Source organism: Pseudaeromonas sp. HNCC25DJ182 (genome assembly GCF_055413365.1).
On record NZ_JBVAYG010000024.1, the window covers coordinates 1 to 49,561 of the forward strand.

General features: G+C 55.5%; 42 protein-coding genes, 3 tRNA genes, 2 other RNA genes and 1 pseudogene. 14 read left to right on the forward strand and 34 right to left on the reverse strand.

Annotated elements, in window-relative coordinates; all coding sequences use genetic code 11:
* From ACZYUB_RS15900 to ACZYUB_RS15930, 7 genes are all read right to left on the reverse strand, one after another.
* A partial coding sequence (locus ACZYUB_RS15900; protein WP_463949220.1) for a TniQ family protein occupies positions 1 to 1,203 on the reverse strand: 1,203 nt, incomplete at its 3' end.
* Between the two features lie 156 nt (positions 1,204 to 1,359).
* Positions 1,360 to 1,665, reverse strand: coding sequence for a helix-turn-helix domain-containing protein (locus ACZYUB_RS15905; protein ID WP_463949221.1), 306 nt, complete (start codon positions 1,663 to 1,665; stop codon positions 1,360 to 1,362).
* A 109-nt stretch (positions 1,666 to 1,774) separates the two neighbouring features.
* Positions 1,775 to 2,782, reverse strand: a complete 1,008-nt coding sequence (locus ACZYUB_RS15910) for a TniB family NTP-binding protein (protein ID WP_463949222.1) — start codon at positions 2,780 to 2,782, stop codon at positions 1,775 to 1,777.
* Positions 2,782 to 4,671, reverse strand: a complete 1,890-nt coding sequence (locus ACZYUB_RS15915) for a Mu transposase C-terminal domain-containing protein (RefSeq protein WP_463949223.1) — start codon at positions 4,669 to 4,671, stop codon at positions 2,782 to 2,784. The genes ACZYUB_RS15910 and ACZYUB_RS15915 overlap by 1 nt, the downstream gene beginning before the upstream one ends.
* Positions 4,671 to 5,294 carry a Tn7 transposase TnsA N-terminal domain-containing protein gene (locus ACZYUB_RS15920; RefSeq protein WP_463949224.1) on the reverse strand — a complete coding sequence of 208 codons (624 nt, stop codon included), beginning with the start codon at positions 5,292 to 5,294 and terminating at the stop codon, positions 4,671 to 4,673. The genes ACZYUB_RS15915 and ACZYUB_RS15920 overlap by 1 nt, the downstream gene beginning before the upstream one ends.
* Positions 5,295 to 5,426: 132 nt before the next feature.
* Positions 5,427 to 5,523, reverse strand: an RNA gene (gene ffs / locus ACZYUB_RS15925) — signal recognition particle sRNA small type.
* Positions 5,524 to 5,656: 133 nt separating this feature from the next.
* Complete coding sequence (locus tag ACZYUB_RS15930) at positions 5,657 to 7,093, reverse strand: basic amino acid/polyamine antiporter (protein WP_463949225.1); 1,437 nt, start codon at positions 7,091 to 7,093, stop codon at positions 5,657 to 5,659.
* 573 nt (positions 7,094 to 7,666) lie between these two features.
* Here ACZYUB_RS15930 and ACZYUB_RS15935 point away from each other — a divergent pair.
* Positions 7,667 to 9,541 carry an alpha-amylase C-terminal beta-sheet domain-containing protein gene (locus ACZYUB_RS15935; RefSeq protein ID WP_463949226.1) on the forward strand — a complete coding sequence of 625 codons (1,875 nt, stop codon included), beginning with the start codon at positions 7,667 to 7,669 and terminating at the stop codon, positions 9,539 to 9,541.
* Between the two features lie 146 nt (positions 9,542 to 9,687).
* On the opposite strand, the gene ACZYUB_RS15940 is transcribed toward ACZYUB_RS15935, so the two are convergent.
* The 9 genes from ACZYUB_RS15940 to ACZYUB_RS15980 all read right to left on the reverse strand — a co-directional run bounded on the left by ACZYUB_RS15940 (position 9,688) and on the right by ACZYUB_RS15980 (position 14,636).
* Positions 9,688 to 10,140, reverse strand: coding sequence for a type III secretion system chaperone family protein (locus ACZYUB_RS15940; RefSeq protein ID WP_463949227.1), 453 nt, complete (start codon positions 10,138 to 10,140; stop codon positions 9,688 to 9,690).
* A 196-nt stretch (positions 10,141 to 10,336) separates the two neighbouring features.
* The gene (locus ACZYUB_RS15945; protein ID WP_463949228.1) at positions 10,337 to 11,095 is read right to left on the reverse strand and encodes a polysaccharide lyase family 7 protein; all 759 of its coding nucleotides are present in this window, start codon (positions 11,093 to 11,095) and stop codon (positions 10,337 to 10,339) included.
* A gap of 152 nt (positions 11,096 to 11,247) precedes the next feature.
* Positions 11,248 to 11,907, reverse strand: coding sequence for a glutathione S-transferase family protein (locus ACZYUB_RS15950; protein ID WP_463949229.1), 660 nt, complete (start codon positions 11,905 to 11,907; stop codon positions 11,248 to 11,250).
* 47 nt (positions 11,908 to 11,954) lie between these two features.
* Positions 11,955 to 12,368, reverse strand: coding sequence for a VOC family protein (locus ACZYUB_RS15955; protein WP_463949230.1), 414 nt, complete (start codon positions 12,366 to 12,368; stop codon positions 11,955 to 11,957).
* A gap of 44 nt (positions 12,369 to 12,412) precedes the next feature.
* Positions 12,413 to 12,931 (reverse strand): GNAT family N-acetyltransferase, encoded by a 519-nt coding sequence (locus ACZYUB_RS15960; RefSeq protein WP_463949231.1) that lies wholly within the window; start codon positions 12,929 to 12,931, stop codon positions 12,413 to 12,415.
* A gap of 42 nt (positions 12,932 to 12,973) precedes the next feature.
* Positions 12,974 to 13,312: a nuclear transport factor 2 family protein gene (locus ACZYUB_RS15965; RefSeq protein WP_463949232.1), complete on the reverse strand. Its 339-nt coding sequence runs from the start codon at positions 13,310 to 13,312 to the stop codon at positions 12,974 to 12,976.
* Positions 13,313 to 13,360: 48 nt separating this feature from the next.
* Positions 13,361 to 13,651: a hypothetical protein gene (locus tag ACZYUB_RS15970; protein ID WP_463949233.1), complete on the reverse strand. Its 291-nt coding sequence runs from the start codon at positions 13,649 to 13,651 to the stop codon at positions 13,361 to 13,363.
* Positions 13,652 to 14,384: 733 nt separating this feature from the next.
* Positions 14,385 to 14,506, reverse strand: a non-coding RNA gene (locus ACZYUB_RS15975) — RtT sRNA.
* A gap of 42 nt (positions 14,507 to 14,548) precedes the next feature.
* Positions 14,549 to 14,636, reverse strand: a tRNA-Ser gene (locus ACZYUB_RS15980).
* Positions 14,637 to 15,048: 412 nt separating this feature from the next.
* Here ACZYUB_RS15980 and ACZYUB_RS15985 point away from each other — a divergent pair.
* The 3 genes from ACZYUB_RS15985 to ACZYUB_RS15995 all read left to right on the forward strand — a co-directional run bounded on the left by ACZYUB_RS15985 (position 15,049) and on the right by ACZYUB_RS15995 (position 18,823).
* The gene (locus ACZYUB_RS15985; protein ID WP_463949234.1) at positions 15,049 to 17,901 is read left to right on the forward strand and encodes a glycoside hydrolase family 19 protein; all 2,853 of its coding nucleotides are present in this window, start codon (positions 15,049 to 15,051) and stop codon (positions 17,899 to 17,901) included.
* Positions 17,898 to 18,362 (forward strand): hypothetical protein, encoded by a 465-nt coding sequence (locus ACZYUB_RS15990; RefSeq protein WP_463949235.1) that lies wholly within the window; start codon positions 17,898 to 17,900, stop codon positions 18,360 to 18,362. The genes ACZYUB_RS15985 and ACZYUB_RS15990 overlap by 4 nt, the downstream gene beginning before the upstream one ends.
* 179 nt (positions 18,363 to 18,541) lie before the next feature.
* Entirely contained in the window at positions 18,542 to 18,823 is a 282-nt protein-coding gene (locus tag ACZYUB_RS15995) for a hypothetical protein (protein ID WP_463949236.1), read from the forward strand.
* A 72-nt stretch (positions 18,824 to 18,895) separates the two neighbouring features.
* Here the strand turns inward: ACZYUB_RS15995 and ACZYUB_RS16000 are convergent, their stop codons facing one another.
* Positions 18,896 to 19,558: a Dph6-related ATP pyrophosphatase gene (locus ACZYUB_RS16000; protein ID WP_463949237.1), complete on the reverse strand. Its 663-nt coding sequence runs from the start codon at positions 19,556 to 19,558 to the stop codon at positions 18,896 to 18,898.
* Positions 19,559 to 19,816: 258 nt separating this feature from the next.
* On the opposite strand from ACZYUB_RS16000, the gene ppk2 reads away from it, so the two are divergent.
* A complete protein-coding gene (gene ppk2 / locus ACZYUB_RS16005; protein ID WP_463949238.1) occupies positions 19,817 to 20,656 on the forward strand; it encodes a polyphosphate kinase 2 in 840 nt (279 codons plus the stop codon).
* 118 nt (positions 20,657 to 20,774) lie between these two features.
* On the opposite strand, the gene ACZYUB_RS16010 is transcribed toward ppk2, so the two are convergent.
* A complete protein-coding gene (locus tag ACZYUB_RS16010) occupies positions 20,775 to 22,463 on the reverse strand; it encodes a SulP family inorganic anion transporter (protein ID WP_463949239.1) in 1,689 nt (562 codons plus the stop codon).
* 177 nt (positions 22,464 to 22,640) lie between these two features.
* Here ACZYUB_RS16010 and ACZYUB_RS16015 point away from each other — a divergent pair, with 177 nt between their 5' ends.
* From ACZYUB_RS16015 to ACZYUB_RS16025, 3 genes are all read left to right on the forward strand, one after another.
* Positions 22,641 to 24,488 (forward strand): ABC transporter ATP-binding protein, encoded by a 1,848-nt coding sequence (locus ACZYUB_RS16015; protein WP_463949240.1) that lies wholly within the window; start codon positions 22,641 to 22,643, stop codon positions 24,486 to 24,488.
* 151 nt (positions 24,489 to 24,639) lie between these two features.
* Positions 24,640 to 24,716 (forward strand) — tRNA-Met (locus ACZYUB_RS16020).
* Between the two features lie 216 nt (positions 24,717 to 24,932).
* Positions 24,933 to 25,009 (forward strand) — tRNA-Met (locus ACZYUB_RS16025).
* A gap of 300 nt (positions 25,010 to 25,309) precedes the next feature.
* Here the strand turns inward: ACZYUB_RS16025 and ACZYUB_RS16030 are convergent.
* A complete protein-coding gene (locus ACZYUB_RS16030) occupies positions 25,310 to 25,507 on the reverse strand; it encodes a DUF2496 domain-containing protein (protein ID WP_463949241.1) in 198 nt (65 codons plus the stop codon).
* 237 nt (positions 25,508 to 25,744) lie between these two features.
* Here ACZYUB_RS16030 and ACZYUB_RS16035 point away from each other — a divergent pair, with 237 nt between their 5' ends.
* Positions 25,745 to 26,410, forward strand: coding sequence for a TetR/AcrR family transcriptional regulator (locus ACZYUB_RS16035; protein ID WP_463949242.1), 666 nt, complete (start codon positions 25,745 to 25,747; stop codon positions 26,408 to 26,410).
* On the forward strand, positions 26,407 to 28,731 hold the full coding sequence (locus ACZYUB_RS16040) for an acyl-CoA dehydrogenase (RefSeq protein ID WP_463949243.1): 2,325 nt from the start codon (positions 26,407 to 26,409) through the stop codon (positions 28,729 to 28,731). Before ACZYUB_RS16035 ends, ACZYUB_RS16040 begins: the two co-directional genes overlap by 4 nt.
* A 97-nt stretch (positions 28,732 to 28,828) precedes the next feature.
* Here the strand turns inward: ACZYUB_RS16040 and pyk are convergent, their stop codons facing one another.
* The gene (gene pyk / locus ACZYUB_RS16045; protein WP_463949244.1) at positions 28,829 to 30,268 is read right to left on the reverse strand and encodes a pyruvate kinase; all 1,440 of its coding nucleotides are present in this window, start codon (positions 30,266 to 30,268) and stop codon (positions 28,829 to 28,831) included.
* Positions 30,269 to 30,496: 228 nt separating this feature from the next.
* Positions 30,497 to 31,348: a MurR/RpiR family transcriptional regulator gene (locus ACZYUB_RS16050; RefSeq protein ID WP_460882884.1), complete on the reverse strand. Its 852-nt coding sequence runs from the start codon at positions 31,346 to 31,348 to the stop codon at positions 30,497 to 30,499.
* 340 nt (positions 31,349 to 31,688) lie between these two features.
* Between ACZYUB_RS16050 and glk the strand changes: the two genes are divergently transcribed.
* Positions 31,689 to 32,660 (forward strand): glucokinase, encoded by a 972-nt coding sequence (gene glk / locus ACZYUB_RS16055; protein WP_463949257.1) that lies wholly within the window; start codon positions 31,689 to 31,691, stop codon positions 32,658 to 32,660.
* A gap of 39 nt (positions 32,661 to 32,699) precedes the next feature.
* Here glk and ACZYUB_RS16060 read toward each other — a convergent pair whose 3' ends face one another.
* The 9 genes from ACZYUB_RS16060 to rimO form a co-directional block, all read right to left on the reverse strand.
* Positions 32,700 to 33,719: a substrate-binding domain-containing protein gene (locus ACZYUB_RS16060; RefSeq protein WP_463949245.1), complete on the reverse strand. Its 1,020-nt coding sequence runs from the start codon at positions 33,717 to 33,719 to the stop codon at positions 32,700 to 32,702.
* A gap of 32 nt (positions 33,720 to 33,751) precedes the next feature.
* Positions 33,752 to 34,678 carry a ribokinase gene (rbsK, locus tag ACZYUB_RS16065; protein ID WP_463949246.1) on the reverse strand — a complete coding sequence of 309 codons (927 nt, stop codon included), beginning with the start codon at positions 34,676 to 34,678 and terminating at the stop codon, positions 33,752 to 33,754.
* A gap of 118 nt (positions 34,679 to 34,796) precedes the next feature.
* Positions 34,797 to 35,672, reverse strand: coding sequence for a ribose ABC transporter substrate-binding protein RbsB (gene rbsB, locus ACZYUB_RS16070; protein ID WP_463949247.1), 876 nt, complete (start codon positions 35,670 to 35,672; stop codon positions 34,797 to 34,799).
* 14 nt (positions 35,673 to 35,686) lie between these two features.
* The gene (gene rbsC, locus ACZYUB_RS16075; RefSeq protein ID WP_463949258.1) at positions 35,687 to 36,661 is read right to left on the reverse strand and encodes a ribose ABC transporter permease; all 975 of its coding nucleotides are present in this window, start codon (positions 36,659 to 36,661) and stop codon (positions 35,687 to 35,689) included.
* Between the two features lie 5 nt (positions 36,662 to 36,666).
* Positions 36,667 to 38,169 (reverse strand): ribose ABC transporter ATP-binding protein RbsA, encoded by a 1,503-nt coding sequence (rbsA, locus tag ACZYUB_RS16080; RefSeq protein WP_463949248.1) that lies wholly within the window; start codon positions 38,167 to 38,169, stop codon positions 36,667 to 36,669.
* Positions 38,170 to 38,189: 20 nt separating this feature from the next.
* Positions 38,190 to 38,609 (reverse strand): D-ribose pyranase, encoded by a 420-nt coding sequence (rbsD, locus tag ACZYUB_RS16085; RefSeq protein ID WP_463949249.1) that lies wholly within the window; start codon positions 38,607 to 38,609, stop codon positions 38,190 to 38,192.
* A 382-nt stretch (positions 38,610 to 38,991) separates the two neighbouring features.
* Positions 38,992 to 40,356, reverse strand: a complete 1,365-nt coding sequence (locus tag ACZYUB_RS16090) for an ATP-binding protein (protein ID WP_463949250.1) — start codon at positions 40,354 to 40,356, stop codon at positions 38,992 to 38,994.
* On the reverse strand, positions 40,353 to 41,027 hold the full coding sequence (locus ACZYUB_RS16095; RefSeq protein ID WP_463949251.1) for a response regulator: 675 nt from the start codon (positions 41,025 to 41,027) through the stop codon (positions 40,353 to 40,355). Before ACZYUB_RS16095 ends, ACZYUB_RS16090 begins: the two co-directional genes overlap by 4 nt.
* A gap of 128 nt (positions 41,028 to 41,155) precedes the next feature.
* Entirely contained in the window at positions 41,156 to 42,514 is a 1,359-nt protein-coding gene (rimO, locus tag ACZYUB_RS16100; RefSeq protein ID WP_463949259.1) for a 30S ribosomal protein S12 methylthiotransferase RimO, read from the reverse strand.
* Positions 42,515 to 42,902: 388 nt separating this feature from the next.
* On the opposite strand from rimO, the gene ACZYUB_RS16105 reads away from it, so the two are divergent.
* A complete protein-coding gene (locus ACZYUB_RS16105) occupies positions 42,903 to 43,379 on the forward strand; it encodes a SixA phosphatase family protein (RefSeq protein ID WP_463949252.1) in 477 nt (158 codons plus the stop codon).
* A 105-nt stretch (positions 43,380 to 43,484) separates the two neighbouring features.
* Here the strand turns inward: ACZYUB_RS16105 and sodB are convergent, their stop codons facing one another.
* Complete coding sequence (sodB, locus tag ACZYUB_RS16110; RefSeq protein ID WP_460882875.1) at positions 43,485 to 44,069, reverse strand: superoxide dismutase [Fe]; 585 nt, start codon at positions 44,067 to 44,069, stop codon at positions 43,485 to 43,487.
* A gap of 298 nt (positions 44,070 to 44,367) precedes the next feature.
* On the opposite strand from sodB, the gene ACZYUB_RS16115 reads away from it, so the two are divergent.
* The gene (locus ACZYUB_RS16115; protein ID WP_463949253.1) at positions 44,368 to 44,703 is read left to right on the forward strand and encodes a Grx4 family monothiol glutaredoxin; all 336 of its coding nucleotides are present in this window, start codon (positions 44,368 to 44,370) and stop codon (positions 44,701 to 44,703) included.
* An 86-nt stretch (positions 44,704 to 44,789) separates the two neighbouring features.
* Here the strand turns inward: ACZYUB_RS16115 and ACZYUB_RS16120 are convergent, their stop codons facing one another.
* The 3 genes from ACZYUB_RS16120 to uraA form a co-directional block, all read right to left on the reverse strand.
* Positions 44,790 to 46,109, reverse strand: a complete 1,320-nt coding sequence (locus ACZYUB_RS16120; RefSeq protein ID WP_463949254.1) for a Na+/H+ antiporter family protein — start codon at positions 46,107 to 46,109, stop codon at positions 44,790 to 44,792.
* 155 nt (positions 46,110 to 46,264) lie between these two features.
* Positions 46,265 to 46,906 carry a ribonuclease T gene (rnt, locus tag ACZYUB_RS16125; RefSeq protein WP_463949255.1) on the reverse strand — a complete coding sequence of 214 codons (642 nt, stop codon included), beginning with the start codon at positions 46,904 to 46,906 and terminating at the stop codon, positions 46,265 to 46,267.
* A 44-nt stretch (positions 46,907 to 46,950) separates the two neighbouring features.
* A complete protein-coding gene (uraA, locus tag ACZYUB_RS16130; RefSeq protein WP_463949256.1) occupies positions 46,951 to 48,216 on the reverse strand; it encodes a uracil permease in 1,266 nt (421 codons plus the stop codon).
* A gap of 195 nt (positions 48,217 to 48,411) precedes the next feature.
* Between uraA and ACZYUB_RS16135 the strand changes: the two are divergent.
* Positions 48,412 to 49,272: pseudogene (locus ACZYUB_RS16135) on the forward strand (flagellar protein MotY); the annotation flags it as partial.
* Positions 49,273 to 49,561 lie beyond the last annotated feature (289 nt).

The window sequence follows — 49,561 nt, forward strand, 5'->3', positions numbered from 1 at the left end:
GGTGTCATTGAATGTCGAGCGATGAGCCTGTCGGCACTCAATGACGTGCCGCAAATGAAAGAGCGGCTCATGCGGCTTGAGCCCACCGTGGATCCTCCTGTGGGCCGGGGTCAAGTACCCGTCCTGCAGAAGTCGAAAAACCTGTTCAACGGACGTGCCAAGCAGGGCAGCAGCCTCGATGGCGGTTAACTGAATGTCGGCCAGATTGGCGACCCGCATTTTGGGATTAGCACAGACCAGCTCGGTCAGATAATCGAGCAGCCCGCGCAAGATGAAGTTGCGATGGCTATCGCGCGTCGGTAACTGGCGGCAGTCCGTCAGGACAGAGCCGAATACTTCACGAAACGCCGTGTGATTGAGTAACCGGGTCTGAGTCTGCAGTGCCTTTTGCGCCATCTGCTGCAACTCGTGATGGAAATTGGCGGGCCAGGCCGAGAAATAGTCAATCGCCGTGGTTAGGGTACCGAATTCCGGTTGCCCGGCGTCGGCCGTCTTATTCCGCAACCAATACCAGTACAGGGCTCCAAACATCAAGCTTGGATGCTCACTGGAGAGCAAAGGGTTGGTTGATTCAAATCGGGCACCGCAGATGAGGGCGCTAAGTTGCTGTGCCTCAGCGCTCGCGGACTGGGTAATCGCTGTTCGCAGGTCAAACCCGCAGCGGCAATGAGTTAACGACTCGCTGCGCTGGTAGTCCAGCGCCTCGCCACAGCTGGGGCAGAGATGACGTAATTGGCTGCCGTGCTGATGGCAGGCCAGATAGGGGCTGTAGTGCCAGTGCTGACGAATATAGGCCGACTCGTGCAAACAGGCGGGGCAAACCGGGATCGGGCCAGTTCGGATAAAGCCCAGCGGAATATCAACACCGGCACGATGTACGCAAGCATGCCCAGAGCCGAAATGCAGTCCGGAGTGCATCAAGCTCAGTTGTAACAGGCAGGCCGGATCCAGATCGGTCAACTGCGCAAACAGTTGCAGGGCTCTAACTCTTAAACCGCTAGAGCGTTGGGCATGAAACACATTGACGCGCGCAAGTTCCAGCGGGAAAGCGCCACTGGCCTCATGATCCTGCACCAACAGGCTGTCACGGATGGCCCCACTCAGCAGTGCATAACGCTCAAAGCCATTCTCCTGGCTCAGCCTGAGCAGATAGCTCTCCAGTGATTCATCAGGGTAAGGCTCCGGGCGAATAAGAAGGCGCATTCAGCCTCCAAAACTAAATATTACTTAGTTTTAAGTTGTAGCAGTTCCGTGATGAATTGCTATGGCTGTGTGTCAAATTGGGATGAAAGTAACAATTCAATTTCGCTGCATGGTCAGAGCTTATTTAAGCGGAACCTGAATCCATCTTTGACCTTATCAGTCCTTTGGTGGCGACAGTTGCAGCAACATCTCTTGCTGCCTTTCTTTCGGCAATTTGGCCAGCGCACACAGCAGTTCAGCCAACAAGTCATCATCACAGTAGAAATAAGCCACGGGAAAGCCCAGCTCCTGGGCAATGCGTTGCATCGTCTGGTAGTCAGGGGCGTGTTTGCCTTTTTCGTACTGGTTCATTCGGGCGCTAGCCGTGCTCTGCTCCATACCTAATCGCATCCCAAGTTGCTGTTGCGTCAGACCTGCCGCCTTGCGTGCGGCTTTGAGCCTGAGGGGTAATGGGTTTGTCATGGGGTATCTGCTAGCTGAGGATCAGGTAGCTAAGATTTTCTTAGTCTTATACGAACAAGTGTACTAAGCAATACTTAGTTTGAAGGGTAAAGAGGGGGAGAAGTTCACGTTATCGCTTCTTGAGTAACTGGCTGATGGGGATTTTGTCGGTAAATTGCAGTGGTATCAGAACTTCATCTTTGCCCGCTGCATCGATCTCATAGCGCGAGTATTGCTTTACTTCGCACGTCTGAATCTCATCAATGGGTTGCAGAAACGGGTTGACCTGGTCGGGATAAAACAGCGCAAACGCCACGGCGATATGCTCGTGCTGAAGCGTCTCGGAATGGTCGGCCAGTGCCTGTTTCACCGATTCATTGAGGAGCCATTTTAGTTCTCGTACTCTGCCATTACAGGAAGCAAATAGCGCGAAAATCGTATGTTTGGCTTCCAGCTTGGGTGGTGTTGCAAAGGGCATCCGTTTGGCCAGCCCCATGACAAAACGAACAAAACTCTCTGTATCTTCTGAAAGCTTGAAGAAGGGGATAGTTCTTCGCACCATGAGCCGCGACGCCCATTGCGGCTCTTCGGCAATTTTTGCAGCCCATGGCATGCCGACGAGCACAATCGGGATCTTGGCGGTTTCACTGATGTATTTGAGACGATTGGCGATCTGATTGCGTTTCTCGCGAGTCTTGTTTTCGATCAACTCCTGAAATTCATCGATGATGATCAACTCGGTTTCACACCGCTTCAGGCATTTAATGAGCGCCTCGGTCAGGCTTTCTGCCGAGCTTCGGTGCAGACGGTATTCACTGCCCCATTGACCCAGATCCTTAAGTAGTTCGACCATGGTGGATTCGAGCGTCGGCTTACTCGGGATCCGGCTGACCAATAACGGTTTGTGAACAAAGCCATGGCCACTTTGTTCGGGAGACAGGGCCATATAATGGCGGAGCAGCGATGATTTGCCAGCTCCGGCATCACCCGTCAGCAGCATACAAATCGGCTCACCGGCGAACTGTTTGTCATAGCGCAGACGATCGAAATCATCCTGAATGATGCGAAGCAGGGGCGTCTCCACATAGCAGTCGATAAACGATTTGAGCTTATCGGCATCGGTACAGGATAGCTCCATCAGTAGGGCTCCAGGCCAGAGGTAAAGCCGTCCCAATCGTCATCAAGTTGCGGCGAGGTGGTCTTTGGCTGTATCGGGACATCATCCTTAGATTCAGACAGTTGAGGGCCGGACAAAAGACCGGTAGTCGTCTGGCTGCCAATATCACGGTATTTGGCTATTTTGTTAATCCCTTTGGTATTGCGTTGTTTCAGTGTTTGACGGACTTCGGACAGTTCGCTTTGTATCCGGCTGTTAATATAAGTTCGCGCTTTAGCGAGGCTGACAACGTCCATTTGTGTGTCAATAAAATCTCGGTGCAATTTCATATTGATCTGGTGTTCTTGCAGGCTCAAACCTTTCGTGTAACCTTCAGGATCAATACAAGGAACTCGTATGAACTTGCCAGCTTCCTTTATAAAAACAAACACATAAGATATGTCTCTAGGATTTAGTTTTACGAGCACTTTCCGCTTGCCATGCGTCTTATCAGGATAATTCATCCGATAGGATGCCAACTCATCTGAGTCATAACGCAAGTGAAATCGCTGGATCCCCCCCCGTCTATGCGTACATTGAAGACTGATACTTAATATGACTTCAAGCTTTGCCAGGTCATCCTCAGCAACGGGTGCCGGTGGCAATTTATTGCAACCATATTGCCAAGATTGTATTGGGATATAGCGGTGCCTGCTATCAGGCTCATAGTGGTAAACGTCAATGATCCAGCGGTGAAAGATCTCCAAAAAAGTTGAAAACCGCATCACTGCATCTTTTTGGGGATCATATTCGCCTCTTTCTAAAACATTGGAGAATGTCTTGCCGGGAATCGGTTCCAGAAGTTTACGATTTATAGTGCCAAACATGCGCTCAATCATGGGCTTGAGCCAAGGTTTTCTAACCGGGTTGTATTGAATATTGATCCCCAATTCCAGACAAGACTGCTCCAGACTTTTACTCCAGAACTCAACCCCGTTATCGACAACCAACGTCTCTGGTTTGCCATAGCATGGCCATTCGTGCTCAACGGTCGGGTATTTGTCTTTAACATAGTTCTTTGGGGGAATGCAGCTGAGTAATGCGTTACGAACAGACTCATAACCAGGTTGGTTGAAGCTGAGATTAAAGCCGACAACACAATGGCTGTATGAATCAATCAGTAGCGTTAGACAAGGCCGCCCCAACGGAACCAGTAAATCATCATCAAGCAGGATCAGATCCAGCGGCGTATGGTCAATCTCGACTCTCTCCATAACGCGGCTTGGCGGTTTATGGCTGCTGATGGTCCTAAATTCCACATCAGCCATATATGAGCCCTTTCTGCTTCGCATAACTTGATAGGCCGGTAGCTTTTTTACTCTGTTGTAAAAAGCCATATAGGATATAGCCTTGATCGGATTTTCGACTACATTGAGGTTTTCTATACGAATAATGTCGGTATAGCGTTGATAAGCAGAGGCTATTGACGGTTGTTCTCCAACCAGAAAGCAGTGAACAGCTTGTTCAAAAAAAATCTCATCACTCGATGGCAGTCGACTTCTCACATTCCCTTTTTCTTGATGCTTGGGTATAAGAGCCGTCAGTTTCCTACCATGTTGATTATAATTTTTTTGCCAGCGAGCCAGAGTCCGCCAGTTTGGCACAGGTGGTGGCAATGCCTTAGCTGCTTCACCAAGTAACGGAACCAGATTTTTCTCTGTCCAGCCTCCTACCAAATGCTCTTCAATCCAGCGGATATAGTCGAGACGATGAAGTGCTTGAGCCTTGAGATCAGCAGGAAAGCTATCAACAGTCGCAGATAGTACTGTTGGTGATATAGCCGCTAGTTCAGGAGCTTCTTGTGGCTGAGGATTGGTAAACTCATCCTCAAATATTCCACTTGCCGCCCCAATGGTCGGTTGAGCACACATCAACTCATCCACACGATACTGGAACAGCCCATTTCGTGCTCAGTCAGGTCGCTATGAATTAACCCCCTGGCGATCAGTGACAAAACCGTTTCTAGAACTTCTCCTGGTGGCGCACCTGTCGAACCGGATAACCTAGCTAGCGAAACCCTTCCGAAATCCTTTACTAACCCGAGCAGCTGCACATGCAGAGGCGTAAAACTCTGAAAGCCTGAGTAGCGATGCAATAACTTGAGATTCCCCAGAATCGGATCAATCCGGATCTGCCTTTCTGTGATGAGCTTCAGTGGGCAAGAAAGCTCAATAGCCCTTTGCTGCTTGAAGGGAAAACGCTGGAGAAAGTCTGGTTCTGCAACTTTATCTGAGGGTTTGACCTCAATAAAACTGACATTGCCTTGCTGATCTACGACCCGAAAATCTGGGGTATAGGGACAGTCTCGGCCCTCGAAGGCGTAATAAAAGCCTTCTGGCTGAGCTTCAAATGCTTTAACAGCAGGAGAGTACTCTAGGTGAAAGCAGGTATCGAACTCTAGGGATGATTCCACTGTAAGCACAGTGTTCATCTTGGCGCTGACGAATTTGAAGAGGTTCTTGACGCGGGAGTGTTTGAGATGCCGACGGTACATAACCCCTCCAACCTGTTGTTACTTTCTTACAGGTTTAGGCTATGTCAACTTATGGTGCAAGTTTATGCCAGCTTATGCTTTAGATATGTCAACTTATGGTTTAGGCGACAGATTTACCAGAAATGGTGGAGGCTCTGCCAGCCACATCCCGGCACTCGAAGGACTCGCCTTGGCTGCTACCTTCCGGTCCTGACCAGGTCGACGAGATTCCGATGCGGGAGGACCAACAGAGCCCCCATAACAACGCGGCGATACTAACGGTAGCCTACTGAGATTGCAATGATTTTTCCCGCATTCGCGCTCAAGTGCGGGAAAAGTCAGCAATGGCGGCGAGTTGTTGCTCGCCGCTTGTCGCCGGGGGATCAGACCAGCGCCAGATCCCCGCAGCCAATGCGATACAGGGTCCAGCCCGCCAGGGCAAACAGGGTGGCGGATAACCCCAGCTCCAGTGGATTGAGACGACGCGCACCATGCTGGCGGCGGGCCAGCCAGTAGATGGCGATGCCCGGTGCATACAGCAGGGTCACCAGCAGCAGATAGTCAATCCCCGCCGCATACACCAGCCACAGGCCATAGAGGGTGGCGACCCCGGCAATCAGCAGATCCCGCCAGCGGCTCTGCTCCTGCGGGCCATAAGTCTCGCCGGTCAGCGCCAGCTTCAAGCCGTATGCGCCGGAGAATACATAGGGCACCAGCGCCGCCGAGGTAGTGATATTCACCAGCGCCAGATAGGTGCTCTTCTGGAACAGGATAATGACCAGGAACAGCTGGATCAGCAGGGTCGAGGCCCACAGTGCATGGTGAGGGGCGCCACGGCGGTTTTCGGCCGCAAACCAGGTCGGGAACAGACCGGTGCGGGAGGCGATAAACGGTACCTCGCAGGCCAGCATGGTCCAGCTCAGGAAGGCCCCGGAGACGGAAATCATCAAGCCGGCATTGATCAACATGGCACCCCAGGGGCCGACCACTTTTTCCAGGATCGCGGCGGTGGAGGGGTTCTTCAGCGCGGCAATCTCCGGCTGGGTCATGACGCCGAGGGCAAACAGGCTGACCATCACATACAGCGCCAGCGCACTGAGCAGGGCTATGATGGTGGCGCGGCCCACATCACGACGATGCTCGGCCCGGGCTGACACCACAATCGCGCCTTCAATCCCGATAAAGACCCAGAGAGTGACTTTCATGGTGGATTTGACTTGATCCATCACACTGCCGAGCTCCGGCGTGCCCTGACCCCAGAGATCCAGGGTGAAGGTGTCCAGATGGAACGCCAGCATCAGTGCCACCGCCAGCACCAGCAGCGGGATCAGCTTGGCAATGGTGGTGACGATATTGACGAAGGCCGCCAGCTTGATGCCGCGGATCACCAGCGCCTGTACCGCCCAGATCAGCAGCGAGCCCAGCGCGATGGCATAGGGGGTATTGCCTTCACCCAGCCAGACTTGATCCGGGGTATCGACAAAATAGCTCAGCGCACTGCACATCACGACCACGTAGGAGACGTTGGCCAGCAGCTGGCAAATCCAGTAGCCCCAGGCGGCATTAAACCCGATGAAGCTGCCAAAACCGGCCTTGGCATAGGTAAAGATACCGCCATCCAGATCCGGTCGGCGCAGGGACAAACATTGATATACCAGCGCCAGACAGATCATGCCCAGACCCGTGATCACCCATCCCAGGGCGATGGCCCCGACCTGGGCATTGGCGGCAATATTTTGTGGCAGGCTAAAAATACCGGCGCCCACCATGGAGCTCAGTACCAGGGCTATCAAGGCGCCCAGACCCAGATTCTTCTTCATCGTTATCGTTTCACTATCCGGGGTGAATGTTCAGTCAGTGACGCGGACGCCAACTGTTCGGCAAGGCGCGCAATATATTGCGTAACTATTCTGCGTTCAATGGGTAAATTGGGAATTAAATTCAAAAAATACGAATTTAGTAGCTTGTTAATCCGTGATCGCCAGTGCTGTGGATTCTTATGGTTATGCAGTGGTGCTGAAAGGTTAGGCATGCTCTGTGCCATCAGCGCGTCCATATCGTCACCGCATCATAGCGCTGGGTTGAGCCATCATCCGTGGCCGAGGGGATGCCGAAGAGCGCATTGGTGTGGTTGCTCTATTTTGCTCGCGTTAAAAAGTGAGCGCCTTCGCAACTTTATCTTTACAAATTCGTCCTGCTCACAAAACCGCCTCTGGATAATTGTCTCTAGCGGTACATGGGATTGCAATCTTGCCCTGATGCCGCGGCATCAGAACACCGGCCCGGTGAAGGCAGCGCCTGCTCCGTCTGCATAGCAGCCGCGTAACGACGCTGCCTAGCGACCGGGTCGCAACAACATTAGGAAGTGCATTTCGAACGAAGGAAAATAAACAATGAAGAAACAATGCTTGGCATTGTCGGTACTGGCGGCCGTCTCCTATGGCGCCTGGGCTGGCGTGCCAGAAAATAATACCGATATCATGCTGCAAGGGTTCCAGTGGACCTCTGCCTCCAGCTCCGCAACCTGGTATAACCAGCTCTCGGCCAATGCCGACGAGATCGCCAGCGCCGGCTTCAACATGGTCTGGCTGCCGCCGCCCTCGCAGGCTGGCTCCCTGGAAGGTTATCTGCCAGAGCAGCTTAACGATCTAAACTCCAAATATGGCACCGAGACCGAGCTGGCCTCCCTGATCAGTACCCTGCATGGCAAGGGGGTCAAGGCACTGGCGGATATCGTCATCAATCACCGCAATGGCACCGGCAGCTGGTGTGGCTTTGCCAACCCCAACTGGAGCATGCAGGCCATCACCTCCGATGATGAAGCCTGGGGTGCTACTGGCTCGAACTGTAGCGGCACCCGGGGTAATGCCGATTCCGGTGGTGGCTATGCTGCCGCGCGGGATATCGACCACACCCAGAGCTTCGTGCAGACCAGCATCAAAGACTGGATGAACACCACCCTCAAGGGCGTCGGTTTTGACGGCTGGCGTTATGACTACGTCAAGGGCTACAACGGCAGCTATGTCGGCATCTACAACAACGCCACCAGTCCCTATTTTAGCGTCGGCGAATACTGGACTTCGCTGTGCTACAACGGTGAGGGCTGCGGCTCCGACGCCAACTACCCGGATGCCCACCGTCAGTTGCTGGTCAATTGGGTGAACGCCACCGGTGGTACCAGCGCCGTGTTTGACTTCACCACCAAGGGGCTGCTGAACAAGGCGCTCTCCACCTACAACTATTCGGTGCTCAAAGACTCCAGCGGCAAGCCGCAGGGCGCCATTGGCTGGTGGCCTTCCCACTCCGTCACCTTTGTGGACAACCATGACACAGGCCCGAGTGGTGCCTGTGGCTCAGGCCAGAATCACTGGCCGGTCCCCTGCGACAAAGTGATGCAGGGCTACGCCTATATCATGACCCATCCCGGCGTTCCTTCTGTCTACTACACCCACTACTTCAACTGGGGTTTAGGCACCCAGATCAAGGCGCTGATGCAGCTGCGTAAGTCAGAAGGCATCCACTCCAACTCCACCGTCACCATCGACCGCGCCGAGCAGGGGCTCTACGCCGCCTATATCGACGGTAAGGTGGCGATGAAGTTGGGCAGCACCGCCTGGACCCCGAGCGGCAGCGGTTGGACTCTGGTGCAATCCGGCACCGATTGGGCGGTCTGGAAGAAAGGCACCACTCCGGGTCTGAAGCGCACCGTGCTGCTGGTGTATGGCACCACGGCCAGCGGTGAAGACATGTTCGTGCGCGGCGGTATCGATCATACCTATGCCGCCAACAACTTAGGTCTGGCGTGCACCAGCAGCAACTACCTGTGTGCCATCCCGATTGTGCACAACAACCTGCGCAACGCTACCACGGCGCCCTGGAAGGCTAACGACCAGTATCTGGACTGGTACGGCACCGAAGCCTCACAGAGCACGGCAGCCGTCGGTACAGCCATGGATTGGACCACCAATATATGGCCTTCCAGCTGGGGTGCCCAGAAGACGGTGGCAGTAGACGGTTACGGCGTCGAGACCCTGAACACCTATGGTCAGCACTACTGGATGCTGGATGTACAGATGGACTGCTCCAAGGCCGTGAGCGGCCTCTGGTTCGAGTTCAAGACCTACATCAAGAACGGCGCTGGTTGGGAGGCGAATGTCAGCCAGTCTGGGACTCCTTACACCAGCGGCAACCATTTTGCCCAGTGCGGCAAGGTGAACGTGTTCCAGCGTGGCGTCAGCGCGCCGGTCAGCATTCACGACTTCCCCTGATCCTCACACCTTTTGACACCAAGGGCGCTTCGGCGCCCTTTTTTATGCAACTACTCTGGGTAACAAGCTCTGGCCCGGGTTGCGACGGGGGCGAAAATGACAAAACCCGCCGCAGCGGGTTCAGTCAAGGAGCAGTAGTGTCGGGACTAGTGCACCGCACTCATGCCTGCGCGCTCTTCCGGCGGATTCAGATAGCCCGCTTGTTCGCATTCGCCATACAACTGCTTCATACCGCTGATGGCGCTGGTCATAAACAGCTGTAACTGCTCATCGGTAAGGCCCGCGGCGATATGAATGGTGTCGCAAATCATCAGTCGGGGCAGATTGTCATCCACCACATCGACAAAGATCTTCAGCGTCGGATAGTTCATGTTCAGACGGCCCAGATCGGCCACCAGAGGCAGCAAGCCAACCGGGCGGATCTCCAGCTCGGTGGTGAACATCAATCCTTCACTCTCGACAAACAACCGACTCTCCAGCACGCCCTCGAGGGATTGAATATCAACGATGTGGATGCCGTGGCATTGCTCACACAGGTAGTGGGGGATTTGGCCCTGGGTCAACCAGCGCATCACGACTTCAAAACTGGGTACGATCATCTTGTCTACGGTTACCAAATGACAGGTGGGGCAGTCTAAACCAAAAGGGAGCCTGACAGAAGCTTACAACGCCGCGGTCGCGCATCCACTGCTATTGCTGGGCGGCGCGGCTATGGAGCCGCGCCTGATCCTCGCATCGGGAGTGCGTGCCGTGCCGTATCACAACAGCGATGGCGGGCCAGCATTTACCCGCTCCTCAGGGCGTCGGTCTGTGCTCGGTCTGCAACTGGGTGAAGCGCACCTCGGCCACATCGCTGTCACTGCCACTGGTCGCCTGCGCATAGGCCCCGGCCTTGAAGTAGAAGGGCACGCGACGCCAGGCCGGATCGGCGGCGTAGAAGTCATGGCGGAAGGACTCGCCGTTCACATTCACGCTCAGCACGCCATCCTGAACCTCGATCCGGTAGCTGAAGGAGCCCTTATCCACCTGCGCCTTGAATAGATGGCTGACATCCTTGTTGCTGCCTTGGGGATGTTGCTTGACCAGCGCCTTGAGCTGGCCTTGCTCCCACTGCAGCTTGATCAGCGGCCGGGCATCAAAGCCATGGATCTGGCCGACGATGACTTTCCCGGTCTCCGGCGCGCGGACCACCTGACAGCTGGCCTCCAGGCGATGAAAGCCACTGCCGGACCAGTTGCGATTGTCGTTACCTGGATCCAGTACCTCGCGCAGCTCCGAGCGCGGGTAATCACTATTTTTGGTGGTGCCACCGGAGGCCGGAACGACAAACACCATGGCGCCGTCGTCGGCCAGATAAAAATAGCGCGAGGCATAGCCGCGCAGTTGCTCGGGGGCAATTTCACTAGCCTTGTCATCGGGAATGGTCAGCTTCCAGTGCGCCAGATCGAAGCGCGCGCCTGGGGCGCTGTAGTCCAGCTGTGGCTCCACACCTTTACCGCAACCTGCCAGGCTCAGCAGGACGCCCAGAATTAAAATTACGCGCCATGGGGTCATGAAGGATCCTCTTCTGGATTGTCGGATGTGATTTGACTATGCCAGCAATAGTTTGGGGGCGATAGCGGTAATGGTGATGACAAAAACAGCATCGGGGTGAAAAAAAACACCAGCGGCCGATGACGCGGCGGGAATGCGCCGCGCCAGAGTGACTATTCCGTGACGGATCGGTTTGTGACGAAGGGGGTCAGATCGATGGCTTCGATCTGGCATACCGCCTGGATCGCCGGTAGCCGTGACAAGCGCTGCAAGTAGTCGCGCAGCGCGGGGAATTCCAGAGGGGAGTGGGGCAGGGGCTGGCACCACTCGGCCAGCATCCAGCAGAAAAAATCGCAGCCACTGAGCGCGTCACCCAGCAGATAGCGCCGCGTCGTGAGTCGCTGATCCAGCAATGCCAGCGCTTCACGAATGCGCTCGCACTGGGCGGTGCGGATCTGCGGAATAGCGGCTGCGTCCGTGGTGTGGCGGTGCGGGTAGTAATAGATCATCAGCTCGGTTTGCAGGGTGTTGTTCAGGTAGGCGAGCCATTGGAAAAACTGTGGTCGCTCAAGGCTGCCCAACGGCGGGATCAAGCCATGTTCGGGATGCTGTTCGCACAGATGAATACAGATGGCGGCGCTTTCGAAGATGGGTTGGCCATCGGCAATGAGCGTCGGGATCCGGCCAGCCGGATTCAGGCGCAGATAATCCGGTGATTTCTGGGCGTTGGATTTTTTATCGACCAGGACCAGCTCATAGGCCAAGCCCATATGGTGCAGTAAAAAGTGCGGCGCCAGACTGGCGTTGTTGGGGTAGTAGTAGAGTTGGTACATCAATGCCTCGTGGGGTCGGGTGTGGCTCTGCATCGGCGGCAACAGGATCAGGGCTGCTGTCTAAAGTCAGGCTCTGGCTGATGGCAGACCACGCAGAGTTTATTACCGGCCGGATCGCGGAAATAGGCACCATAATAGTCGGCATGATAGTGCGGCCGTAATCCGGGCTCGCCTTCATCACTGCCGCCATGGGCCAGTGCCGTAGCATAGGCGCGCTGTACCATGGCACGGCTGGCCGCATTCAAGGCTACCATCTGGCCATTTCCCGGATGATGAGGCTGACCATTAAACGGCATGCCGATCACCAGCAGTGGCCGCGCACCACCGGCATTGTGCCAGCCTGCCCAGGGTTTTTCCCGGTCACAAAAGCGCAACTCCAGGCCCAGCTCAGCCATCAAGGCATGATAAAAATCAAATGCCGCATCGAAATCCGTCACACTGATAAAGAGATGGGAAAACATATCGGGCGCTCCTGGTGGCAGAGGTCAATATCCTGTTTATTAACTTATTCTACCTGCGGGTTTGGCTGTGCGGATTTAATCCGGCTCATGGAATAAACATTCACATATCGGCCATTACGAAAGGCAAAATTTCTATGTTCCCCTTCAATGACAAAATCAAACTTTTTATATAAGCCAATCGCAGCCTGATTATCGGTATATACCTCCAGCTCGATGCGCTCTATATTTAACCAGTTGTCACATAAATCCAGGGCTGCAGCCACCAGTCGGGATGCCACGCCACAGCCTAATACCGATGCACAAACCGCCAGACCGAATGAGGCCACATGTTTACGCCGTGGGCGGGTGATGGTTTGCAATCCTAGTTGGCCGACGATCCGGCCCTCATATTCGGCAAGCAGATTATGGTAAGAAGCATCTGCTTGGGTATGCCGCTGCTCCCATAATTCCACTGAGGGATAAGGCAATTGCAATGTCCCGGCAATGGCGTGAGGCTGTTCGTAAATCTTCTTGATGCCAGCTGCATCTTGTTTTTCTGCCTGCCGAATAATTAATTCCATCATGGATACTCCTGGATATCGACGACACTCATGGCCACCGCTGGCCTAATCGCCGCGACCGATAAATGCGCGGATCGCCTTAATCTTGCCGTCGGTATTAAAGGTGACAACATCCACCACATACAAAATATCTTTGCCATCTACTATGATGCGCAATTCCCCAGCCACCCCTTGTTCTGCTTGATATAGATGTAATATTTCGATCGCGACCGTATCGGCCGCCTGAAAGTTCTTCTCGGTTTCTGCAATCACGCTCGCCTTGCCGGAGACCGAAATCTTCCAATCCCGTAATGTCACATCCTCGGCCAACATCTCGGATATCTGCGCAATATCCTTATTAGCATAGTGGGTTAGGTAAGCGACGAACTGATCCTGGTATGACATCATAAAATCCTTGGGCTTGGTTGTTGACTCTGAATGCACGACACCAATCTAATGGCTGGCTTTGAGCAATACAAGAACGGCATTGAGCTTACGTTTGGTATGCCAATTATCAATGGCCACCTGTAAACCGAGCACTAGTGTCAGGGTGATGATGCCAATCACCAGCGGACTGATGGAAGGGTCAAACTGCAGCCCCGCCATCACCAGCATTGCCAGAATAACTGCTAACACGCGCAATACCACAGGCTGCGGTTTATCCAGCTCTGCTCTGGCTTGAATTTGTTGGGCGTCGCTGACCGAAGATTGAAGGATATATTCCGGATGAATAGGAGTGGGCATGGCAGTTCCTTGGGGTAATAATTACAAAGTTGAGATTGATAAATACGCTTTGATTAATGGATGATTTTTAAATGTAATAGGTGTGCAATTATCGGGTAGGGAGTCAATATCAAACCAGTAAAATTCCCTGCAAAGATATGGTTCACAATTTTTAATTTCACCAAGCCAGCTATTGCAAAGATAATAATAGTGCTGCTTATTCATCAGCGGATCCCTTAACGTTGCAATTAAATGAGCAATGACGAGTTCAATCTCAACCCCATGGAACGAATAGCCTTGCTTTGACGCTTGGTATGGCTACCGCGGGGGCTTGCAGCCGCCCTCTGCCCTGAATCGCACTAGGATTTATCTGAACCGCCTTAGCAGAGTATTCAATATTATCACGGCGATTTGTGCGTCAAATCAAACAGCACCGGATTAAAGTAACTTCGGGTGAGTAAAATCAGCGTGGAGGCGGGTGACATGGCTTTTGCCTGGTGATGGCCCAACAGAACCCTGAAGCCGTCTGCCGGGCCGAGTGGAGAGCAGCCCGTAACTCGGAGTTTTCCCGGCAGTCGGCATCAACCCGAGCCCGGGATTGCCAAGGGGGAGGCTTTTTCCCCCGTGGCCCGCCGCCGTTCGCCGGAGGTGAACAGAGCGGCAGCACCTACCAGGCGGAACCGGATCAAACCGAACCGCCGGATTTGCACAATGAAAAGAGCCTTATCTTTCGATAGGGCTCTTTTCATTGATATGGCGGTGAGGGAGGCATGATGCGCTATCGCGCTCCCCTTCGGGGCCATCGCTACGCGATGTTGTCTCGCTACGCTCGGCTCGAACCCACGAGGGCTCTCACCCTCCCTCCGCGGGAATTGCAGATACAAAAAGAGCCGCATTGCTGCAGCACTTCTTTGAAGATGGCGGTGAGGGAGGGATTCGAACCCTCGATACGTTGCCGTATACACACTTTCCAGGCGTGCTCCTTCAGCCACTCGGACACCTCACCGTTGTTGAACTCTTGTTTAGGCGCGAGTTCATCACCTTTTAACCGTGCTGTGAGGTGGCTGCGTCGCACGCCATGCCTGCTCTTTTTATCGTCTGCTTCGCAGACTGGGCAGCCACTCGGACACCTCACCGTTGTTGAACTCTTATTTAGGTGCGAGTTCATCACCTGTTGCACACCGTGGGGGGTCAACGGGGCGCTAATTTATGAGAAAGCAGACCTGCGGTCAATCAATTTTCTGCTTCTACGGCAATTAAAACTGCGTTTGTCTAAAGAGTGCGCAGCCTGAGCCTGCTGATTTAGTCAGGCGCGCTAAAAAGGTGGCAATGGCATGCTGTGCGGCGTCGAGTGGTACCAACCACCGCAGCCCACCACCAGCCGGTGGCAGGGCGGTCTTGATGCTACGGAGTCTTGCATGGCTGATCCCGTTCTCACCGATCCTGCGAGTGTCAGCCCCTTTTCGGGGACGCGAGCTGCGCCTTCGCTTCCGCCTGCGCGACCGAGCAGCGTACCCACTTTGGCCACGCCGAGCGTGCGGCCACTCCGTGCGCCTGCTGCCGCGCCGCGTGTCGAAACGGGTGCCCAGACCGATGGCGATACTGGTACCGATGCGGGACAGGCTACCACGCAGCTTAGTTTTCCGGTATGCCGGGCCGATGGCCAGCCCTTTGCGGATCTGGCCGAGATCGAGGGGTTGCTGAGTGCCGAGCCGCAGGGCCAGTTTATTCTCGGCAGCAATCGCAGCTGGCATGGCGGCATTCATATCACCGCCGCCACCATGCCCCAGCATCGGGATCAGCAGCCGTTGCGTTGCATGATGGATGGTACCGTGATCGCCTACCGACTGAACCGGAACTATCCCGCCGTGGACTGGCATGGCAAACCGCTGGCGTTTAGTAACGGCTTTTGCCTCATTCGTCACGACTACTGCTCACCACCGGCTGAGGTGGCTTCATACGCATCGAGCACAGCGCCCGGGTCGGCAGATGGCCGCGCGTCGCATACCAACACTCCAGCGGCGCGCAACCGGCTACGGCTCTACAGCCTGTATATGCATCTGGCCGATTATCAGCACTATCAGCCCGTGGTGACTCAGGAGCGCATCCTGACTCTACTGAGGACTATTTATGTGCGGCAAGGCAACGATATTCAGCGGCGGCTAGGTAAGTTGGCTGCTGGTAGCGTCATCCGTTTGCTGGATACGCCCTCGACCTCCTTGCAGATCAACGAGCAGGGCAGACTGCGCACCCTGCGTTTTCTCAAGGGGCTGGTGACCTACAAGGCGCACGGATCCCGAGAGCGCATTGCTCTGCAGTCCGAGGTTTGGGTGGCCGATTGCGAGGAGTATGTGCGGCATAGCCAGCAGCCGTGTACCACGGTTGGCGCGACCCAACCGGCCTACTGGAATTGTCGCATCCAGGCACGGCTGCTCAATACCTATCCTATTTATCGCACGAGTGAGGAGCTGCTGGCCGAGCGGGCGCCGGAAGGCCGGTTGCAGGTGGGAAGTACTCTGCAGTTCCAGCGTCACGATCTGCAGAGTCGGATGGTGGGTGGGGTGCGCAAACAGCTGGTGCCCTGCGAGCTGTTATCGGGAGTCTCAGGCTCCAGCTTGGCACCGGTGATGGGCACTGTCTGGGTGGTGGTGGATGAGCATCTGCTGGCTTTGGAGCCGGGGCCACCCAGCGTCTTCGAGGAGGTGGTGCACTGCGAGGTGCCTATTGCCGCAGGAGATGGAGTCGGATTTCTCGGGCTGCAGCAAACCCCGGTCGCCCCCCTGGCGCTGGGTGCCTATCGCGACGACTATCGGGTGCATATCGAACTGTTCAGTGATGAAGAGGCGGCCGCCATCGAGCGCTTATTACAGAATGAGGCTGGGGTTGAGGCCGGACAATCCCTGCTGCATCTGCAAGGCGCCGAAGCACTGTTTGATCGGGTGCAGCAGGGGGACGCGCTGCATTTTTCTGATCGCTGCCAGTGTCCGGATCCAGATCAGCTGTTGCCAATCCAGGCGCAGATCCCGGATGCCGAGGGCCAGATCTGGTGTGAGCTCAAGGGAGTACGCAGCGGTTTTGCGGCCCTGAGTCAGGTTTATGTTCGCGCCCAAGATGTGCAACCTATTCGCCAGCTGGACTTGGCACGGCAAGGCTTCTGCCTGATCCAGACTAAGGTGGCCAGTCGCGAGATCGTGCTGGCCGGAGAGCAGATACCGGCACCGTTTCGCGCCATCCACCAACAGCTGGATCGCAATCAGGATGGTGAGCTGAGTGCCGATGAAATCGCCGCCGCGCTGCAGCATCCGGATCATAGAGCCAAATTGCACAAACTGATTGTCCAGCATCCGAGCGAGTGGGGGACTGAGCACCAGCAGCAGGTCAACGACTATCTCCAGCAGTTGATGGCGCAGAGCCCGGATCAGGAGGCGCGGGATCTGTTGACGTTGGAGCTGGAACGACTCAAGGCGCTGGGCATTGCCACCATCGCCAGCCCTGTCTATCTGTTTCATCCCCTGCAGTTGCTGGCACGGCTCGCTGTGGTGACTCAGCAGGCAGCGTTGGTGGTACTCGAGATGCTGTTGTTGCTATGCCCCGAGTTGCGTAACCGGGATTGCACACCTTTGCTGGGTTATCTGAATCTGTATATGCCGCAATACCAGATCGATACCCCGCTGCGAATTTGTCATTTTTTGAGTCAGGTCGCCCATGAATCATCATTTCAGCCGAAAGCGGAAAATCTGAATTATCGGCCCGCGCGGATGCGGGAGATCTATGGTTGTGAAGGTGGTCCCAGAAATTACCAACGTGATTCTGATGATTGCCGCCGTGGCCGGGATGAACGCCGTCTTGGCCTTTGGGATCAGGAGGAGCGTTACGCACATCACCCCGAGGCGCTGGCTAATCTGGTGTATGCCGAGCGGATGGATAACGGCAATGAAGCCAGTGGCGATGGATTTAAATTTCGTGGCCGAGGTTTGCTTCAATTGACCGGCAGAAGCAACTACACGCTATTGACCTGCAAACATAATGAGTTATTTCCCGATGATCCTCAGGATTTTGTGCAACATCCGGACCTACTGATTCAAAACTTAAAATATGCCGTCGAATCAGCCTGTTTTTATTGGCAGCACTATGAAATTAACGATCCTGCGGATCGGGATGATATATCTACAGTCACTAGGATCGTAAATGGGGGGAGGAACGGGATTGCTGATAGGCGAAATAAACTGCGAGCAATAAAACAACAATTTGTTATTTCGGGTGAATTATGAAACTTATCATGTGTGTTTTGGCTTTATATTCCAGCTGTGCTTTGTCATGTAGTGATTCAACGCTTTTTATGTGTAAAAACAAGAATAATACATATCTTGCTTTTAGAGATGCGAAAACAAAGGTTATTTACGTTCATGAGAGAAATGGGATTAATATGCTTTTATATCCTGAACATGGAAAGCTTGGGGATTTCTACTTAAGCAATATTTCCGATGTGAATTTCGAACAAACAACAATTCACTTCAACAATCAAGGATATGATTATTATCTATATAACTTAATGGCTGCAGAAGATAATGATGCAGGATTAACAAATGGCGTTATTGTCTTAAAGGGGGATGATGTTGTCGCTGACATAAAATGTGAGAATCCAAATTCAGTAATTCGATGCACTGCCTATGATATGCTGCCGATGAATAATGATGGTGTTAAGTTTATATATGAAATGATAGATGAGTAGTCAAGGGGACAGGTGTCATTAGTTAAACTGGGTTTCTATTTTCATATTTTGTCGGCACTAAATTAATTTACTTTATCATATATATTGACTGAATCGATGTTCAGCCGTGATTCAGTTGATTGTGCTAGCCTCAGTACAGGTCAGAACACAGGCACAAGATAGAACCATAGGAGTCCATAATGAAAGCAGTGATTTGTCTATTTGCGTTGTTGCTGGCGATGCCGACTTGGGCCGCGATCTCGATCGATTCGAACGGGATCCGCATCAATACCCAGGATGAGCAGGAAGTGAAGAAATGGAAGGATAAGCATCGCAACGATTGCAGCAGTATAAAGATTGGTGACGTAACGATAAAGAGTGATGGCTGCGGCGAGGCCAGTAGTAAATCCAATCGTAGCGTACAGGGTGACAATAATCCGGGACAGGGCCACGACAAGTCCAAGCCCAAGAAGCAGAAGTAAGCTAGTACATCGAGCTTATGAGGTCGTCTATTCAGCCCGGTATATGCCGGGCTGATTGATTTGGGCGGGTTCCTAAAGCAGCTGATAGCGCTGGAAATGAAACCGTCCAGTTCGATCCACATCCGCCAGTCGCAAACTCAGCGGTGAGCTAAAACCTGGCATATCGGTGACCAAAGTGTGAAATTCACCATTTTCACCGCAGGGGTCCACATGAGCGGGCAATTCGGTGAGCAGTTCGGCGGAGTAGTAACGGCCACAAAAGCGGCCATCCAGCTGACTGGTATCTACCGTCGCGATCCGGGTCTGGATCCCGCGCAATATGATCTCGTGAGCCAACGCCCAGGGTGAAATACCCAGCAGGGGAAAAACGCTCGTCCAGCCGGCGGGCTCGATATAACTGCGGCGATAGTCGGCAATGCCGTTATGGAACATATCCCCGAACGCCACCGCTTCAATGGGCAGGCCACTGTTGGCCAAGCCCTCTACCACGCAGGATTGGTAGACCGGATTGGGTGGAAACACGTCCGGTAACGGGATCGTGACCAGCGGCAGGCCCAGCTGGTCAGCTTGTGCCTGGACCAGGGGCAAGGGCGTGTGTTGAAATGGCACTCCCTCATCGACATGGGTGGTATAGAGGCCGATGACCTGATAACGCGGGTCTTCTTGCAAGCGCAGCAGGCTCAGCGCCGAGTCCTTGCCGGAGGACCAGCTGACCACGGTGGGGATGGGGGACATATGTGTGCTCCGTATGGGCCAGTTATCCGGCCGATCTCATGCTAGCGGGTTCTGCCGCGCAGGAAGAGGGTGAACCGGCAGCGATGTATCCAAAATGGGCTGCCGCCAGCATTTTGGTCAGAAAGTGAAATAGATCAAGGCGTATGGCGAGAGTTTCTGTGCTCCTGCTGAAACCCTGCCCTCGGGCTGCTATACCTGAAGCACTGACCATGTTTTGACGTCATGGTGGTGCAACCGGAGCTGCCACAGGAGCACAACATGAGTAAATCGAAATCTAAATCCAAAAAAGCCAACCGCGCTGACGTTGCCGTACCTGAGGGGGGCCGTAAAGCCATGAGCAATCGCGCCTATGAGCAGGAACTACGCCATTTGCATGAAGAGCTGGTGAAGTTGCAGCAATGGGTGGTCCATCATGGGCTCAAGGTGTGTATCGTGTTCGAGGGGCGTGACGGAGCGGGTAAAGGCGGTACCATCAAGGCGATTACCGAACGCGTCAGCCCGCGGGTGTTTCGCATCGTCGCTTTGCCGGCGCCCACGGAGCGGGAGAAGAGCCAGCTCTATTTTCAACGCTATATCAAACATATGCCGGCAGCAGGCGAGATCGTGATCTTTGATCGCAGCTGGTATAACCGGGCGGGCGTCGAGCGGGTGATGGGGTTTTGTACCCCCGAGCAAACCACTAAATTCTTGCAGGGGGTGCCGCTCGTGGAGCGGGCGCTGGTCGAGTCGGGCATCATCTTGCTGAAATACTGGCTGGAGGTGAGTCCGGAAGAGCAGGAGAAACGGCTGCGGGATCGGATTGATGACGGCCGCAAGATCTGGAAGCTTTCACCGATGGATATCAAATCCTTTAACCGTTGGGACGACTATACCGAAGCCCGGGATGCCATGTTCGCCGCCAGCGATACCGCCTGGGCGCCTTGGTTTGTGGCGCGTTCGGAAGATAAGAAACGGGTACGCCTGAATGTGATTTCCCATCTGCTGGCACATATCCCCTATGAGGCCGTGCCTACCGAGCATGTGAAATTACCCAAACGCAAAATTGGCCGCTACAAGGCGATGGATTATCCCTTCCGTTACATCGCGGAAAAATATTGAAACCGCCCCGCCTCGCACGCTGAACCGCGGCCGCGTCATTGATAATACAGGGCGGCAACCTTCGGGTTGCCGCCCTGTTCATGATATCGACACGGGTATAAAAAGTGGTGAGCGTCGTTCACGCGCTCGGTTCAGGATCGCCTGTGGCGGCGCTTGCTCGGCCTTGTTGTTGATACTGAGCGATTGCCACTCGGGTATTAAACAGCAGTCGTTCTGGGCCCAGAGTCTGGGCGAGTCCGCTATGGCGCACGGTTTCCAGAACATGAGGGCTCAAACCCGCAATCCATAACTCTAATCCTTGCTGCCGTAGACGCTGTTCCCCTTCGATCAACATCTGCAACGCCGAATATTCCATGTCGGGTACCCGACTCATATCCAACAGGATGACTTGCGGTTGATAATGCTGCATCAGCTCGCGCATTTTACTGGCCACATGCTGGGCATTGATGAAGAACAGGCGCCCTTCAGGCCGCAGGATCAACAGGCCCTCGAAGGTTTCATCATCGGGGTGCTCGGCCGAGAGTGGGCGCAACACATCGGCTCCGGGTTTGCGGCCGATCACATACACCTCGGGGTGGGCGGTCTGGCTGGCCAGACCCAGTAACGAGATGATGATGGCGACCACTATGCCTTGCAAGGTCCCCAGCAGCAGCACGCCACAACAGGCAATCAGGGCCCAGCGAAACTCCATGGTGCGGATGTTGCGGATGGCCTTGAATTCCGCCGGCTGGATCAGACTGACCGAATAGACGATGACCACGGTGGCCAGGGTGGCATTCGGTAGCAAGCCCAGCAAGGGCGCCAACCACCACATGGTGGCCAGGGCTACCAGTGCGGTGACCAGAGAGGCGCGTTGACTCAGGCCGCCGGTGGCGCGCACCACCGCCGTCTGCGAGGTGCCACCACCGGCCGGCATGGCGCCAAGCAGTGCGCCACCGATATTACCGGCGCCGGTCGCCAGCAGCTCCCGGTTGGCATTGATTGCGGGCTCATCGGTGCGGGCAAAAGCACGTCCAGCGGCTATGGTTTCGGTGAAACTCATCAGGGCAATCCCCAAGGCACCAGGCAATAATTGCACCACCAGATCCACGCTGGGCAGGCTTAAGGACGGCAAACCCTGGGGGATGAGCCCTACGGTTGAGACGCCGAGCGGCTGCAGGGCAAACCACCAGGAAGCCGCGATGCCGACCGCCACGGCGACCAGCGGCGCCGGGGAGTGGGGCCAGAGCCTATCCATGCCGACCAGGATCAGCAGCGTCACCACTGCCATCAGTAGGGTTAGACCCGAGGTGGAGGGCAGTGCGAGCGCCAATTGCCACAGATCGTGGAAGAAATTCTGTTTGTCGATATGCACGCCCAGCAGCTTGGGCAACTGATCCAGCACTATCACTAAGCCAATCCCGGTCTTGAAGCCGGTGAGGACCGGCAGGGAGATAAAGTTGGCGACAAATCCCAGCCGCAAGAAGGAGGCCGCCACCAGGATGAGACCAACCAGCACGGTGAGCGTGGCGGTCGCGGTGATCAGCAGTTGCGGATCGCCGTTCGGTACCACCAGCCCCAGCTCGGTGCCAGCCAGGATCGCCAGGGTACTGGTGGAGCTGACGCTCAGCACCCGCGAGCCACCGAGCAAGGCATATAGCAGCATGGGGATGAAGGCGGTATAGAGACCGACCGCGACCGGCAGACCCGCGACCGTGGCGTAGGCCATGGCTTTGGGCAGGACCACGGCTGAAGCGGTGAGCCCTGCGACCAGATCTGCGATTTTGGGATTATGGCCCGAAGGGTGCGAGGCCTTGCTGCTGTCCATGGTGTGCTCCGAATGGAGAGGATGATGTGTTGAGAATAGTCCAACGCCGTGGTTGCAGTGCGCCGACGAAATCCGCGGGATCTTGAGTCAAAGCTCGTTTTCCGCGAGATCCTTCGCTAAAGTGTGATGCGAGTCGCTTGTCATTACCGGCGAACGAATGTGGTAAGGAATCTTTACATGTTGTCTTTTTTTGAACGGCTGATCCGGCCATTTCCTGCCGAGGAGCCAACCCAGCCCCCCGGAACCCTGTATGCCTTCTGTCGCCACTATACCAAGGGCATGGAAGTCTACTTATTGTTGATGTCGGGGCTGACCGCCCTGATAGCGATCGCGGAAGTCTCCCTGTTCGGCTTTTTGGGCCAGCTGGTGGACTGGTTGGTGGCGCATAATCCGCAGACTCTATTTGCCGAAGAGGGGATGCGCCTGCTGTGGATGACGCTGTTGATGCTGGTCGGCTTACCGCTGCTGGTGTTGATCCACTCCTTGCTGGTACATCAGACGCTATTGGGGAATTACCCCATGGTGATCCGCTGGCTGGCGCACCGCTATCTGCTCAAGCAGAGCATCTCCTTCTATAGCAATGACTTCGCCGGTCGTATCGCCACCAAGGTGATGCAGACTTCACTGGCGGTGCGGGAAACCGTGATGAAGTTGCTGGATGTGCTGGTGTATGTGCTGGTCTATTTCACCTCCATGGTGGTGATGGTGGCGCAATCGGACTGGCGCATGATGTTGCCCATGCTGGCGTGGCTGGTGGTCTACATCGCCATCCAGTACTACTTTGTCCCTCGCTTGAAAAAGGTCTCCACCGCCCAGGCGGAATCGCGCTCCATGATGACGGGGCGTATTGTCGACAGCTATACCAACATCCAGACTGTCAAACTCTTCTCCCATACCCGCCGTGAAGCGGACTATGCCCGGCAGGGGATGCAGGAGTTCATGGATACTGTCTACCGGCAGATGCGCCTGGCGACCGGGATCAGCGTCAGTGTACAGATGCTCAACTATCTGCTGGCCTTTGCCGTGGCGGCTTTATCGGTGTGGCTGTGGATGCACAATGCTATCAGTATCGGTGCTATCGCCATTGCCATCAGTCTGGCATTGCGCCTGAACGGCATGGCGCAATGGATCATGTGGGAAATCAGCGCGCTGTTTGAAAATATCGGCACAGTGGCTGATGGCATGGCGACGCTATCCAAGCCCCAGGAAGTCCAGGACAGTGCCAGTGCCACTGAGCTGAAGCCGGTCCAGGGTGAGGTCAAATTCGAGCAGGTGGACTTTCACTATGGCAAGGGCTCCGGGGTGCTGGATCATCTGGATCTGACCATACGCCCAGGTGAAAAGATTGGTCTGGTGGGGCGCTCCGGTGCGGGCAAGTCCACGCTGGTCAATCTGTTGCTGCGTTTCTATGACATCGAAAGCGGGCGCATTCTGATTGATGGTCAGGATATCAGCCAGGTCTCCCAGGAGAGCTTGCGGGCGCATATTGGCATGGTGACCCAGGATACTTCGCTGCTGCATCGTTCGGTGCGAGAGAACATTCTGTATGGGCGACCGGATGCCAGCGAGGAGGAGTTGATCGAGGCAGCCCGGAAGGCCGAAGCGCTGGATTTCATCGCCACCTTGTCGGATCCGCAAGGCCGTACCGGTTTTGATGCCCAGGTGGGTGAGCGCGGGGTCAAGCTCTCCGGCGGTCAGCGTCAGCGGATTGCTCTGGCGCGGGTGCTGCTCAAGGATGCGCCTATTCTGATTATGGATGAGGCGACATCGGCACTGGATTCCGAGGTCGAGGCGGCTATCCAGCACAGTCTGGATACCCTGATGACCGGCAAGACCGTGATTGCCATTGCCCATCGGCTCTCGACCATTGCGGCCATGGACCGCCTGATCGTGATGGACAAGGGGCGGATCGTCGAGCAGGGCAGTCATAGCGAGCTGATCGCACTGGGCGGCATCTATGCCCAGCTGTGGGCCCACCAGACCGGTGGTTTCATCGGCCATGATGAGGATGAGCAGGGCGAATAGCGGCTGGCGCCTCTGTGGTGATGTTTTCCATTGGGGCGCCAAGATATGGATAAAGTCTCCGCGGGTTGCTGCTTTGTTGCGCAAACGGTGCGAGTCATCGCAATAACTGCTTGCAGCCAAATCAGATCCTGCTAGTATTCGCCGCATCAGACGCGGGGTGGAGCAGCATGGTAGCTCGTCGGGCTCATAACCCGAAGGTCGTAGGTTCAAATCCTGCCCCCGCAACCAGTTTGAAAGAAGGCCCGTAACGAAAGTTCCGGGCCTTCTTGCTATGTGGGATTTTGGTTCGTGCTGGTTTGCCGCGACGAACGCGGGTGGTTCAGGTGGCAGGCGATGTATTGGTGGATAATGCCGCAGATTGCTGTTTTGTTGGGCAATCGAACCATTGCAGGGCAATAACCCATTGACCTGCCTCAAGATCCTGTTAGGATGCATCACATCGGACGCGGGGTGGAGCAGCATGGTAGCTCGTCGGGCTCATAACCCGAAGGTCGTAGGTTCAAATCCTGCCCCCGCAACCACATTCAAGAGGCCTGGAACTTATGTTTCAGGCCTTTTTCGTTGCTGCGTTGTCATCTTGGGTCAACTCGGCGCTCTTCTTGGCGCTAGCCTTAGTCGGCGCCCGCCCAGATGTTCATGAAGCCGCTATTCTGTTTGTCTGCAATCTTCGGGCTCTAAATAGCTGTGCTGAATAGTAGCTCACTCACGACATCGACTTAGGTAGCGCCAAGCTGACCCTCCGCGCCAGGGATGGCGCGGTGGAGCCCCCATGGATGGGTTTACGGCGTGTCGGCGTGTGCTTCCTTGTCGATGGAGCGCTATTAGGAGCGGCTATTTAGGCTGTGACCAGACAGCTCCGTGCCGGAGGCTGCCTGCTCCTGAGCGAGCTTGCGCTGATAATCCTGCTGCAGCAGTGGCAGAGCCGCCAGCACGGTAGCAGCCGGGATCCGGTTATTCTCTAGCAGTTCAATCAAATCGACCGCCAAGACCACATGGGCTGGCGCCTGTTGTAACGACATAAAACCCTCTCGATATGGATCCTGAACCGGACAGCTGGCGTGCAGATAAAAAAATAGCCCAGCGAGCATGATGCTGGCTGGGCAAAGACACAATGTTTAATTGCAGTGGCATATATATAGAGCCCGCATTGGCCGAATAGTTCACCGCTTTTTGAAAAATTTAAACAAAAAAGCAATGAACTTGACGGCACCCTGGCGTGGGCTAGTTTTAAACAAACGTTTAATTTCGAGATAAGCATGGCCAGCCACGATACCTGCACTCGTATTCTCGATGCGGCCGAGCGTTTGTTTGCTGAGCACGGCTTCTCCGAGACCTCCCTGCGCGATATTACCCAATTGGCCGAGGTCAACCTGGCGGCTGTGAACTACCATTTTGGCTCCAAACTCGGACTGATCCAGGCGGTTCTGGATCGCTATCTGGCGCTCTATATGCCGGAGCTGGATCAGGCGCTACAGCAGTCTTGTGATCATGATTCCCCCATTCGCGAATTATTGCGCGCCTTTATGGTTCCCTTGCTGGGGCTGGCCCTGTTCAAGTCCGATGGTCCTGTGCTGTTTATGCAACTACTCGGTCGCGGCTATATCGATCGTCAGGGGCATCTGCGCACCTTTATCACCCAACGCTACGGTGCTGTGCTGGCTCAGATCCAGCGTCGGTTTGCTCAGGCGCTGCCGGGGTTGAGTGAGGAAGTTTTGTTTTGGCGTTTGCACTTTGCTCTGGGCTCCAGCGTGTTTGTGATGTCCTCCTTTGATGCTTTGCGCGAGATAGCGCAGGCTGATTTCGGCCAACAAGCAGATTTGGAATTGCTGCTGGAGCGGATACTCCCTTTTCTGGCTGGGGGATTTAGCTGCGATAACGCCCTGGCTTGTCCTGCCACCGATTGTGACGAGAGGTCGCTATGATCGAACTACTGCTACTGGTCGTACTTGGGGTTGGCGTTGCAGGCTATCTGTTGCTGACGGTACCTCGTTGGCGCCTGCGTTATCTGTCGACGCCCTTCTTCGCTTTCTTCAAACGGGTGTTGCCGCCGCTGTCACCGACCGAACGCGAAGCGATGGAGGCGGGCACCGTCTGGTGGGATGGTGAACTCTTCAGCGGCAAACCGGATTGGCAGGCCTTGCATCGTTTTCCCAAACCCCAGTTGCGGGAGGATGAGGCGCAGTTTATTGCCGAGGTGGTCGATCCGCTGCTGGCCACGCTCAATGATTTTTCCATCATCAACCAGCACCGGGATCTACCGCCGGAGGTGTGGCGTTATCTGGCCGATCACGGCTTCTTTGCGCTGATCATTCCCAAGGAGTATGGCGGCAAGGGCTTCAGCAACTTTGCCAACTCCACCATTGTCAGCCGTATTGCGACTCGTAGTCTGAGTGCTGCGGTCACCGTGATGGTGCCCAACTCACTGGGGCCGGGCGAATTGTTGCTCCATTACGGTACCCCGCAACAAAAAGAGTACTGGTTGCCTCGCCTGGCCCGTGGCGAGGAGTTTCCCTGTTTTGCGCTGACTGGACCCGAGGCGGGCTCTGATGCCGGAGCCATTCCCGATAAGGGCGTATTGTGCAAGGGCATATGGCAGGGCGAGGAGGTGATCGGTATTCGCCTGAGCTGGAATAAGCGCTATATCACGCTGGCGCCACGCGCCACCGTACTGGGTCTGGCGTTCAAGCTCTACGACCCCGACCATCTGATGGGCGATGTCACCGAGTATGGCATCACCTGTGCCCTGATCCCGACCACTCATCCCGGTGTGCAGATCGGGCATCGCCATTTTCCCATGGGACAGGTGTTTATGAATGGCCCGACCTGGGGGGAAAATGTGTTTATTCCTCTGGAGTGGATCATCGGCGGCTGGGCTTATGCGGGTAAAGGCTGGCGCATGCTGGTGGAGTGTCTGTCGGCCGGACGAGGCATCTCCTTGCCGGCATTGGGGGCGGCGTGCGGCCACATCTCGACCCGGACTACCAGCGCCTATGCCTACGTGCGGCGGCAGTTCGGACTCTCCATCGGCCGCTTTGAAGGGGTTCAGGAGGCGCTGGCCCGAATCGCCGGATTAACCTACCAGCTGGAAGCGACACGAAGGCTGACGACCACAGGGTTGGATCTGGGCGCGCGCCCGGGGATCGTCACGGCGATTGCCAAATATCACATGACCGAGCAGGCGCGGTTGATCCTGAACGATGCCATGGATATCCATGCCGGCCGGGCGGTACAGCTGGGGCCGAATAACTACCTGGGCTACCACTATATGGGCATCCCGATTGCCATCACGGTGGAGGGGGCGAATATCCTGACCCGGAACTTGATGATCTTCGGCCAGGGGGCGACCCGCTGCCACCCCTATGTCTATCGGGAGATGGAGGCGGCAGCCTGTGCTGATGCCGAGGAGGGATTGCAACGCTTCGATGCCCTGTTGGTGCAGCATATCCATTTTGCACTAGGCAATGTCAGCAAGGGACTGCTCTCCGGTCTGACCCTCGGCAAGTTCGAATCCAGTCCGGTCAGCGGCCCCACTGCCTGCTATTACCGGCAACTGACTCGCATGAGCCGGGCGCTGGCGCTCTGTACCGATGTCAGCATGTTGCTATTAGGAGGAGAGCTCAAACGTCGGGAAATGCTCTCTGCGCGCCTCGGTGATGTGCTGAGCCATCTCTATATGGCTTCGGCGACCTTGAAATATTATGAAGATGAAGGCCGTCAGAGCGCCGATTTACCGTATCTGCATTACGCGCTACGTCGCAGTCTCTGGCTGATGGGACTGGCGTTGCAGGGTGTGTTCGACAACCTGCCAACTGTGCCTGGTATGATTCTGAAGCGGATCATCTTCCCGTTTGGCATTCGCTATCGTCCGGTGCGGGATAGTACCGCCAGTGCCATCTGCCGAGACATTATGCAACCCTCGGCGCTGCGGGATCGCATCAGTGCCCTCTGTTTCTGGCAGGAGCAGGAGCAAGATCCCATTGGTCGTGTCGAGCTGGCGTTTCGAGCCATGCTGGCGGTGCAACCGCTGGAAAAACGCCTGCATGACGCGCAAAAACAGGGCTCCTTACCCCTTAAACTGCCGTTGGCCGAGCTGATTCCGTTGGCTCAAACGGCGGGGCTGGTTTCGGAAGCTGAGGCGACCGCATTACGCGAAGCGGAGCGGTTACGCTATGCCGCCTTGCAAGTAGACAGTTTTGCACCCGGCGAGCTGGAGCAGATGGGCTGTGACAGGGCAAGGGAGTGATCCAACGAAACACGACGCCTTTCACTTAGCCTGCATGCACCATGAAAAAAGCCAGTCATCAGACTGGCTTTTTTGTCGAGCAAGAGAACGGTCGCGATTATTCGACGGTGAGGATCTTGCAGGTGTTGGTGGAGCCAGTGGTTTCAATCTTGTCGCCGTGGGTGAACAGTACCAGATCGCCTGATTTCAGGTAACCCAGCCCCTTGAGCACATCCAGAGCATCACGGCACACCTCTACGACCGGCTTGCTTTCGTCGCCGTCGAAGAACACTGGCGTCACACCGCGATATAGGCTAGCCCAGTTCAGTGTTTGCTGATGGCGGGACAATGCGAAGATTGGCAGACCGGAGCTCAGACGAGACATCAGCTGCGGTGTGGTGCCTGATTCGGTAATGGCAACGATCCCCTTGATGCCAGCCATATGGTTGGCCGCATACATGGTGGACATGGCGATGGTCTCTTCTACCGAGGTGAAGGTGTAGTTCATGCGGTGGTTGGAGACGTTGACGCTCGGATGCTTCTCGGCACCGACGCAGACGCTGGCCATCGCAGTAACCGTTTCTACCGGGAAATCACCCGCAGCAGTTTCAGCTGACAGCATGACGGCATCCGTACCATCCAGCACGGCGTTCGCTACGTCCATCACTTCGGCACGGGTCGGCATCGGGGATTTGATCATGGACTCCATCATCTGGGTCGCGGTGATGACAACGCGATTAAGGCGACGAGCGGTGCGGATCAATTTCTTTTGCACCCCCATCAACTCGGAGTCACCGATTTCGACTCCCAGATCACCACGGGCTACCATCACCACATCGGAGGCCAGGATGATATCTTCCATGGCTTCATCGGTGGCGACAGTCTCAGCGCGCTCGACCTTGGCGACAATTTGCGCGTTGCAACCGGCTTCGCGGGCTAGTTCACGAGCGTAGTTCAGATCGGCACCGGAGCGGGGGAAAGATACGGCCAGATAATCCACACCCATCAGCGCCGCGGTCTTGATATCTTCCTTGTCTTTGTCGGTCAGAGCTGGAGCCGAGAGGCCACCGCCTTTCTTGTTGATGCCCTTATTGTTGGACAAAGGACCGGCCACGGTCACCGTGGTATAGATGCGGGTACCTTCGACGCGATCGATCAGCAATTGCACTCGGCCATCATCCAGCAGCAACAGGTCGCCGGCGACCACATCCTGGGGTAACGTCTTGTAGTCGATCCCGACTTGATGCTGATCGCCTTCGCCCTTGCCCAGTGCGGCATCGAGGACAAACTTGTCACCGATAGAGAGAAAAATCTTACCGTCTTTGAAGGTGGAGACCCGGATCTTGGGGCCTTGCAGGTCGCCCAGAATGGCAACGTGCTTACCGAGACTGGCCGCAAGTTCGCGGACCTGTTTGGCGCGCAGAATATGGTCTTCGGCAGTACCGTGGGAGAAGTTCATGCGTACCATGTTGGCGCCAGCCTTGATAATACCTTCCAGCACGCCAGGACGGTCGGTGGCAGGGCCCATGGTGGTCACGATCTTGGTTCTTCTTAACATGTAGGACTCCAGAGAGAAGTGTTAATAGCGATTCATGAATCCAGTCGTGCAGGTGCACGCCATTTCAGTGCACTGTGTGGTTGCTCGTAGCAACTATTACAAAGCGTTTCAGTGATGCTGCACAATGTATTGGAATGTAATTTGAAAACGATTCTACACCATGCGCGTGAGCAACGGTATAGCAAGCCTTGTAAAACAGGCCTCGCATGGAGGCCTGTTTAATAGTGACTAGTTATGCAAATTATCAAAGCGGGAATCCTTGATCCCCTCCTTGACCTTCTTCAAATTCTCGCGGAACTTGATGCCTCGCCGCAAAGTAAAGCCGGTGGCCAGCACATCGATCAGCGCCAACTGCGCGATACGTGAAGCCATCGGCAGATAGACATCGGTATCTTCCGGCACATCCATTGACAGCACCAGATTGCACTCGCGCGCCAGTGGTGAGTCCTTGGCGGTGATGCCGATAACGGTGGCATCGTTCAGTCGGGCCAGGTGAGCAATTTCGACCAGCGCCTTGGTCCGGCCGGTGTGGGAGATCACCACCACCACATCGCCTTCACTGCTATTGATGCAGCTCATGCGCATCATCACGATGTCATCGAAGCAGACCACCGGGATGTTGAAACGGAAGAACTTGTTCAGGGCATCATGGGCGACGGAGGAGGAGGCGCCGAGCCCAAAAAAGGAGATCTTCTTCGCCTGGGTCAGCAGATCGACACAGCGGTTAACCATGCTGGTGTCGAGGCTGTTTTTGGCGACATCCAGACAGGCGATGGTGGATTCGAAGATCTTCGAGGTGTAGGCATCCGGGCCATCGTCCTCTTCGACGTGTAAATTGACGTAGGGGGTACCGTTGGCCAGGCTCTGTGCCAAATGCAATTTGAAGTCGGGGAACCCCTTGGTATCCAGACGACGGCAGAAGCGGTTGACGGTTGGCTCACTGACGTCGGCCATTTTTGCCAGGGTTGCGATGCTGGAGTGGATGGCAGTTTGTGGTGCTGCCAGGATCACCTCTGCGACTTTGCGCTCGGATTTACTGAAACTATCCAGATTTTTAGTGATTTTTTCCAACGTGTTCATGACAACATCTCGTTTTTTTTATCTGCCGCCCGGCAGAGCTTGGTTATGACAACCAATTGATATGGCTGTGTATTCTGAGCCTGAATTGTGCGTGATTTGACACAGCTCATCAGCAAGTCTGGCTGGTAACTTCCTAACAAGGAATAAAGTTATCAGAGATTTTCGACCTCGGGCACTATTTTGTAATTAAATTACGACATTTTGTGTCGTCGGTTCGTTTTGCTGTGATCCGTGCCCTGTTTATCAACGGCCAGTGCAGTTAAAATTGCGCGTCTTAAATACTCGGAGCCGATCCGGGATATAAAAATCAATTACAGAAGAGTCAGAACACAACAAGGAGATTTCTATGGCAAGCTTTGCTTTGGTTGGGGATGTGGGCGGCACCAATGCGCGTCTGGCACTGTGTGCCATGGATTCAGGCGCTATTTCCCAGGCCAAAACCTATTCCGGCCTCGATTATCCCAGCCTTGAGGCGGTGATCCAGGTCTACCTGCAGGAACACAATACCCTGGTTGAAGATGCCTGTATTGCCATTGCCTGTCCGATCAAGGGCGATTGGGTGGCGATGACCAACCACACCTGGGAGTTTTCCATCGCCGAGATGAAAGCCAATCTGGGGCTCAAACATCTGGAAATCATCAACGATTTCACCGCTGTCTCCATGGCGATCCCGGTGCTCTCCGCGGATGACAAACTGCAGTTTGGTGGTGCCGATGCCCAAGCGGGCAAACCGATCGCCGTTTACGGCGCCGGTACTGGCTTGGGCGTCGCTCATCTGGTCAATACCGGGGAGCGCTGGATGAGCTTGCCTGGGGAAGGTGGTCACGTCGATTTCGCTCCCAACAGCGAAGAAGAAGACGCGGTTCTGCATGCCTTGCGCGCCGAGGTCGGTCATGTATCGGCCGAGCGTCTGCTGTCAGGTCCTGGTCTGGTGAACCTCTATCGTGGCCTGGTACTGGCCGATGAGCGGACACCGGAGGCACTGCAGCCGAAGGATGTTACCGAGCGTGCGCTGGCCGATTCCTGCACCGATTGCCGTCGTGCCTTGAGCCTGTTTTGCGTGCTGATGGGGCGTTTCGGCGGCAACTTGGCTCTGAATATGGGAACGTTCGGCGGTGTTTATATCGCCGGTGGCATAGTTCCGCGCTTCCTGGAGTTCTTCAAGTCTTCGGGGTTCCGTGTAGCCTTCGAGGACAAGGGACGTTTCCAGAACTACCTCAAAGATATCCCGGTATTCCTCATCACCCATGACAATCCGGGTCTGCTGGGTGCTGGCGCTTATCTGCGTCAGAGTCTGGGCATCAAGCTGTAAGCTGCTTTCTGGATACAAAAGCGCCGCATGGCGCTTTTTTTATGCTCGGCTGGATGGATTGACCGCTGAGGTTGAGCTGCGTAGCACCAGATCCGGCTCCAGGCGTAGGGTGCGGGCAGGCAACTGTGGCTGCTGGATCCGCTCTAGCAAGGATTGCACGGCCAATTGGCCCAGCTCCTGCTTGGGTTGGCTAATGCTGGTTAGCGGCGGATTAAGGTAGGCGGCAAAAGCTATATTGTCATACCCGATCACCGATATATCGTGGGGCACCGAGATCCCTTGCTCCTGCAGGGCGCGGATCGCGCCCATGGCCATCAGATCATTGCAGGCGAAGACGGCAGTGGGGCGAGTCGGCGATTGCATGAGACGATGCATGGCCTGATATCCCCCTTCACAATCGAAATCGCCATGGCCGATCAGCGCCTGGTCGATAGGCAGTTTTGCTTCTAGCAGTGCCTGTTGGTAACCGGCCAGCCGTTCGAGGGCGGGCTGCTTATCCTGTGGACCCGTGATGATGGCAATTTGTCGGTGCCCCAGCTCAATCAGATGACGGGTAGCCAGATAGCCCCCCCGTTGGGAGTTATCCTGAATGCGATCGCTGTGCGGCATGGCGGGACCCCAGTCCATGACGACCAAGGGCAGATCCTGCTGCAGTTGTAACTGTTCAAATAGTCCGGCATGGGTATCAGTACACATCACCAACAGGCCGTCGATGCGTTTACGGATCAACATCTGCAGATAGGAGCTGGCAGTCTGCGCGTTGCCTTCGGTATTGCACAGCATGAGGTTATAGCCCTGGCTGAAACAGTAGCGTTCGACGCCGCGTACCACCTCGGCAAAAAACGGATTGGTCGAGGAGGTGACCAGCATGCCAATGCTGTTGGTGGTCTGGACCTTGAGGCTGCGTGCCACGGCGCTGGGGGCATAATTGAGCTCACGCATGGTCTGCCAGACGCGCTCGCAGGTGCTGGGTGCGACGAAACGCGTCTGGTTGATGACGTGGGACACAGTCGCGGTCGAGACACCAGCCCGCTCGGCGACTTCCTTGATCGTTGCCATCTCTACTTCCTTTCTACCAGCCCGATGGGCAGCTAGTCGTGCGGGTGAGAAGCCAGAAATTGTTCGACTTCACGACGGGTCGGGATCGAGGTCTGCGCGCCGGGTCGAGTCACCGAGATGGCTGCAGCCGCATGGGCAAAGCGAATGGCGGCATCCATGTCCTCACTGCGTTGTAATTCGGCCAGCAGGGCGCCGTTAAAGGTATCGCCAGCGGCTGTGGTGTCGACGGCGTCGACCCGGAATCCCGGCACGAGTTTACCGACTCCTTGGTGGCTATACCAGACGCCGGCCTTGCCCAGGGTGATCATCACCTCCGGGATCCCCAACTGATGAAACTGGGCGGCGGCTGCAGCCGCGCTTGGGGCATCGGTGACCGGCACGCCAGTTAGTAACTCGGCCTCGGTCTGGTTGGGGGTAATGAGATCGACTTGGGCCAGTAGCTCTGGCGGCAAAGGCCGTGCGGGGGCTGGGTTGAGGACGACTTTGACCCGGTTGGTATGGGCCAGCGAGATGGCGGCAGCGACGGTATCCAACGGCACCTCCAGTTGCAGCAACAGGGTGTCGGCGGCTAGCAGCAGTGACTGGTATTGGGTGAGTACCTCGGGGGTGAGGGCGCCGTTGGCTTCGGGCGAGATGCCAATGCTGTTTTCGCCGTGATCGGCGACATAGATGATGGCGATGCCGGTGGGCAGTTGCGGATCGACACTGATCCCCTGAACATCTATGCCATCAGCCTGAAAACCGGCATACATCTGCGCGCCGATGGCATCTTGGCCGATCCGCGCGATGAAGCCGATATCGGCGCCAAGGCGGGCGGCGGCCACCGCCTGATTGGCCCCCTTGCCACCCGGCACGATGCGATAGCCTCGGCCGGTGACGGTCTCACCGGGGCGAGGGAAGTCGGTGACTTGCAGCACATGATCGGCATTGACGCTGCCGAGGACGACGAGTTTACTCATGACGGCTCCTTAGGTTAGCCCTTTTCCGTAGGGTCTGAGCGAGCCAGGCCCTAGGGGAAAGGATCTGTGGGGGGAACGGCCCCGGCCGGCCAAATGTTCGGCGACCGGAGCTGAGGGGTTATTGACTGACCACTTGCAATGGCACCGGGATATATTTCTCGACGCTTTGGCCCTTGAGCACCTTGTCGGCTGTTTCCACGCCAATGGCGCCGATCAGGGCGGGTTGTTGCGCCACGGTGGCACCGAGCTTGCCGCTCTTCACCGCCGCCTTGCCATCATCGGTGCCATCAAAGCCGACGATCAGCACTTGTTTGCCCGCTGCTTGAGTGGCACGCAGGGCGCCCAGGGCCATCTCATCATTCTGGGCAAACACCGCCTTGACGTCCGGATGGGCGGCTAGCAGGTTTTCCATGACATTCAGCCCCTTGGTGCGGTCAAAGTCGGCCGGTTGTGAGGCCAGCACCTTGAAGCCATTGGCTTTTACCGCCTGGGCAAAGCCTTCACCCCGATCTCGAGCGGCAGAGGTTCCGGCGATCCCTTCTAACTGGATGACGTCGATATTCTTGCCCAGCTTACCGGCGATGAAATCCCCCGCCATCTTGCCACCGGCGATGTTATCGGAGGCGATGTGGGCCTTGACTTCACCGACGTTGGCACCGCGGTCCAGGGTCAGTACCGGGATCCCGGCCTTATTGGCCAACATGATGGCATTGCCGACCGCCGCCGAGTCAGTCGGGTTGACCAGGATGGCGCTGACCTTGCGTACCGCCAGATCTTCGACATTGGCCAGCTCCTTGGCCGGATCATTTTGCGAGTCCAGCACTACCATCTGGTAGCCCAGCTCTTTGGCCTTGGCTTCGGCACCCTCTTTCAAGGTGACGAAGAAGGGGTTATTGAGCGTTGAAACAACCAGCGCCATGGATTGTTCAGCGGCTTGAGTGGCGGCACTCAAGGACATCACGGCAACGGCAATCAGGGTAAGCATCTTGTTCATTTTGCAGTTCCTTATTACTTGGTTGTGGTTTTGGTATCGACCATGACTGCCAGCAAGATCACCGCAGCTTTGGCGATCATCTGGTAGTAGGAGGAGACGTCGAGCAGGTTTAACGCGTTGTTGAGAAAACCGATGATCAGGGCGCCAATCAGAGTGCCCATGATGCGTCCCTTGCCGCCCATCAGGCTGGTGCCGCCGACGACAACGGCGGCAATCGCATCCAGCTCATAGCCCATACCGGCGGTCGGTTGTGCCGAGGAGAGGCGCGAGGTGACGATGAGGCCTGCGAGGGCGGAGAGGGCTCCACACAGGGTGTAGACGGCGATCTTGACGCGATCGACATTGATACCGGAGAGGCGGGTGGCCGATTCGTTACCGCCGAGCGCATAGATGTAGCGACCGAGGCGGGTATGGTTGAGCAGGTACCAGGCCAGGGCGAAGACCAGTGCCATGATCCAGATCGGTACCGGGATGCCGAGCCAGTAACCCGTCCCCAGGACGGCAAAGGCATCGGCTGTTTCACTAAAACCGGTGGAGATGGGGCGGCCATCGGTAAAGACCATGGTAAAGCCACGCAGTGCCGTCATGGTGACCAAGGTGGCGATGAAGGCTTGCACCTTGCCCTTGGCGATGATGGCGCCACTGATACCACCGAGCGCGGCGCCTGCCAGCAATGCAGCTGGAATGGCGATGATGACCGGTAGATCGGCCCCCACCATGGCGGCGGCAAAGGCACCGGTCAGTGCCAGAATGGAGCCAACGGATAGATCGATGCCGGCAGTCAGGATGACCAGCGTCATGCCGACGGCGATGATGGCATTGACCGAGGTTTGCCGGAGGATGTTCAACAAGTTGTCGGGAGTGAAGAAGTTCGGGCTCAGGAACGAGACCACCAGGATCAGCACCAGTAGGGCGATCAGCGATTTTTGTTCGATGAGCCAAGCTTTGAAGCGCGGCGCTGTGGCTGCTGGCGATGGAGTAGTTGTCATCATGGTTATACGGCCTCTTGATAAACCTTGCCGATGGCTGCTGCCATCAGACGTTCCTGATTTGCGTCACAGCTTGCGAACTCGGCGCTGATCCGGCCTTCGTGCATCACCAGGATCCGGTCACTCATGCCGAGCACTTCGGGCATCTCGGATGAGACCAGAATGATGCTCATGCCCTCTTGCTTGAACTGATTGATCAGTTGATAGATCTCCTTTTTGGCACCGACATCGACCCCCCGGGTCGGTTCATCGAGGATCAGCACCTTGGGCTTGGTCATCAGTCCTTTGGCTATCGCGACTTTTTGCTGATTGCCTCCGGAGAGGTTCTTGATCAGCTGTTCCTGGGTCGGTGTCTTGATGTTGAACAGGCGGATGAAGTCGCCGACCGCCTGGCGCTCATCGGCGCGCCGAATGTAACCACCGCCACCCACGAAGATCGGCAGGGCACACAGGCTCATGTTTTCGCGGACCGACAGCTCCAGCACCAAGCCATCGCCTTTGCGATCTTCCGAGATATAGGCAATCCCGCACTGCAGCCCGTCGGCCGGGCTCAATGGAGCGATCGGTTTGCCATACAGCGATAGGGTTCCGGCGTGGCGGGGCAGCGCGCCGTAGATCATCTTCATCAACTCACTGCGGCCTGAACCCATGAGACCCGAGATGCCAAGGATCTCTCCCTCTTTGAGTTCGAAGCTGATGTCGTGGATCCCGGCGCCACAGATGCCCTGCAGGGCCAGACTGATGCGTCCGGGCTTGACCGGAATACGCGGGTATTGCTCTTCGAGTTTGCGGCCGACCATCATCTCGATGATGCCATCTTCGTTGAGCTCGCTGACGGGGCGCTCGCCGATAAATCGGCCGTCGCGCAGGACTGTGACATCATCACAGATCTGGAAGATCTCTCGCAGCCGGTGCGAAATGTAGACGATCCCGCGCCCCTCATCCCGCAACTCGCGCACCACGCTGAACAGTCGCTCGGTCTCGGTATCGGTCAGGGCATCGGTGGGCTCATCCATGATGATGACCTTGGATTCGAAGGAAATGGCTTTGGCGATTTCGACCATCTGTTGCTCGCCGATACTCAGATCGCCCAGACGGGTACGAGGCCCATGCTTGACGCCCAACTTGTCGAGCAAACGCTGTGCCTCGGCGTAAAGTACCGACCAGCGGATCTTACCCAAAGGTCCCATGGGCTCTCGACCGAGGAAGATATTCTCGGCAATCGACAGCTCGGGGATCAGATTCAGCTCCTGGTGGATGATGCTGATGCCCTGATCCTGGGAGTCTCGTGGACCGCTGAACCACCGGGTTTTGCCCTGATAGGTCAAGGTGCCGGCATCGGCCTGATAGATCCCGGTCAATACCTTCATCAGGGTGGATTTACCGGCGCCGTTTTCACCCAGCAGAGCCATGACGCGGCCTGGATAGACGTTGAGACCGGCCTGATCCAGCGCCTTGACGCCAGGGAACTGCTTGTCGATACCGTGTAATTCAAGGACTGCTTGCATAGAAACCTCGCGATCTCGCGTCAGAACGCTACACCGGCACAGATGATGAGATTGGCATAGGGGGTGACTTCGCCAGTCCGCACGATTGCCTTGCTCTGATGGGTCTGCTGCTTGAAGGCCTCGTGAGAGATGTAGTCAATCTGGATTGGTTTGCCCTGCTTGACTTCGGCTTGCTGCAGCAATTCCAGCAGTTGACCGTGGCATGCAGGACTGACGCGCGGCAGCTCTTCGGCCAGGATCACCCGCTCGATGACCATCTCCTCGCAGACCACTTGTGCTGTCTCCAGCAGGCCGGGTACACCGGCTTTTAGCGCCAGATCGATGCGCTGGGTGGTCGCGGGGATGGGCAGACCGGCGTCGCACAGGCAGATCTGATCGGTGTGGCCGCATTCTGCAATCACGGCACTGAGCGGGGCATTGAGCAACAAACCTTTCTTCATGATGGTTCTCCACAGGGTGTTGGCACACCCGTCAATGAGCAGATCCAGTGTCACGACTCGGTTACAGTGTGGTGCATCGGGCATTTTGGGGGGAAATTTACCCAGATAGCTTCACGCTTAAACATGACGTAACCGATTGCGTAACCGATTACGTTAGAGCGTAGACGCCGATCCGCATGACCACAAGATTGAGTAGGGAAATATGTGAAAGCGCTCTCAAAGGATCGCTGTCATCACGATGAGACTGGCTATATTGTAGTGATTTATAGGTGATGTTTCCCTGCCTGGTAGGATATTCGGCTGAGTTTTAACTCTGCGACGAGATTCGTTCGCACCAGTCGCTGCTCTGGTACTATGGCATTGGGCATTGAGGTGGTCGGTGCTAGCCCGCGCGGCCGGGTAACAAGATGCTAAAACAGGCGCCACCGAGCTCGGAGTCGCCGACCTGTAACTGGCCATGGTAGCTATGCACAATTTCACTGCAGACGCCGAGGCCAATGCCTTGTCCGCTGGAGTTATCGGCCCGCACGCCGCGCTGCAAAATACGGGCTCGCAACTCTTCGGGAACCCCGGGACCATCATCACTGACACGGATCAGCAAGCCCGTGCTGACGTGCCGTAATTCCAGACTAATTTCGCTGATGGCAAACTTGTGGGCATTGTCCAGCAGGTTGCCGAGTAACTCGAATAAGTCATCCTGTTCGCCACGAAACAGCAGTTCATCATCATGCAGCAGGCGAACCCGGATGCGCTTGTGTTGATAAACCTTGGCCATGGTGGCCAACAGCTTCTGGGCTATGGGTACTGGATCGCAACCTTGATTATTCAGTAGTTGGCGCCCGGTAACGGCTCGGCGCAAATGGTACTGAATGATCTGATCCATCAGGCTGACCTGTTCATTCAAGTTGCGTCGGGCTTTGGTACTGAGTTTTTCTTCTGCCATGGTGGCCTGGATCAAGGCCAGACGGGTTTTCAGGCTATGTGCCAGATCGTTGACCGTGTGTTGGTAGCGCTGCTTTTGCTGGCGTTCGTTATCCAGCAAGCGGTTGAGAGACTGAGTCAGCGGTTGCAGCTCTTTTTCATATTGGCTATCCATCTCACTTTTTTCGCCATTGCGGATCGCGTCCAGCTCGGATTTGATGCGCTTGAGCGATGACAGGCCCCAGCGCGTGGATAGTAAAAGCAGCACCGCCACGCCCAGATAGATCAACACGGCGCGGCGCAGGGTTAGCAATAGATAGCGATCGGCCTGAGCGGCCAGATCCGAAGCCGGACGCATCAGTATGGTATGAAAAGTTTTCGGCTTCTTGCTGTCGAAATAACGAGTCACGCGCAGGCTGTAGAGATAGTAGGGGGCGTCGGTATCAAATTTGACCAACCGGAACAGAGATTCTCGCGGACCTATGAAGGGCAGGATCCGTTGACAGAGCTTGCGCACGGTCAGTAGCTCCACCTGGGCAATGTCTTGCCACAGTAGTTCACCATTGACATCACAGACCACGCCATCCACCAGGCGATTGGGCCAATCCAGCTTCATGATGGAGAATGCCTTGGTGGCACTGGCCCGCGGTGGTGGGCGTACCGTGGTGGAGAACAGGCGGGAGAGATCCCGCTGTAGCTCCTGCTGGATAAATTTGGCTTGCTCGTTGCGGTAGGAGTCATATTCCAGGCTCACCAGCAGGGCCATCAGCAAACCGACCACCAACATGGCGGACAGCAAGAGCTTGACGTAGAGAGAGCGGATCATTGGCAACTCAGGTTGAAGATATAGCCCTGACGGCGAATGGTGGTAATGGGTTGTAACTCTCCTTCTGGATCCAGTTTCTTGCGCAAGCGGCTGACTAGAACTTCCAGGGTGTTCGGATCCCCTTCGCCATCATCGTACAGCTGGTCCATCAATTGCTGCTTGGAAACCACCTGACCACTATTGCGCATCAGATATTCCAGAATAGTGTATTCAAAATGGGTGAGTACAACCGTTTCGTCGGCAACCGCCAGCTCTTTGCGCGAGAGATCCAGCCGATAGGGGCCGGCCTGAATTTGCGGCGAAATAAACCCGGCGCTGCGACGGACCAGGGCATTTAACCGTGCCAACATCTCTTCTTTGTGGAAGGGTTTGACCATGTAATCATCGGCACCGGCCTCGAGACCGGCGACCTTGTCCTGCCAGTTGCCCCGCGCAGTCAGGATCAGAATTGGAAACGGGATCTGCTTGTCGCGAAGTTGTCGGATCAGCGTCAAACCATCCATATCCGGCAGACCGAGATCAATAATCGCCACATCAATCGGATAATCCTCGGCAAAATGCAGAGCCTCTTCGGCTTGGTGAGCGGCATACACCTGGTGATCTTCTTCTTGCAAGATGGACTTCAAGTGGTGATTCAGCAGTCGGTCGTCTTCGGCCAGCAGTATCTTCATGAAACAGGCAATCGGTAGGTGAATGGCAAACTATTCTCCTATGCCCTCTTGGTAAAAGACAAGCCGCAGCCAGAAAAAGCAACGGGAGCCAAGGCTCCCGTGCGGATGTATGGGGCAGCGACACATGATCAAGCGTCGACCAGGCTACCCCAGAGGTCATATTCATCGGCGTGTTCGATGACGACACGCACCAGAGCGCCAGGTTTGAGTGCGGTTTCACCATTGAGATAGATGACACCGTCTATTTCTGGAGCATCGCCCGGGGTTCGGCCGATAGCACCTTCTGCGTCGACTTCATCGATCAACACCCACATCTGCTTGCCCACTTTTTCCGCCAATTTACGGGTGGAAATCTGCTGTTGCAGCTCCATGAAGCGCACGAAGCGCTCCTCCTTGATCTCTTCTGGTACCTGATCCGGCAGATCGTTGGCTTGAGCGCCATCTACCGGGCTGTATTTGAAGCACCCGACGCGATCCAGCTCAGCCTTCTCCAGGAAATCGAGCAGCATCTGGAAATCTTCCTCCGTTTCCCCCGGGAAGCCGACGATAAAGGTGGAGCGCAGGGTAATCTCTGGACAAATGGCACGCCAGGAGTGAATACGCTCCAGCGTGCGTTCGACCGCTCCCGGGCGCTTCATCAGCTTGAGGATGCGCGGGCTGGCATGCTGCAGCGGAATGTCCAGGTAAGGCAGGATCTTGCCTTGCGCCATCAGGGGGATCACATCATCCACATGAGGATAGGGATAGACGTAATGCAAACGAACCCACAGATCGAGCTTGCCCAGCTCTTCACACAGCGCCTTCATACTGGTTCTGACGGGGGCCCCATCATAGAAGCCGGTTCTGTGTTTGACATCGACGCCATAGGCTGAGGTGTCTTGAGAGATCACCAGCAACTCTTTAACCCCGGCTTCCTTCAAACGCTTGGCTTCAGCGAGTACCTCACCGATGGGGCGACTCTCCAGATCCCCACGCATCGACGGTATGATGCAGAAGGTGCAGCGATGGTTACAGCCTTCGGAAATTTTCAGATAGGCGTAGTGCTTGGGGGTGAGCTTGACGCCGTGTGCTGGCACCAGGCTCATAAATGGATCATGTGCGGGTTTGGGCACATAAGTATGGACATGCTGCAGCACCTGCTCGTAGGCATGAGGGCCGCTGATCTCCAGCACCTTGGGATGAATGGCGCGGATCTGATCTTCTTTGGCGCCCAGACAGCCGGTGACGATCACCTTGCCATTTTCGGCCAGTGCCTCACCGATGGCCTCGAGTGATTCCTGAACGGCGCTGTCGATGAAGCCACAGGTATTGACGATCACCAACTCGGCATTGTCATAGCGATTGACTACTTCGTAGCCTTCGGTACGCAGCTGGGTCAGGATCCGCTCTGAATCGACCAGGTTTTTGGGGCAACCCAAGGACACAAACCCGATGCGTGCGGCTCCCGGCTGTGCTTGTGCCGGTTTGGCCGGCTGGTTGTCGAGCATCTGTCCCAGCGTGGTGGTGGAACAACTGTCGGATGCGTTCGGATCGAAGGTAGTAACGGTCATAGGCGATAGAGCGGACTGCAGATGTTAAAAAAGATGGCGGATTATACCTGATGGTGAAAAAAGAGGAAGGTGATGATCTGGTGAATTTTTGCTCACGCTGAGGAAAGCAGTGCGGGTAGGGACTGCTGGTGTCTTGTCTCCATCGCTACGGGTCACCTAGTTCGAGCGCTGCGGAGCTGGCTGATGTTGCAACTTAGGGTGAGCTGCCACTCTTTTCTCGGCGCTGGTGCAACGGGTTCAGGTGATTTTTTAGCGATTATCACGGAACCCTGCCTCAAGCGCGCTAAGTTTATAACAACAGGCTAACAACCATGCAGAGGTAGCAATGAAACAACTGACATTGATTCGACATGCTAAATCGAGCTGGAAAATTGCCGAGCTGGAGGATAGTTGGCGTCCATTGACCTCAAGGGGCTACCGGCAATTGCTGGAGCTGGGGAAACACGTTCCTGCGGGCGGCCTGTGGTTGGTGTCACCTGCAGTCCGAACCTATGCGACGGCTCATGTCTTGCGTCGTCTGGTGGGGCTGCCGATGGCGGGATTACAACTGGATGAGCGCTTGTATGAAAGCAGCGGTGATCGGCTGTTGGAGTTGCTGCGCGAACAGGATGACAAGGATGAACATCTGGTGCTGGTCGCTCACAGTCCGGGGTTGGATGAACTGGCGCTATCACTGTGTCCTGGCGCCCTGGTACCGCTGACCACCGCCAGCTTACTAACTCTGGAGCTAGAAATTAGTCAGTGGCAACAATGTACTCCGGGTTGCGGCAAGCAACTGACCTATTTGGTGCCTGGCGAGTAAAGCGGCCCACTTACCACTCAATCCCGTTCATCACTCAATCCCGTTCATCACTCAATAAAGAACCCCGCCGAGGCGGGGTTCTGGATAATGCTTTTTTTCGCTGAATCAAGCGGCGAAGTTCTTGGCCGCAAAATCCCAGTTGGCCAGTGCCCAGAATGCTTCCAGATACTTGGGACGCAGGTTGCGATAGTCGATGTAGTAGGCGTGTTCCCAGACATCAACGGTCAGCAAGGGGGTGATCCCAGCCTCGGTCAGCGGGCAGCCGGCATTGGAGGTATTCACGATTGCCAGTGAGCCGTCAGCCTTTTTCACCAGCCAGGTCCAGCCTGAGCCGAAGTTGGTGACCGCTGATTTAGTGAAGGCTTCCTTGAACTGCTCGAAGGAACCAAATGCCGCATCAATCGCAGCCGCTAACGCTCCGCTCGGCGCGCCACCGGCATTGGGTGCCAGGCTGTGCCAGAAGAAGGTGTGATTCCAGATCTGGGCGGCATTATTGAAGACACCACCGGAGGAGGTCTTGATGATCTCTTCGAGGGATTTACCTTCAAATTCGGTACCTGGAACCAGGTTGTTCAGGTTTACCACATAAGTGTTGTGGTGCTTGCCGTAGTGAAACTCCAGGGTTTCTTGAGAGAAATGGGGCTCGAGGGCATTCTTTTCGTAGGGCAGGGCCGGAAGTTCAAAAGCCATGAGTAAACTCTCCAATGTATACAGGCCCTCAGCCGGGCCGAATTGCCAAAAAGGGATTAAGTTGGGGACTATCCCGGTTACAGAATTGATTTATAGCAAACTTTTCAGGCTGAACGCCACAACTAAAGCCACAAACGCACCGGAAGTTGTTAACAAGCTGCTTACCTGCAGATTACATGACCTACTCTTCATCGCTAAACGGTGTTGGGTCCTGGGTATGAATACCCTTCCGATTTGTGGGATTGTTAGCGCGACGTTATGCGCTAGAATAGCCAAAACGACATAGCCAGAGGCCGTAATGGAAACAATCGAGAAGATCAAACAACAAATTGCCGAAAACCCGATCCTGCTATATATGAAGGGCTCTCCCAAGCTGCCCAGCTGCGGTTTCTCATCGCAAGCCTCCCAGGCCTTGATGGCCTGTGGTGAGCCGTTCGCGTATGTCGACATCCTGCAAAATCCAGATATTCGCGCCGAGCTGCCCAAATATGCCAATTGGCCAACCTTTCCGCAGTTGTGGGTTGAGGGGGAACTGATTGGAGGCTGTGACATTATTCTGGAGATGTTCCAGCAAGGGGAGCTGAAGCCTCTGATCCAGGAAGCGGCGGCGCGGCATAAGCCAGCGGCTGAGTAACGATTGCGTTCAACGCCTCAGCCGAACGACAGCATGAAGCACCAAGGGCCATCACTATGATGGCCCTTGGTTTATCGGCTATTGGCTTATAACACCATGCTGGCAATCCAGCCAAAGACGAGCAGTGGGATGTTGTAGTGGATGAAGGTGGGGACCACGCTATCCCAGATATGGTCGTGCTGACCATCGGCGTTCAGCCCCGAGGTTGGACCCAGAGTTGAGTCTGAAGCTGGCGAGCCCGCATCCCCCAAGGCACCAGCGGTACCAATGATAGCGATGGTGGCTAGCGGTGAGAAACCCAGATGCAGGCAGAGGGGAACATAGATGCCGGCGATAATGGGCACTGTAGAGAAGGAGGAGCCGATCCCCATGGTGACCAGCAGGCCGACCAGCAACATGGCAAAGGAGGCCCAGCCTTTGTGGTCACCCAGCGCGTTACCGACGGTCTGAACCAGACCTTCAACCCCTTGCGTCGCATTCATCACCGCCGAAAAGCCGGAGGCGCTGATCATGATAAAACCAATCAGCGACATCATTTTCACCCCTTGGGTGAAGGCATCCTGGCTCTCGTGGAATTTGATGACGCCGCCAATCGTGAAAATAAGGAAACCAACCAGCGCACCGACGATGATGGAGTCGGTATATAACTGCAGACCGAGGGCCGCCAAAATCGCCACCACCGCCACCCACAGATGATGGGGGGTAAAGGTCACTGTTTCCGGCTCGATAGCCAGAATAGGCTCCAGCGCATAATCCCGAGGTTTCCGGTAACTGAAAAACGCACATACCAGACCCAGAACCATACCCAGAACCGGGATGGCCATCGCCAGAGGAAGTTGCGGACCGCTCACGGCCACACCGCTGCGGATCAGATTTTGCGCCAGTATGTCGTTGAGAAAGATGCCGCCAAATCCAACCGGCAAAATCATGTAGGTTGCCGTGAGGCCGAAGGTGATGACACAAGCGACTAACCGGCGATCCAGACGCATTTGCGCCATGACATGCAGCAGAGGCGGGATCAGGATCGGAATAAAGGCGATATGCACCGGGATCAGATTCTGTGAAGCAATACTGACTGCCAGCAACGCAGCCAACAGCAGACTCTTGACCCAGACCAGATGGCTAGGCGTCGCCTTTTTACCCAGTTGCGAAATGACCTTGTGGGCCAGCAGGTCGGTGATCCCCGAGCGGGAAATCGCTACGGCAAAGGCTCCGAGCATGGCGTAGGAGAGGGCAATGGTGGCGCCGCCACCCAGACCATCGGTAAATGCCTTCAGGGTTTCCATCAGGCTTAGACCACCGACCAGACCCCCGATCAGAGCACTGACCGCTAGGGACACAACGACATTGATCCGCAACAGGCTCAGTACCAGCATGAGGGATACAGCAACAACAACCGGGTTCATCGATTCTTATCTCAAGGGACTAAAAGAGCGGAATATTTTGCGGATTAAATGACAAATGTCGAGCGGAAGATCGAATCAATTGCCACAAGGCTAGTGTATTCGACTGGTGGCGGAGAACAATAAAATCAGCCCCACGGATGGGGCTGAAGGTGTGACTACTCGTCGTTGGCCGGAGGCCAGCCACCGAGGGATTTCCAGCGATTAACGATATGACAAAACAGCTCGGCTGTGCGTTGGGTGTCATAGAGTGCGGAATGAGCCTCCTTATTGTTGAAGGCAATTCCTGCCGCCATACACGCCTTGGCCAGTACGGTTTGCCCCAGAGCCAGACCCGCTAAGGTGGCGGTGTCGAATGTGGCAAATGGATGGAATGGATTGCGCTTTAATCCCGCACGCTCGGCGGCCGCCATCAGGAAGCCATGGTCAAATGCGGCGTTGTGCGCCACGACGATGGCCCGATGACAGTCCGTTTCCTTGAGTCCTTTTCGTAGCCCCTTGAAGATGGCGCCTAGTGCTTCTTTTTCAGAGACCGCACCGCGCAGGGGATTAAACGGATCAATCCCGTTGAACTCAATGGCGGCCTTCTCGATGTTCGCTCCCTCGAAGGGCTCAACATGAAAATGGAAGGTCTCATCGATATGCATCCAGCCATCGTCGTCCATGGTCAGGGTGCAGGCGGCGATTTCCAACAGCGCATCACCTTTGGCGTTGAAACCGGCCGTTTCAACATCAATGACGACGGGGAAGTAGCCGCGAAAGCGGGCTTTTAACGGGTGCAACGGGATTTTTTCACTCATCCAAAACTCGATCACTAGAACAGGGTGTGAAGAAACGGAGCCCGTTAAGGCTCCATGATATCGTAGGTACTCATCCAGCCCAGACGTTCGAACAATTCAAACAGCAGGCTGACGGCAATAGACAGCAAGGTTGCCAGAGCCATCCCCTTGAGGCTGACACTGCCGATATCCAAGTGGGCACCGGACAGGCCGATGATCAGCACAATGGAGGTCAGGATCAGATTCTTTGGTTTGCTGTAATCAACCTTGGACTCGACCAGCATACGGATACCGGAAGCGGCAATCACCCCGAATAACAGCAGGGACACACCGCCCATCACCGGAACCGGGATAGTACGGATGAGCGCCGTGAATTGACCAAAAAACGCTAACAGAATAGAAATCACAGCGGCGCCACCGATAACCCACACACTGTAGACTCGGGTAATGGCCATCACGCCAATGTTTTCACCGTAGGTGGTGGTAGGAACTGAGCCGAAAAAGCCGGACAGGGTGGTGGAGATACCGTCGCCCATCAAGGAACGATGCATACCGGGGTCTTTCATCAGCGGGCGGTCGACGATCTTCTCCGTCACGATGAAGTGACCGATATGCTCGGCAATCACCACGAAGGCTGCTGGCAATATGGTGATGATGGCGGCCAGCTCGAAGGTCGGAGAGTAGAAGGTGGGCACCTGGAATACGGATGCCTGAGCTACATTGGTGAAATCAACCAAGCCCAGCAACCAGGCGGCCGCATAGCCGACGATGATGGCAATCAGGATCGGGATCACGGCCAGGAAACCGCGGAACAAGACGGAACCGAACACCACGACGGCGAAGGTTAGCATAGCCACACCGACTACTTTCGGATCCAGGGTCTTGGCGGTCAAACCGGCCATGTCTGCGGCCACAGGCGCCAACTCCAGACCTATGATGGCAACGATGGCCCCCATGGCGGCAGGTGGGAAGATCACGTTGATCCACTGGTAGCCAAACATCTTGATTAGACTGGCGACACCCATGAACAACAAACCGGAGGCAATAAAACCGCCCAATGCGGTTTCATAGTTGTAACTGGCCATCACGGCAAAAACCGGCGAGAGAAATGCGAAACTGGATCCCAGGTAGGCAGGTACCTTGCCTTGACAGAGAAACAGATAAATCAGGGTGCCGATACCGTTGAATAACAGGACGGTACCCACATCGACTTTGAACAGCATGGGTACCAGCACCGAAGCACCAAACATGGCGAACAGATGCTGAAAGCTCAGAGGAATACTTTCCAGTAAAGAAGGTCGCTCTTCTATCTGGATGATACGTTTGCGCATGGGGTTTCTCCTTTCCCGCAGGTTATCCCCTTTTAGGGGGCTATCTTGAGTCTTATCTGGGTATAAAGACGGCGTATTATGGCAGAAGTGCCCTTGAAAGCCCATGCCTGCAGCGTGCACCGGCTTCGCGGCAATTTCGCTAAAGTAATAGCTTTTCAGGCCGATAGAGGGGAGGTACAGGAAGAGGAGACGGCCGTGAAGTACAGATATCTGTTTGGCTTGTTAGGTGTGCTGACTGCAGTCAGCCAGGCTGCGGTGCTGGAATATGGTGCCAGTCTGGATCAGTCCAGTTGGCGATTGACCGGTGATAGCGCACTGGAATGCCGTCTCGAGCATTTTATTCCCGGTTACGGTAGCGGTTCTTTCGTCAGTCGGGCTGGTAAGAATATCAACTTGGACTTCGAGCTGCGGCCGTTGCGCCCGAATGCCCGGGTGCAAACCGTGACCCTGCGCTCGTTGCCTCCACGCTGGCGCCCTGGTGTTGCCGAAACCGGTATGGGAACCATACGTTTCTACAAACAGTTTGACGGTCTGGTCGAAGGACAGACTGCTTGGACCATGGTTGGCGAGCTGGAGCAAGGACGTTTCCCGGCTTTTGTGTTCCGTGATTGGTACCATAGAGGTGAACCGGTGCAAGTATCGGTATCGGCGGTCGGCTTTTATGCCCGTTACCAATCCTTCCTGATGTGCCTGCAGAGTTTGTTGCCCTATACCTTCGCCGATATTGCGTTTACCGCACTGAATTACGAGAAGAACAGTGATCGGTTGACTCCCTATTCCCAGCGGCGTCTGGAGATGATTGGCGAATACCTGAAGGCAGATCCGTCGATCGATATGCTGGTGATTAATGCTTACACCGATAGTTATGGTGGGCGCTGGCCGAACTTGAAACTCTCTGAAAAACGCGCCAAGGCCATCAAGAACTACTTTGCCAGTTTGGGGATCGATCCGGCACGGATCGAAGTGGAAGGTCATGGTGAGAAGCAACATGTCGCCAGCAATGAAACGGAGACCGGCAGGTCATTGAATCGCCGGGTCATCATCTCCATGTCCCGCTTCCTGCCGAATTATGAAACTCGCGGCCAGGAAGTGGGGGGTGACATGTACACGGGCGAGGAGCCCACCTCGGCCGCTGATGCAACGGATAAAGAAGCGATGGCGCCGAAGGCGGATGCATCCTCGATCCAGCCTGCAGCGGCCACGGGAGCCGCGGGAACTGCGGCCAAGACCAAGCCGCAGACGGCGAGAAAACCGGCCATCACCTCGGCTCCAGCATCTGGCGCTAACAACGGCGCTTGATACGGATCCTCCTGAATTGCCGATCAAAAAGCCCCGTTTAAAAACG

Coding starts and splice junctions, on each gene's coding strand:
- ACZYUB_RS15905 (WP_463949221.1), bottom strand. CDS start 1,665: ATGACAAACCCATTACCCCTCAGGCTCAAAGCCGCACGCAAGGCGGCA.
- ACZYUB_RS15910 (WP_463949222.1), bottom strand. CDS start 2,782: ATGGAGCTATCCTGTACCGATGCCGATAAGCTCAAATCGTTTATCGAC.
- ACZYUB_RS15915 (WP_463949223.1), bottom strand. CDS start 4,671: ATGTGTGCTCAACCGACCATTGGGGCGGCAAGTGGAATATTTGAGGAT.
- ACZYUB_RS15920 (WP_463949224.1), bottom strand. CDS start 5,294: ATGTACCGTCGGCATCTCAAACACTCCCGCGTCAAGAACCTCTTCAAA.
- ACZYUB_RS15930 (WP_463949225.1), bottom strand. CDS start 7,093: ATGAAGAAGAATCTGGGTCTGGGCGCCTTGATAGCCCTGGTACTGAGC.
- ACZYUB_RS15935 (WP_463949226.1), top strand. CDS start 7,667: ATGAAGAAACAATGCTTGGCATTGTCGGTACTGGCGGCCGTCTCCTAT.
- ACZYUB_RS15940 (WP_463949227.1), bottom strand. CDS start 10,140: ATGATCGTACCCAGTTTTGAAGTCGTGATGCGCTGGTTGACCCAGGGC.
- ACZYUB_RS15945 (WP_463949228.1), bottom strand. CDS start 11,095: ATGACCCCATGGCGCGTAATTTTAATTCTGGGCGTCCTGCTGAGCCTG.
- ACZYUB_RS15950 (WP_463949229.1), bottom strand. CDS start 11,907: ATGTACCAACTCTACTACTACCCCAACAACGCCAGTCTGGCGCCGCAC.
- ACZYUB_RS15955 (WP_463949230.1), bottom strand. CDS start 12,368: ATGTTTTCCCATCTCTTTATCAGTGTGACGGATTTCGATGCGGCATTT.
- ACZYUB_RS15960 (WP_463949231.1), bottom strand. CDS start 12,931: ATGATGGAATTAATTATTCGGCAGGCAGAAAAACAAGATGCAGCTGGC.
- ACZYUB_RS15965 (WP_463949232.1), bottom strand. CDS start 13,312: ATGTCATACCAGGATCAGTTCGTCGCTTACCTAACCCACTATGCTAAT.
- ACZYUB_RS15970 (WP_463949233.1), bottom strand. CDS start 13,651: ATGCCCACTCCTATTCATCCGGAATATATCCTTCAATCTTCGGTCAGC.
- ACZYUB_RS15985 (WP_463949234.1), top strand. CDS start 15,049: ATGGCTGATCCCGTTCTCACCGATCCTGCGAGTGTCAGCCCCTTTTCG.
- ACZYUB_RS15990 (WP_463949235.1), top strand. CDS start 17,898: ATGAAACTTATCATGTGTGTTTTGGCTTTATATTCCAGCTGTGCTTTG.
- ACZYUB_RS15995 (WP_463949236.1), top strand. CDS start 18,542: ATGAAAGCAGTGATTTGTCTATTTGCGTTGTTGCTGGCGATGCCGACT.
- ACZYUB_RS16000 (WP_463949237.1), bottom strand. CDS start 19,558: ATGTCCCCCATCCCCACCGTGGTCAGCTGGTCCTCCGGCAAGGACTCG.
- ppk2 (WP_463949238.1), top strand. CDS start 19,817: ATGAGTAAATCGAAATCTAAATCCAAAAAAGCCAACCGCGCTGACGTT.
- ACZYUB_RS16010 (WP_463949239.1), bottom strand. CDS start 22,463: ATGGACAGCAGCAAGGCCTCGCACCCTTCGGGCCATAATCCCAAAATC.
- ACZYUB_RS16015 (WP_463949240.1), top strand. CDS start 22,641: ATGTTGTCTTTTTTTGAACGGCTGATCCGGCCATTTCCTGCCGAGGAG.
- ACZYUB_RS16030 (WP_463949241.1), bottom strand. CDS start 25,507: ATGTCGTTACAACAGGCGCCAGCCCATGTGGTCTTGGCGGTCGATTTG.
- ACZYUB_RS16035 (WP_463949242.1), top strand. CDS start 25,745: ATGGCCAGCCACGATACCTGCACTCGTATTCTCGATGCGGCCGAGCGT.
- ACZYUB_RS16040 (WP_463949243.1), top strand. CDS start 26,407: ATGATCGAACTACTGCTACTGGTCGTACTTGGGGTTGGCGTTGCAGGC.
- pyk (WP_463949244.1), bottom strand. CDS start 30,268: ATGTTAAGAAGAACCAAGATCGTGACCACCATGGGCCCTGCCACCGAC.
- ACZYUB_RS16050 (WP_460882884.1), bottom strand. CDS start 31,348: ATGAACACGTTGGAAAAAATCACTAAAAATCTGGATAGTTTCAGTAAA.
- ACZYUB_RS16060 (WP_463949245.1), bottom strand. CDS start 33,719: ATGGCAACGATCAAGGAAGTCGCCGAGCGGGCTGGTGTCTCGACCGCG.
- rbsK (WP_463949246.1), bottom strand. CDS start 34,678: ATGAGTAAACTCGTCGTCCTCGGCAGCGTCAATGCCGATCATGTGCTG.
- rbsB (WP_463949247.1), bottom strand. CDS start 35,672: ATGAACAAGATGCTTACCCTGATTGCCGTTGCCGTGATGTCCTTGAGT.
- rbsC (WP_463949258.1), bottom strand. CDS start 36,661: ATGACAACTACTCCATCGCCAGCAGCCACAGCGCCGCGCTTCAAAGCT.
- rbsA (WP_463949248.1), bottom strand. CDS start 38,169: ATGCAAGCAGTCCTTGAATTACACGGTATCGACAAGCAGTTCCCTGGC.
- rbsD (WP_463949249.1), bottom strand. CDS start 38,609: ATGAAGAAAGGTTTGTTGCTCAATGCCCCGCTCAGTGCCGTGATTGCA.
- ACZYUB_RS16090 (WP_463949250.1), bottom strand. CDS start 40,356: ATGATCCGCTCTCTCTACGTCAAGCTCTTGCTGTCCGCCATGTTGGTG.
- ACZYUB_RS16095 (WP_463949251.1), bottom strand. CDS start 41,027: ATGAAGATACTGCTGGCCGAAGACGACCGACTGCTGAATCACCACTTG.
- rimO (WP_463949259.1), bottom strand. CDS start 42,514: ATGCTCGACAACCAGCCGGCCAAACCGGCACAAGCACAGCCGGGAGCC.
- ACZYUB_RS16105 (WP_463949252.1), top strand. CDS start 42,903: ATGAAACAACTGACATTGATTCGACATGCTAAATCGAGCTGGAAAATT.
- sodB (WP_460882875.1), bottom strand. CDS start 44,069: ATGGCTTTTGAACTTCCGGCCCTGCCCTACGAAAAGAATGCCCTCGAG.
- ACZYUB_RS16115 (WP_463949253.1), top strand. CDS start 44,368: ATGGAAACAATCGAGAAGATCAAACAACAAATTGCCGAAAACCCGATC.
- ACZYUB_RS16120 (WP_463949254.1), bottom strand. CDS start 46,109: ATGAACCCGGTTGTTGTTGCTGTATCCCTCATGCTGGTACTGAGCCTG.
- rnt (WP_463949255.1), bottom strand. CDS start 46,906: ATGAGTGAAAAAATCCCGTTGCACCCGTTAAAAGCCCGCTTTCGCGGC.
- uraA (WP_463949256.1), bottom strand. CDS start 48,216: ATGCGCAAACGTATCATCCAGATAGAAGAGCGACCTTCTTTACTGGAA.